Here is a 55,824-nt window from a genome sequence, read left to right as displayed (position 1 = left end):
GGGCCCCCGAGGCCTGAGACCGGGTCAGTGCCCGGCGGGCGTCATCGGACGCGGCCGTAGTAGACCTTCGACGTCCAGATCTTGTCGAGCTTCACCCAGGATCCCCTCTTGGGCGAGTGCCAGATCTTGCCGCTGCCGGCGTAGATGCCCACGTGGTAGACGCTCCCGCCGGAGTGGAAGAAGACCAGGTCCCCCTTCTGCCTGCTGGACGCGGAGACGTGCCGGGTCTTGTTGTACTGCTGCTGCGCGGTGCGGGGCAGCGACTTGCCCGCCTTCTTGTACGCGTAGAGCGTCAGACCGGAGCAGTCGAACCGGGTGGGTCCGGCGCTCCCGTACCGGTAGGGGGCTCCTTGCTTCGAGGCGGCGACGCTCAGTGCCTTGTTCGCGTAGGTGGTCGCTGCCTGGGCCTCGGACGTCGCACCGGGTGCGAGCATCGTGCCGCCGACGGCGGCGAGGGTGAGAGCCGAGACGGCTCCGGCCCGGGACAGCAGGGACGGGACGTGCATCTGCGCAGTCATGCGCAACCCTTCGTCAGCCGCCTGCGAAGGATGACCTGTCGGGTTCGGGCTGGCGAAGATGCCCGGCCGCGGCTGCGGCTTCACCCCAAGGAACGGCCCCGCTGCGGAAACAGCGCGTACGTCCCGTACTGCTCGGGTCCTCCACTCCTGCCGATCCACTCCTGTCGACCAGACGTCCGGGACGGCGGCAGGACTCGGCGTCCGCCCGGACCGCCCCGCCTCGGATGGCGGGGGCTTGTCGTCGACAGGGATCTTGACCCACACCTGGGGTGAAATCCGAGTTGAAACGGCTATATGTGAGGCTCCTCACGACTGATCCATTCGGGTGGACAGGCTGCTTTCGTGATCGCCGGAGGTTTGGCCTACGAGCCCCGCACCAGCGATGGAACGTCCCATTCCGCCAGATGCGTACACCTGTTGTGCAACTCACCCCGCACATATGTCGACTCATCGACTACGCCGAACGAGGGAGCGATTCTGCGTTGTGTGTCGGCCGTACGGACCTCGACACGACATGCCGGAATGTCAACTCGCCCGTGCGCGGGGGACGGTGACGCGGTCGGCGCGGCGCTCGCCGTCCAACACCCGCAGGGCGCGCGCCAGGGTTTCCGCGTGCACCTCGCTCTCGCCCCGCATATGCATGACCGTCAGGGCCTCGCGCAGCGCCTCCGCGCGTCCCACCAGCGCCTGTGCCGCTCGCAGTGCCCCATAGGTATGCGTACCCCTGGATGGGTTGATCTTTCCCAGGAGGTCGACGACTTCGAGGTACGCATCGATCAACTCGCCCTCGGCCCGCGTCAGTGCGGGCAGCGGCGGCAGCTCGGGCACCACGGCCGGCTCACCGCGCCGCGCCGGCGTCGCGCCGGCTCGTGATCACGTGGTCCACCAGTCCGTACGCGACGGCCGCGGGCGCGTCCAGGACGGTGAGGCGGTCGAGGTCGGCGTCGATCCGGTCCCGGCTCTGTCCGGTGTACTCGGTGAGCATCCCGGCCGTCAGGGCGCGCAGCCGTAGCAGCTCGCGCGCGTGGATGTCGAGGTCGCTCGGCTGCCCCTGGAGGGGTTCGTCCAAGGCCGGCTGCCGGAGGGTGATCCGGGCGCCGGGGAGGACGAGCCGCTTGCCGGGGGTGCCGGCGGCGAGCAGGACGGCGGCGGTGGACGCGGCCTGGCCCAGACAGGTGGTCTCCACGTCGCAGGAGAGCGTCCGCATCGTGTCGTGGATGGCGGTCATGGCGCCGATCGAGCCGCCGGGGGAGTTGATGTAGAGCGCGATGTCCTGACCGGGGGCCGCGTAGTCCAGGTGCAGGAACTGGGCGATGACGTCGTTGGCCGAGGTCTCGTCGATCGCCGTGCCGAGGAAGACGATCCGGGATTCGAGGAGCTTCGAGTACGGGTCCAGGGTCCGGGTTCCGAAGCTCGTCCGCTCCGTGAACTCGGGCAGGACATGGCGGGCGTCCATGGCTGAGCACCTCCAGCTGTCTGTAAAAAATGTACAGGACGTACAGACCGTAAGATGGGGAGCATGACCTACGAGATCCCGGTGACGCAAGCGCGGGCTGAGCTGGCCGACCTCATCAACCGCGTCGTCTACGGAGGGGAGCGCGTCGTCGTCACCCGCCACGGGAAGCCGCTCGTCGCCCTGGTCTCCGCCGCTGACCTGGAAGAACTCGAGGCGGCGGAGAAGCCCGCCGACGAGCAGGTGGTCAGCTCGCTCTCCGGGCTGCACCCGGTCGACTCCGCTCCCGGCGAACAGCGCCGCTTCGGCATCGCCGCCCACCACCGCGAGCCCGGCGCCTCCTGACGGATCCGCGCGGGAGCACGAGCGGGCGCGTCCCGGCGCCCGCGCGGCTTCTTCGCGCCCGCGCGGCTCCCGGCCCTGCGTGGCTCTTACGCGCCCCCCGCGCGGCCCCCGCTGAGCTCCCGCCCCCCCGCGCGTGGGCGGCGCGAAAAGGCCGCGCACCCCCGTCCGCTACAGCGGGGGCGCGCGGCCGTCTGCGGGTGTGGGGTTCAGCCCACCGGCACCGGAGCCTGCGCCGGCGCCGGGACCGCTTCCGTCCGGCGGCGTCGCGCGCCGAGCGCGGTCGCGGCCAGGCCGGCCACGGCCCAGAGGGAGAGGACGAGCAGCGGTCGGCCCGCCGCCGCGCCCTCGAAGGCGGACACCGACCGGAGGGCCGAGCCCCCGGCGCCCGGCGGCAGCCACTGGCCGAGCGCGCCCACCCCGGTGGGCAGCAGCTCCGGCGCGCTCGACATCCCCGAGAAGGCGTTGCCGAGAAGGATCGTCAGGACGGCTCCGAGCGCGAGGCCGGGCTTGCCGAGCAGGGTGGCGAGCCCCGCGAAGGTCGCGCCGATGGCCAGCACGGTCAGGCCGAGGACCCCGGCCTCGGCCCACCAGTCGCCGGCCAGCGCGCCGAGCCAGCTGTCGGCCAGCGCCGCGCCCACCGGTCCGGTGAGCGCCGCCGCGCCGACCAGGGTCGCGACCGCCCCGGCCCCGCGCAGCCCGAGCAGGACGGTGGCGGCGCCCGTGACCGCCCCGACCAGGGCGAGGGGGAGCAGGCTCGCGCCGAGCGCGGCGCCGCGCGGGTCGCCCGCCGGTGCGGCGACCACGTCCGTGACCCTGACCGGTGCCCCTGCCGGGACCTGCGCGGTCACGGCCTCGCGCAGCAGCCCGGCCACGGCGGGGCTCGCCGCCGAGGCGGTGAGGAGTTCCGTACCGCCCGGGGTGACGACCACCGCGCCGTACACGTCACGGTTCTCGATCGCGGCCCGCGCGGCCCCGGCGTCCGCGTAGCGGTGGATCTCGAAGGCTCCCTCGTGCCGGCCGAGTCCCCGTTCGACCGCGGTGGCCGCGGCGGCGGGTCCGGCCACCCCGATCGGCAGGTCGCGGGGTGCGATGCGCGCCGCCGGCCAGGCGAAGACCGAGAGGACGAGGGCGGCGAGGGCCGGTATCAGTACGAGCACCGCGAGGGTTCTGCGTCCTGCGGCCGGCGGGACGATGGCTGCTGGCATGGCGGCCTCGATTCAAAGCGAAGGATCGTTCGTTTTACGTTGGCCCCAGCGTGCGCCGCCACCCGGCAGTTGTCAAGAATGAATATTCGTTTTAGGTTCGCTCCATGGCACGTGTCTCCCAGGAACACCTCGACGCCCGGCGCCGCCAGATCCTCGACGGTGCCGCGCGCTGCTTCGCCCGCAACGGCTTCCACGCCACGTCCATGCAGGACGTGCTCGCCGAGGTGGGCCTGTCCGCGGGCGCGGTCTACCGCTACTTCCGCGGCAAGGAGGAGCTGATCGGGGCCATCGCCACCGAGGCCTTCGCCGGCATCCGGAGCGCCTTCGAGGAGGCGTCCCGCGCCACTCCGCCGCCCACCCCCGACGTCCTCCTCGGCTCGGTGCTCCGGCTCTTCCTGGAGGAGCGGATCGAGGGCGCGGACCGCCAGGCCTTCGCGCGGCTGATCATCCAGGTGTGGACCGAGACCCTGCGCAACGAGAGGCTGGCCGAGACCCTCGCCGAGGGCTACCACGGGATGCGGGCCGCCTGGACGACGCTGGTGACCGCCTACCGCGAGAGCGGCCTCCTGCACGCCGACGTCCCCGCCGACCACGTGGCCCGCACCCTCATCGCCACCGCCCAGGGCTTCATCGCCCAGCAGGCGCTCTTCGGCGACGTGGCCGTGGAGATCCTGCAGGACGGACTGCGCGGCCTGATGTCGATGTCCCCGCCCGGGGGCGCGGAGCCGGTCCGATGATCATGGTTACGCAAAGCCGGAGTTAACGAGCCGGAAAAACTTCCGCCCTAACGTGCAATGTCTGGCCGCGCACCGCATCTCCGCAGTTCAACAGAGTGTTGACGGTCGGTAGGGTCCGCAGCTGTCCGGGGTCCGATCCGGTCGACGACTGTGAGGTGGAAGAGTGCAACTGAGCCCGCACGAGCAGGAGCGCCTGCTCATTCATGTGGCGGCCGATGTGGCCGAGAAGCGTCGGGCCCGCGGTGTGCGGCTCAACCACCCCGAGGCCGTCGCGCTGATCACCTCGCACATCCTGGAAGGCGCCCGGGACGGCCGGACGGTCGCCGAGCTGATGGCCTCCGGGCGCAAGGTGCTCACCCGCGACGAGGTCATGGACGGCATCCCGGAGATGATCCACGACGTCCAGGTCGAGGCCACCTTCCCGGACGGCACCAAGCTCGTCACCGTCCACGACCCCATCGTCTGACCGGGCGGCCGCCGATGATCCCCGGAGAGATCCTGTACGCGGACGGATCCGTCACCCTCAACGAGGGACGCCCCGTCACCCGCCTCACCGTGCTCAACGCCGCCGACCGGCCCGTCCAGGTCGGCTCCCACTACCACTTCGCCGAGGTCAACCCCGGCCTCGACTTCGACCGCGCCGCCGCCCGGGGGCAGCGGCTGCACATCGCCGCCGGGACCGCCGTCCGCTTCGAGCCCGGCATCCCCGTCGAGGTCGAACTGGTCCCGATCGCCGGCCGCCGGATCGTGCCCGGCCTGCGCGGCGAGACCGCCGGCCCCCTCGACGCTCCCGCACACGACAAGGACGGCGACCGTGCCTGACCTCCACCGCGCCGTCTACGCCGACCTGTTCGGCCCCACCACCGGCGACCGCGTGCGCCTCGCCGACACCGACCTCCTCGTCGAGATCGAGGAGGACCGCTGCGGCGGCCCCGGCCGCGCCGGCGAGGAAGCCGTCTTCGGCGGCGGCAAGGTCGTCCGCGAGTCCATGGGCCAGGCCCGCACCACCCGCGCCGAGGGCGCCCCCGACACCGTCATCACCGGCGCCGTCGTCATCGACCACTGGGGCGTCGTCAAGGCGGACATCGGCATCCGGGACGGCCGGATCACCGCCCTCGGCAAGGCCGGCAACCCCGACACCATGGACGGCGTCCACCCCGACCTCGTCATCGGCCCCGAGACCGAGATCATCGTCGGCAACGGCCGCATCGTCACCGCGGGCGCCGTCGACGCCCACGTCCACTTCATCTCGCCGACCGTCGTCGAGCAGGCCCTCGCCACCGGTGTCACCACCCTCGTCGGCGGCGGCACCGGACCGGCCGAGGGCACCAAGGCGACCACGATCACGCCCGGCCCCTGGCACATGGCCCGGATGTTCGAGGCGCTGGACACCTTCCCCGTCAACATCGGCCTGCTCGGCAAGGGCAACACCACGTCCCGGGAGGCGATGCACTCCCAGCTGCGCGGCGGCGCCCTCGGATTCAAGATCCACGAGGACTGGGGCGCCACCCCCGCCGTCATCGACACCTGCCTGGGCGTGTGCGAGGAGACCGGCGCCCAGCTCGCCATCCACACCGACACCCTGAACGAGGCGGGCTTCGTCGGCGACACCCTCGCCGCCGTCGCCGGCCGCACGATCCACGCGTACCACACCGAGGGCGCCGGCGGCGGGCACGCCCCCGACATCATCACCGTCGTCTCCGAGCCGTACGTCCTGCCCAGCTCGACCAACCCGACCCGGCCGCACACCGTCAACACCATCGAGGAACACCTCGACATGCTGATGGTCTGCCACCACCTCAACCCGGCCGTCCCCGAGGACCTCGCCTTCGCCGAGTCCCGCATCCGGCCCTCCACCATCGCCGCCGAGGACGTCCTCCACGACCTGGGGGCCATCTCGATCATCTCCTCCGACTCCCAGGCCATGGGCAGGATCGGCGAGGTGATCATGCGGACCTGGCAGACCGCCCACGTCATGAAGAAGCGCCGCGGCGCCCTGCCGGGCGACGGCCGCGCCGACAACCACCGCGCCCGCCGCTACGTCGCCAAGTACACGATCAACCCGGCCGTCGCCCAGGGCATGGACCACCTCATCGGCTCGGTCGAGCCCGGCAAGCTCGCCGATCTGGTCCTCTGGGAGCCCGCCTTCTTCGGCGTGAAGCCGCTCGTCGTCGTCAAGGGCGGCCAGATCGCGTACGCGCAGATGGGCGACGCCAACGCCTCCATCCCCACGCCGCAGCCCGTGCTGCCCCGCCCGATGTTCGGCGCGCTCGGCCGGGCCGCCGCGGCCGGCTCGGTCAACTTCGTCGCCCAGGCGGCCATCGAGGACGACCTGCCCCAAAGGCTCGGACTGCACAAGGAGTTCACCGCCATCGGCTCCACCCGGCGGGTGACCAAGGCCGACATGCGCGAGAACGACGCACTGCCCCGGGTCGAGGTCGATGCCGACACCTTCTCGGTGACCATCGACGGCGAGACCGTCGAACCGGCACCCGCCGCCGAACTGCCCATGTCCCAGCGTTACTTCCTCTTCTGATGACGCTCTCCGCGCTCCTCGTGCTCGCCGACGGCCGCTTCCCCGCCGGCGGGCACGCCCACTCCGGCGGCGTCGAGGCCGCCGTCAGGGCGGGCCGCATCAAGGACGCCGCCGGCCTGGAGTCCTTCTGCCGGGGCCGCCTGCACACCACGGGCCTCACCTCCGCCGCGCTCGCCGCCGGAGCCGCGCACGGACTCGACCCGTACGAGCTCGACGCGGCGGCCGACGCCCGCACGCCCTCGGCGGCCCTGCGCGCCGCCGCCCGCAGACTCGGCCGCCAGCTGATGCGGGCCGCCCGCGCCACCTGGCCGAGCCCCGAACTCGACGCGCTGGCCGCCGCGTTCCCGCGCGGCGCCCACCAGCCCGTCGTCCTCGGCACCGTCGCGCGGGCCGCCGGACTCGGCCCCGAGGAGGCGGCGCACTGCGTCGCGTACGAGACGGTCGGCGGCCCGGCGACCGCGGCCGTCCGCCTCCTCGGCCTCGACCCCTACCAGGCCACCGCCGTCCTCGCCCGCCTCGCGCCCGAGATGGACCAGGTGGCCGAGCGGGCCGCCGCGGCCGCCCGGCAGGGCGTCGTCGACGCCCTGCCCGCCGCCTCCGCGCCGCTGCTCGACCTCACCGCCGAACAGCACGCGGCCTGGCCGGTCCGCCTCTTCGCCTCCTGAGCACCGCCTTGAGCACCGTCCTGAGCTCCACCCCGAGCGCCGCCCCCGCGCCACCTGAACACCCGGGAGTCCCCATGCACCTCGACCACGGCCACACCCACCACGGCGCCGTCTCCGCCGACGCCCACCGCCCCGACGGCACCCGCCGCGCCCTGCGGATCGGGCTCGGCGGACCGGTCGGCTCCGGCAAGACCGCCACCGTCGCAGCCCTCTGCCGGGAGCTGCGCGACACCCTCTCCCTCGCCGTCGTCACCAACGACATCTACACCCGCGAGGACGCCGAGTTCCTGCTCCGCGAGGCCGTCCTGCCGCCCGAGCGCATCCAGGCCGTGGAGACCGGCGCCTGCCCGCACACCGCGATCCGCGACGACATCTCCGCCAACCTCGAAGCCGTCGAGGACCTGGAGGACACGGTCGGCCCGCTCGACCTCGTCCTCGTCGAGTCCGGCGGCGACAACCTCACCGCCACCTTCTCCAAGGGGCTCGTCGACGCCCAGATCTTCGTCATCGACGTGGCCGGCGGCGACGACATCCCCCGCAAGGGCGGCCCCGGCGTCACCACCGCCGACCTCCTCGTGATCAACAAGACCGACCTCGCCCCGTACGTCGGTTCCGACCTGGAGCGGATGGCCCGCGACGCGAAGGAGCAGCGCGGCGACCTGCCCGTCGCCCTCACCTCCCTGCGCGGCGAGAGCGGCGTCGCGCCCGTCGCCGACTGGGTCCGGGCACGGCTCGCGGCGTGGACCGCGTGAGCCTGCGCGCCACCGCCCGGATCGCCGCCGACGCCGACGGAGGGCTGCCGCTCCTGGTGAGCGACGGCCCCCTCGCCCTGCGCCGCACCCGGGCCGCCGGACCGTACACCCGGGTCACCGTCGTCGGCGCGATGAGCGCCCCGCTCGGCGGTGACCGGCTCGCGATCGAGACCGAGGTGCGGGACGGGGCCCGGCTCCTGGTCGACTCGGCCGCCGCCACCCTCGCCCTGCCCGGCCGGAGCACCGACCCCGCCGCGTACGACGTGCGGATCGCCGTCGGCGACGGAGCGGTGCTCCGCTGGCTGCCCGAGCAGCTCGTCTCCGCGGCCGGCTCGCACCTGCGGATGCGCACCGCCGTCGACCTCGCGCCCACGGCGCGGCTCGTGCTCCGGGAGGAACAGGTCCTCGGCCGGCCCGGCGAACCGTCCGGCACCCTCGTCACCCGCCTCGCCGTCCGCCGTGCCGGCCGCCCCCTGCTCGACCAGGAGCTGGCCTTCGGCCCCGGCGCGCCCGGCGGCTGGGACGGCGGCGCGGTCCTCGGCGGCCACCGGGCCACCGGACAACTCCTCGTCGTCGACCCGGCGTTCGCCGAGAAGCCGGTGGAGGCACGGCCGTACGGGGAGAACGCCGTGGTCAGCCCGCTCGCCGGCCCCGCCGCCCTCGTCACCGCCGTCGCCCCCGACGCGCTCGCGCTGCGCCGGCTCCTCGACATGGCTTTGTCCGAACTCGCCCCGTTCTGAACCTCTCTCGGATCCGTACCGCTCAGCGGTACACCACTCACCGGTTATTGGTTCGGCAAAGAAACACGTGTACGCCCTTTCATCCTGAGCCCCGGTGACGAAAGGATCCCCCGGACACACAGACTCCTTCAGGGGGAGGACCATTGAGACGCACAGCAGTGCTCGGCTCCGCCGGCACTCTGATAGCGGGCACGCTCATGGCGACCGCGCTCGCTGCGCCGACGGCCGGTGCCGTCACCGGCCAGGACCGGGACGACGAAGCGCGCGGCGCGGCCATCGCCGCCGCCCGGGCCGCCGAGGCCGGCATCGACTGGCAGGACTGCCCGGCCGACTGGGGCCTCGCCAAGCCCATCCAGTGCGGCTGGGTGACCGTCCCGGTCGACTACGCCAAGCCCGACGGCAAGAAGATCAAGATCGCCGTGGACCGTGCCGTGTCCACCGGCACCGCCGCCGAGCGCCAGGGCGCGCTGCTCTACAACCCGGGCGGCCCCGGCGGTTCCGGCCTGCGCTTCCCGCGCCGGGTCACCACCAAGAGCCCGCTCTGGGTGAACACCGCGAAGGCGTACGACTTCGTGGGCTTCGACCCGCGCGGCGTCGGCCACTCGGCGCCCATCTCCTGCGTCGACCCGACCGAGTTCGTCAAGGGCCCGAAGCTCGACCCGGTCCCGGACAGCGAGGCGGACAAGCTCGCCCAGCGCAAGCTGGCCGCCGAGTACGCCAAGGGCTGCGCCGAGAAGAGCGGCGACATGCTGCCCTACATGACGACGCGCAACACCGCCCGTGACCTCGACGTCATCCGGGCCGCGCTCGGCGAGAAGAAGCTCAACTTCATCGGCGTCTCCTACGGCACCTACCTGGGCGCCGTCTACGGCACGCTGTACCCGGACCACGTGCGCCGCATGCTCGTCGACAGCGTGGTCAACCCGGCGAAGAGCAACATCTGGTACCAGGCCAACCTGGAACAGGACATCGCCTTCGAGGGCCGTCTGAAGGACTGGATGACCTGGGTCGCCCAGAACGACGCCACCTACCACCTCGGCGACACCCTGGCGGAGGTCCAGCAGCAGTGGGTGACCCTGCGCGCCGCCGCCAAGAAGGAGCCCCTGGGCGGCAAGGTCGGACCGGCCGAGCTCATCGGCTTCTTCCAGAGCGCGCCGTACTACGACTCCGGATGGGCCCCGGTCGCGGAGGCCTGGAGCGCGTACGCCGCGGGTGACCCGCAGCCGCTGATCGACGGCGCGGCCGCGGACCTCACCGACACCGCCGGCAACATCGCGTCGGAGAACGGCAACGCCGTCTACACCGCCGTCGAGTGCGCCGACGCGCCCTGGCCGACGAACTGGAACAAGTGGGACCTGGACAACTCCCGCCTCCACGAGCAGTACCCGTTCATGACCTGGGCGAACGCCTGGATGAACCTGCCGTGCGCCACCTGGTCCGCGCCGCGGCAGAAGCCGACCCAGGTCAAGACCGGCAAGGGCCTGCCGCCGGTGCTCATCGTCCAGTCCGAGCGTGACGCGGCGACGCCGTACGCCGGCGCGGTCGAGCTGCACAAGCGCTTCAAGGGCTCGCGCCTCATCACCGAGAAGAACGCGGGCTCGCACGGCGTCACCAGCCTGGTGAACCCCTGCATCAACTCGCGGGTCGAGACGTACCTGCTCACCGGCGAGGTGGACAGCCAGGACGTGACGTGCGAGCCGCACGCCACGCCCCAGCCGTAACACCCGCACCACGCCAGAAAAGAGGGGCGGTCGCCGCACGGCGGCCGCCCCTCCGCGCGTCGGCGTGCGTGCGTCAGCGCGAGGCGAGCCAGGCGTCCTCGGCCGCGTAGTCGAACCAGTCCTGCCCGTACTTGGCGAGGTTCGGGAACGCCTCCAGCCATCCCCGGCCCGCCAGCCGCTCCGCCAGCCACTCCACCGTCGCCGGCAGCGACTCCACGTACCCCACCACCGGCCGGTAGCCCAACTCCCGCTCCGCGGCCGTCATGTCGTACACGATCGGCGCGTCCAGGCCCCACGGCGTCTCACCCACGATGCCCACCGGAGGCGGTCCGTCCACGAGCACCGTCTCGCTCTCCACGCCCACGACCGCGTCCACCGCCGCCGAGATCTCCGCGACCGTCGGCGCCTGGGGATCGGCGGCGTTGAGGATCCGCGTGCCCGGCCGCTCCGCCGCGAGCCGGATCAGCTCGGCCAGGTTGTCCACGTGCGAGGGGTGGAACCGTGACAGTCCGCCGTACGCGAGCACCCGCACCGGGCGCCGGTCGAGCGCCCGCTTCACGAAGAACAGCTCGCGCGGCGACCGGCAGTGCGGGCCGTGGATCGAGCCCGCCCGCAGCAGCGTCGTCGGGAGCAGCTCCCCGGCCTCCGTCAGCGCCCGCTCCAGGGCGACCTTCCGCGTGCTGTACGAGCTGTCGCCCGGCGCCACCGTCGGAAGCGACTCCAGGATCGGCACCGGGTAGCGCGGGAAGCCGTCCGGCCGGTCCTGGGTGTCGAAGCTGCGCCCCTGCTCGTCCTCGTACACCGCCCCCGTGGAGATCACCACCGCCGAGCCGATCCGGTCCGCGAGACCGGTCAGCTGGGCGGCGTGCCCCGCGTCGTACGCCACGATGTCCACGAGGACGTCGGTGCCCCCGCCGAGCGCCGACGCCAGCGCGCCCTCCTCGTCCCGGTCGAGCCGCACCGACCGGACCTCGTCCGGCCACCTGCCGTCCCTGCCGCCGCCCCGGGAGGCGGCCGTCACCTCCCAGCCGTCCGCGACGAGCGCCCGCACGGCCGCCCGCCCCACCTGTCCTGTCGCACCCAGCACGAAAGCGTTTCCCTTGGTCATGCGAGGGACGCTACGGGTGTCCGGGGCCGCGACCCAGGGGATTGCGCCGTGCGCGGATCCGCCCTCGGCGTTCCCCGTGCGGGAACTGATCCGAGGATGCGTCACCACCGGACGCCGCGGCCTTCACCACCGCCGCGTACTCGTCCACGTACTCCTGACCCGACAGGCGCAGGATCGCGTACATGATCTCGTCCGTCACCGCCCGGACCACGGCCCTCTCGCCCGCCGACCCGGCGAACCGGGAGAAGTCCAGCGGCTCTCCGAACCGGATGGTGACCCGGCGGATCCTCGGCACGACCTTCCCCGGCGGCTGGATCTCGAAGGTCCCCACCATCGCGCACGGCACCACCGGGACCCCCGCGGTCAGCGCCATCACCGCCACTCCCACCTTGCCCTTGTAGAGCCGCCCGTCGTGCGAACGCGTCCCCTCCGGATAGATCCCGAGCAACTCGCCCCGGTCGAGGACGCCCAGCCCCTCCCGGATCGCCGCCCGGCCGGCCTCCTTCCCCGACCGGTCCACCGGGATCTGTCCGGCGGCCCGGAAGAAGGCCGCCGTCAGCCGGCCCTTGAGGCCGGGCCCCGTGAAGTACTCCTGCTTCGCGAGGAAGGTGATCCGCCGGTCCAGGACGGCCGGCATCAGGAAGTGGTCGGAGAAGGAGAGGTGATTGCCCGCGACGATCGCGGCACCCTCCTCCGGGACGTGCTCGAGCCCCTCGATCCGCGGCCGGAACAGCAGCCTGAGGAACGGCCCGAGCAGGACGTGCTTCATCAGCTGGTAGAACACCCGAAACCCCCGTTCGTCGTCCGTCACGCCCGTTGTATCCCCGCACGGGCCCGTGGTCCACTGGTGGGGGAGCGTCACATGACGGGCGAGCGCGGAGCCAGGCGCCCCGGCCGCGTCCTCACCGCGCTGTTGTGCGCGCTGACGGCGGCCGGGCTGTACGGCTGCTCCGACTCGGGCCCGCCGCCGCAGCCGCGTCCCACGCCGACGACCGCGCCCGCCACCCCGGCCGCCGGTCTGTCGCCCTTCACCGGCCTTCCCGCGAAGCCCGCGCCCGTCCTGGCCGTGAAGCTGGACAACGTGCCGGCGGCCCGCCCCCACACCGGACTCGGTGCCGCCGACCTCGTCTACGTCGAACAGGTCGAGGGCGGAGTCACCCGGCTCCTCGCCGTCTACTCCTCCCGCCTCCCCGACCTCGCCGGCCCCGTCCGCAGCGCCCGCGAGTCCGACATCGCCCTGCTCGCCGACTACGGCCGCCCGGTCCTCGCCTACTCCGGCGCCCAGTCCGCCCTCGGCCCGCTCCTCCGGGCCGCGCCCCTCGGCCTCGTCACGGAGAGCACCGCGCCCCAGGCCTTCCTGCGCTCACCGGACCGGCCCGCCCCGCACAACCTCTACCTGCGGCCCGGCCGCGCGCTCGCCGCCGCACCGAAGGCCGAGCACAGCCGGGACATCGGCTTCCGCTTCGGAGCCGCTCCGCCCGGCGGCACCCCGGTCACCACCTCGACCGTCCGCTACCCGGCGGCCCGCTACGCCTTCACCTGGTCCGCCGCCGACCACGCCTGGCGCGTCGCCATGGACGGCCGCGAGGCCCGCGCCACCGACACGGGCCCGCTCACGCCGGAGACGGTCGTCGTCCAGCGCGTCACGATCCGTCCCTCCCGCTTCCACGACCGCTTCGGCTCGGTCTCCCCGTACAGCGAGACCGTCGGCAGCGGCACCGCCCTCGTCCTGCGCGACGGGCGCGCCCACGAGGCCCGCTGGTCCCGCCCCTCCGCGGCCTCCGGCACCACCTTCACCACCCCGGCCGGCGCGCCCCTGCCCTTCGCCCCGGGCCAGACCTGGATCGTCCTGGCCCCGCGCGCGTAGGGCCGGGGTTCAGGACGTGGTGCCCGGCGGGCGGGAGCGGGGGGACGGTGGTACGGAGCTGTCCGCCGCCGCCATCCCGATCGTCGCCACGACCAGGACCACCAGACCGAACCAGAGCCAGCCGCTGCTGCCGAGCGCCACCGTGTAGGCCGTCGTCAGCACCAGCGCCGCGCAGGTGAGCACCGTCATCGTCTTCGTGGGACCGGACATCAGCCCGTCCTCCTCCCGACCGGGGCCGCGGAAGCCGTCCAGCCCATCGTGACCCCGGGAGAGGGGCGCGCGCTACTCCCCGGACGCGCCGGCGTGCGCCGGAACGCGAACCGGGTCCGGCACCACAAGCGGCACCGGACCCGGAAGGGGGCCGTGGATCCAAGATTTGGATTCAGGATCCTGGATCCAAGATCCGGATTCAGAATTCTGGATCCAAGATTCGGATTCCGGCTCCAGGATCCTGAATCCAGGCTCCTGGATCCCAAGCGTCAGCGACTCCGCGCCCGCAGCGAGGCCAGATACGCGTTGTACGCCTCCAGCTCCTTGTCGCCGTCCCGGTCGGCGGCCCGGTCCTTGCGGACGGCCTGCCGCTGCTCGGAGTGGTACCACTGGTAGACCAGCGCGATCAGCACCAGCACGGACGGGATCTCGCTGAAGGCCCAGGCGATGCCGCCCGCCGCGTTCTGGTCGGCGAGGGCGTCGATCCCGAGCGAGGCCGGCGGGTTCCTGTACGCCTCCACCAGGGGCTCGGTCGCCATCATCATCGCGATGCCGAAGAACGCGTGGAACGGCATCCCCGCGAACAGCTCCAGCATCCGCATCACGTACCCCGGCCGGTGCGGGCCCGGGTCCACGCCCATGATCGGCCAGAAGAAGACCAGGCCCACCAGCAGGAAGTGCACCATCATCCCGATGTGCCCGGCCTTCGACCCCATCAGGAAGTCGAAGAGCGGCGAGAAGTACAGCGCGTACAGGCTCGCGATGAACATGGAGATGGTGAACGCCGGGTGGGTGATCACCCGCATGTACCGGCTGTGCAGCAGCTTCAGGAGCAGCTCGCGCGGCCCCGTCGAGCCGCGGGCCGCCACCGGCAGCGCCCGCAGCGCTAGCGTCACCGGCGCGCCGAGCAGCAGCAGGATCGGCGACAGCATGGAGATCACCATGTGCTGCACCATGTGCACGCTGAACATGACCATGCCGTAGTCGTTGAGCTTGGTGCACATCACCAGCGCGATCGTCAGCACGCCGACGGCGAAGGACACCGTCCGGCTGACCGGCCACGCGTCACCGCGCCGCCGCAGCCGCGCCACGCCCCACCCGTACAGACCGAGCCCCGCGAGGCAGCCGATCAGGAAGAACAGGTCGGGAGAGAACTCCAGGCCCCGCCCCAGCGTGAACGGCGGCAGATCCGTGGTCATGCCGTGCCCGCTGTGATCCATCCGTACACTCCTGGAGCCCGATTCGCGCTTGTTGTCCGCACCAGACTAGAACCGCCCCCGGTCGCGGCCGCGACCGGGGGCGGATGTGACGCACGGGAGCCGTCAGAGCACGCACTCCGCCTCGGCGTACCGGTCGGCCGGGACCGTCTTGAGGGTCTCCACGGCCTGCGCCAGCGGAACCATCGTGATCTCCGTGCCGCGCAGCGCGGTCAGCATGCCGAACTCGCCGCGGTGCGCCGCCTCCACGGCGTGCCAGCCGAACCGGGTCGCGAGGACGCGGTCGTACGCGGTGGGGGTGCCGCCGCGCTGGACGTGGCCGAGGATGACCGGGCGGGCCTCCTTGCCGAGGCGCCGCTCCAGCTCGGCGGAGAGCTGGTTGGCGATGCCGGTGAAGCGCTCGTGGCCGTAGATGTCGGTGCCGGCGGTCTTGAAGTCCATCGAGCCCTCGCGCGGCTTGGCGCCCTCGGCGACGACCACGATCGCGAACCGCTTGCCGGCCTCGAAGCGCTCGCCGACCCGGGAGGTCAGCTCGTCGATGTCGAAGGGGCGCTCGGGGACGACCACGGCGTGCGCGCCGGCGGCCATGCCGGAGTGCAGCGCTATCCAGCCGGTGTGGCGGCCCATCACCTCGACGACGAGGACCCGCTGGTGCGACTCGGCGGTGGTCTTCAGCCGGTCGAGGGCCTCGGTGGCGACGGTGACGGCCGTGTCGAAGCCGAAGGTGACGTCGGTGGAGGCGATGTCGTTGTCGATCGTCTTCGGGACGCCGACGATCGGGAGTCCCGCCTCGGAGAGCAGGTTCGCCGCCTTCAGGGTGCCCTCGCCGCCGATCGGGATGATGGCGTCGAGACCGAGGTCGGCGACATGGCCCTTGGCACGCTCGACGCCGTCGACGAGGTGCGCGGGCTGGACCCGCGAGGAGCCGAGGATGGTGCCGCCCCTGGCCAGGATGCCGCCCACCGCGTCGAGATCGAGCTTGCGGTAGTCGCAGTCCAGGAGGCCCTTCCACCCGTCGTGGAAGCCGATGACCTCGTCGCCGTGGTCGACGACGGCGCGGTGCACGACGGAACGGATGACAGCGTTCAGACCGGGGCAGTCTCCGCCGGAGGTGAGCACGCCAATGCGCATAGCCCAAAAACCTTTGCAACGTGGGCCGACTCCCGGACCACGTCGTCCGGCTGGATCCCCGCCACCCTATCGCCGCAGGGGTGGCGGGACCGAACCGGATGTCCGCACAGTGGACAACGTACGTTCGTACGAGGGACCTGCGGCGGCCCCGGGGTGACTCAGGCGGGCTGCGTGGCCGCCGCGATGCGCTCGGCGCGCAGCGCCTCGTACCAGCGGTCGTCGGTCGGCGGCAGCGCGTTCACGTCGAGGGCCAGCTTCAGGAGCAGGTCCGCGATCTGCGGGTTCCTGGCCATGACGGGGCCGTGCATGTACGTACCGAAGACGGTGTCGTTGAACGCGCCCTCGGTGCCGTCGCCGGTGCCGTTGCCGTTGCCGAAGACGGTCCGGGCGAACGGCCGGGCCGTCGGGCCGAGGTGGGTGATGCCCTGGTGGTTCTCGAAGCCCGTCAGCTGGGGGAGGCCGAGGCGCGGGTCGATGTCCGCGAGGACGTCGCCGACGCAGCGGGCGCCCTCGCCGCGGGTCGTGATCACGTCGAGCAGCCCGAGACCGGGCTGCCGCTCGCCGACGTCGTTGATGAACTCGTGGCCCAGGATCTGGTAGCCGGCGCAGACCGAGAAGATGATCGCGCCGTTGGAGGCGGCCCGGGACAGGCCGCCGTCGCGGAGGAGGCGCTCGGCCGCGAGCCGCTGCGGACGGTCCTCGCCGCCGCCGATCAGGTAGATGTCGCCCGAGGTCGGGACGGCCTGGTCGCTGCGGACGTCGACGCGCTCGACGTGGAGACCGCGCTGTTCGGCGCGGCGCTGGACGACGAGGACGTTGCCCTGGTCGCCGTAGGTGCTGAGCAGGTCCGGGTAGACCCAGACCAGGCGCAGGCTGCTGTCACTCATGCTGCAAGTCCTCTACGGGTCAGTTGCCGACGCGGCGGCGGACGTCCTGGAAGGCGGTGTAGTTGGCGATCAGCTCGATCTGCCCGGGCGGGGCCATCGCGACGGCCTCGTCCAGCGTCTCGCAGACGCGGAAGTCCACGCCCGCGACCTCCAGGCGGACCGCGAGGTCCAGCTTCCGGTCGCCGATCACCATGATCGGGTGGCCGGCGAGCCGGCCGTAGTCCACGTCCCACAGCCAGGAGGTGTCGGTGCCGTCGGCGCCCCGCGCGTTGACCGAGAGGATCACCGGGGCGGGCGGCCCGTCGATGAGGGAAAACGTTTCGAGCCAGCCGGCCGGGTTCTTCGCGAGGAGCAGACGCAGGTCGCGGTTCTGGAAGGAGACCACGTCGTAGCGTCCGGCGACGGCCTGCACCTGGTACATGCGCTCCAGGGCCACCTGCGGCGGCACCCCGAAGACCGCGGCGACGGCGGCCGAGGTGGCGGCGTTCGCCTTGTTGGCGCGGCCGGGCAGCTGGAGGCGGATCGGCCAGGCCGAACCGTGCGGGTCGAGCACGTGGTCGCCGCTGAGCGCCCAGCTCGGCGCGGGCCGGCGGAAGCCGCACTCGCCGCAGAACCAGTCGTCGCCCGGGCGCTGCATCACACCGCCGCAGGCGGGGCACGACCAGGCGTCGTCCTTCCACTCCTGGCCGGCGGCGACCCACACCACGTTGGGGGAGGAGGAGGCGGCCCACACGATGAGCGGGTCGTCGGCGTTGGCGATGACCACGGCCTTGGTGCCGTTGAGGCCCTCGCGCCACTTCTCGGCGAGCATCCGGGTCTCGGCCGCGCGGTCGAGCTGGTCGCGGGAGAGGTTGAGCAGCGCGATCGCCTTGGGCGTGGTGTCCCGGGCGACGCCCGCGAGGTACTTCTCGTCGACCTCGATCACACCGAACTTGGAGTCCGAGCCGCCGGCCAGCGCCGAGGTGATGCCGGCGGGCATGTTGGCGCCGAGGGCGTTGGAGACCACGGGTCCGGCGGCGCGCAGGGCCTCCGCGATCAGCCGGGTCGTGGTGGTCTTGCCGTTGGTCGCCGACACCAGGACGACGTCCAGATGCTGCGCGAGCCGACCGAGCAGGTCGGGGTCGAGCTTCAGCGCCACCCGGCCGCCGATCACCGATCCGCTGCCGCGCCCCGCCGCACGCGACACCGCGGCCGCGGCCTTGCCCGCCGTCACGGCCAGCTTGGCGCGCGGCGACAGCGGCTCTGGATTACCGGGGTGTCCTGACATCGTTCTTGTTCCTCCTTGCGTCGGTCCGGGCTCAGCCTATCGAGATCCGGCCAGCAGCCCGAACAGCGGCACCGGCGAGCGGCCGCACGAAACGGGGAGGTCACGGCGGACCGTACCCTTACGGCCATGCGAAACCGGCCCATCCCCGGCAGTTCCGGCCTCGTCCGAGCGATGACGCTCCTCGGCGACCCCGTGCTGCACACCCCCTGCGCGCCCGTCACCGACTTCGGACCCGAACTGGCCCGGCTCGTCGAGGACATGTTCGCCACCATGTACGCGGCGCACGGCGTGGGCCTGGCGGCCAACCAGGTCGGCGTGGGCCTGCGGGTCTTCGTGTACGACTGCCCCGACGACGAGGAGAACCGTCACCTGGGCCATGTGGTGAACCCGCGCCTGGTGGAGGCGGACGGCGACGTGATCCGGGGCCCCGAGGGCTGCCTCTCCCTGCCGGGCCTCGAGGCGCCGACCCCCCGTTTCGACCGCGCGGTGGTGGAGGGCGTACGCCTGGACGGCACCCCGATACGGATCGAGGGCACGGGTTTCTTCGCCCGCTGCCTCCAGCACGAGACGGACCACCTGGAGGGCGGGGTCTACGCGGACCACGTCACGGGGTGGCGCAAGTCACGCCTGCTGCGCACGATCCGCAAGCGGCCGTGGGGGGCCGGGGCGGACCGGATCGCCTAGATCCTCTCGGATCGGGTGCTAGAAGCCGGGTCCGCCCGGCAGGTCGTCGGCCGCCGCGAGGCGGCCCCACAGGAGGTCGGCGAGGCTCTTGACCAGGTCCGCGCGGGAGCAGGGGCGCTCGCCGAGCCACCAGTCGCCGGCCGCGTGCATCATGCCGACGATGCCGTGGCCCCAGATCCGGGCCTGGGCCTCGGCGGCCGGCCCCAGGTCGACGCGCTCGGCGATGACCTGGCCGAGCTCCTCGCCCATGCGGCGCAGCAGCGGGGCCGAGTGGCGGCCGACGTCGAAGCCCTGCTCGGTCTGGTGGGACTCCTCCGCCGGGTGCATGAGGAAGCGGTAGACCTGGGGCATCGCCTCGATGGACGCCAGATAGGTGTCGAGGGTGGCCTCGACGCGGTTGCGCCGGTCGGCGGGCGCGTCGAGGGAGGCCCGGAGCGAGGCGAGGAGCGCGTCCGTGTGCCGGGTGGCGAGGGCGCGGTAGAGGCCGCCCTTGTCGCCGAAGTGGCGGTAGAGGATCGGCTTGGTGATGCCGGCCTCGGCCGCGATCGCGTTCATGGACGCCTTGGGGCCGTCCCGGAGCACCACCCGGTCCGCCGCCTCCAGCAGCTCGCGGCGCCGCTGCTCGGCGGTCGTCTGCTGGTCGGTGGCCCGGTGTGCGATGTCCATGTGCGTGTCTCCCCGCCCGTGCGATTCGTGAGGCTCTCGCAACGTAACACCCGCCCGGGATCCGGTGTCGGTCGGGCCGAACCGCTCCACCGCAGGTTGACAGCCCCTACCCACCGGTAACAGACTGCTGTTACCGCAAGTAACGTCATGCTGGGAGGGAACATGGGCGAGTTCACGCTCGAACTCAACGAGGACCAGAAGCAGGTCCGCGACTGGCTCCACGGCTTCGCCGCCGATGTGATGCGCCCCGCGGCCGCCGAGTGGGACGAGCGTGAGGAGACTCCCTGGCCGATCATCCAGGAAGCGGCCAAGCTCGGCATCTACTCCCTCGACTTCTACGCCCAGCAGTTCTTCGACCCGACCGGCCTCGGCATCCCGATGGCGATGGAGGAACTCTTCTGGGGCGACGCCGGCATAGCCCTCTCCATCGTCGGCACCGGTCTCGCCGCCGTCGGCGTCCTCGCCAACGGCACCGAGGAGCAGATCGGCACCTGGGTCCCGCAGATGTACGGCGACGCGAACGACGTCAAGGTCGCCGCCTTCTGCTCCTCCGAGCCCGACGCCGGCTCGGACGTCGCCTCCATGCGCACCCGCGCCGTGTACGACGAGGCCAAGGACGAATGGGTCCTCAACGGCACCAAGACCTGGGCGACCAACGGCGGCATCGCCAACGTCCACGTCGTCGTCGCCGTCGTCGACCCGGAACTCGGCTCCAAGGGGCACGCCTCCTTCATCGTGCCGCCGAACACCCCCGGGCTCTCCCAGGGCCAGAAGTTCCAGAAGCACGGCATCCGGGCCTCCCACACCGCCGAGGTCGTCCTGGAGGACGTCCGCGTCCCCGGCTCCTGCCTGCTCGGCGGCAAGGACAAGCTGGACGAGCGCCTCGCCCGCGCCCGCGAGAAGGCCAAGTCGGGCGGCGAGCGCGTCAAGAACGCCGCCATGGCCACCTTCGAGGCCTCCCGCCCGGCCGTCGGCGCCATGGCCGTCGGCACCGCCCGCGCCGCGTACGAGGTCGCCCTCGACTACGCCAGGACCCGGGTCCAGTTCGGCCGCCCGATCATCGAGAACCAGGGCGTCGCCTTCCAGCTCGCCGACATGGCCACCCAGATCGACGCCGCCCGCCTCCTCGTCTGGCGCGCCTCCTGGATGGCCACCGCCGGCAAGCCCTTCACCGCGGCCGAGGGCTCCATGTCCAAGCTGTACGCCAGCGAGGTCGCCAAGAAGGTCACCGCCCAGGCCATCCAGATCCTCGGCGGCAACGGCTACACCCGCGAGTACCCGGTGGAGCGGATGCACCGCGACGCGGCCATCTACACCATCTTCGAGGGCACGAGCGAGATCCAGCGCATGGTCATCAGCCGCGCGCTCGCGAAGTAGCCGCCCTCACACCACGCAGAACTCGTTGCCCTCCGGGTCCTGGAGGACCACCGCGTAGTAGTCCATGCCGTTCGGCTCGTCCATCGCGTACAGGACGGTCGCGCCGAGCGCCGTCAGCCGGGCCACCTCGCCGTCCACGCGCGTGCGGCGGAGGGCGAGGGGGACCTCGCGGCCGCCGCCGACCTTCAGGTCGAGGTGGACGCGGTTCTTGACGGTCTTGGGCTCCGGGACCTGCTGGAACCAGACCCGGGGGCCCACGCCCTTCGGGTCGACGATGGACTCCGGGAGCTCCCCGGCGCCCTCGCCGAGCTCCTCCTCCGGCACGCCGATCGCCTCCCAGTACGCCCGCCAGGTGGCATGGCCGGCGGGCGGCGGGTCGGGGACGTAGCGCAGGGCCTCCAGCCAGAAGGGCACCAGGCGCTGGGGATCGGCGCAGTCGATGGTCAGTTGCAGCGTCAGCTCGGGTCGTTCGTCCATGGTGGCGAGCCTCGCAGACACCACTGACACCGGGGCCCGGACCGTCGAGCGCTTCACGCCGACAGGCCGGATCCGATCCGTTGTCCGGCCCCGGCTCCCTGTGAGTTGCTTCCTGAGGGACAATCACCGGGCCAGTGACGACCAAGGGGGAACCGATCATGGCCACCACCACCGGAACCGAAGCGCCCCAGCTCGCCGGAAGTCCGCTCCTCGGCTCCATGCTCGACCTCAAGAGGGACTCGCTGGGCACCTTCCTGCGCGCCCGGCGCGAGCACGGGGACGTCGTGAAGCTGACCGCGGGCCCGCCCGGGGTCCGCGCCACCTTCTACGGCGTCTTCTCCGCCGAGGGCGCCCAGCAGGTCCTCGCCGGGGAATCCGCCAACTTCCGCAAGGACAACGCCTTCTACCAGGAGATCCGCGAGTCCTTCGGCAACGGTCTGCTGACCAGCCAGGACGAGGACTACCTCCGCCAGCGCCGACTCGTCCAGCCCCTCTTCACCAAGCGCCGCGTCGACGGCTACGCGGGAGCCGTCGCCGCCGAGGTCACCACCCTCATCGGCGAATGGCGGGACAACGGCGCCGAGACCGTCGACGTCCTCCACGAGATGACCCGCCTCGCCCTGCGCGCGGTCGCCCGCATCCTCTTCGGCACCGACGTGGACGCGGCCGTGGAGATCGTCGAGCGCTGCTTCCCCGAACTCGGCGAGTACGTGCGCCGCCGCGGCTACTCCCCGGTCAAGTTCCCGCGCGACTGGCCCACCCCCGGCAACCGCAAGGCCGCCGCCGTCCACCAGGCGCTGTACGAGGTCTGCGACCGGATCATCGCCGATCGGCGCGCCTCCGGCCGGGCCTCCGTCGAGGGCGACGACCTCCTCACCCTGCTCGTCGAGGCCGAGAGCGCCGAGGACGGCAGCTTCGACGCCACCGAGCTGCGCGAGCAGGTCCTTATCTTTCTCCTCGCCGGACACGAGACCACCGCCACCTCCCTCGGCTTCACCCTCCACCTCCTCGCCCGCCACCCGGAGGTGCTGAAGCGGACCCACGAGGAGGTCGACCGGGTCCTCGGGGGCCGCACCCCCGGCGCCGCCGACCTCGACGCGCTGCCCTACCTCACGCAGGTGCTGAAGGAGGCCATGCGCCTCTTCCCCGCCGCCCCGGCCGTGGGCCGCCGCGCGGTCGCCGAAACCGTGATCGGCGGCGTCACCATCCCGGCGGGCGCGGACGTCATCGTCGTCTCCTGGGTGACCCACCGGCACCCCGCCTACTGGGAGGACCCGGAGCGCTTCGACCCGGACCGCTTCACGCCCGAGGCCGAGGCGACCCGCCCCCGGTACGCCTGGTTCCCCTTCGGTGGCGGCCCGCGCGCCTGCATCGGCCAGCACTTCTCGATGCTGGAGTCGGTGATCGCTCTGGCGATGATCCTCCAGGAGTACGGCCTGGAGGCCGTCGACACCGAGGTGCCGGTCGGCTCCGCGATCACCCTCACGCAGCAGGGACCGGCACGCTGCCGCCTGGTACCGAGGACGGCGTAGTCGCCGCACGGACGGGAGCGGCCCGGACAGGGCCGCTCCCGTCCGCCCCGCTACGGCCGGGTCGCGACGACGATCGTCGCCCACCACTCCTCGGAGGTGACGACCCGCGGCACCAGACCGGCCGCGGACATCACCGCGAGCGCGGACTCCGCCTGCCGCTCGCTCGTCTCCACCAGCAGGTGACCGCCCGGCGCCAGCCACTCCGGCGCCTCGTCGGCCACCCGCCGCAGCACGTCGAGACCGTCCGCGCCGCCGTCGAGCGTGACGAGCGGCTCGTGGTCGCGGGCCTCGGGCGGCAGCAGCCCGATCTCCTCGGTCGGCACGTACGGCACGTTGGCGACCAGGACCTCGACCCGGCCCCGCAGCTCCCGCGGCAGCGGTGCGAAGAGGTCCCCCTCGTACACCCGGCCGCCGCGCGGCTCGACGTTCCGCCGGGCGCAGCGCACCGCCGCCGGCTCGATGTCCGAGGCGTACACCTCCACGCCCTCGACCTCGGCGAGCAGCACCGCGCCCGCCGCGCCGGAGCCGCAGCACAGGTCGACGCAGACGGCGCCGGGCCGGGCCAGCTCCACCGCGTGGCCGACGAGGAACTCCGTACGCCGCCGGGGCACGAAGACCCCGCCGTCGACCTCGATCCGCAGTCCGGCGAACCCGGCCCAGCCCACGACGTGCTCCAGGGGCAGGCCGGAGGCCCGCCGCTCGACCATCAGGTCCAGCTCGGCGGCCCCGGCGGCGGTCGCGAGGAGCATCTCCGCCTCCTCCTCCGCGAAGACGCACCCGGCGGCCCGCAGCCTTTCGACGACCCCCGGGTCAGGCAAGCTGCGCCTCGATCGCCGCCACGACCTCGGGGGCCTCCGGCTCGGTGCGCGGACGGAAGCGGGTGACCCGGCCGTCACGGCCGATGAGGAACTTCTCGAAGTTCCACTGCACGTCACCGGCCTCGCCCTCGGCGTCGGCGACCTTCACCAGCTCCGAGTAGAGCGGGTGCCGGCCGTCGCCGTTGACGTCGGTCTTCTCCAGGAGCGGGAAGGACACCCCGTACGTCGCCGAACAGAAGGTCGCGATCTCCTCGGCGCTGCCGGGCTCCTGGCCCGCGAACTGGTTGCAGGGCACCCCGAGCACGGTGAAGCCGCGCTCCCCGTACTCCTTCTGCAGCCGCTCCAGACCGGCGTACTGCGGGGTGAGCCCGCACTTGGAGGCGACGTTCACCACCAGCACGGCCCGGTCGCGGTAGTCGGCCAGGGAGACCGGCTCACCGGCCAGGGTCTTCAGCGGGATGTCGTACAGGCTCATGGACTGCTCCTCGTCGGAATGAGGTTTGATCTCAACATGGCAGACGAACCACTGGCAATCGCGATCGATTCCACGGCACAGGCAGGACCGCGCCGGGTGTACTGCCGGCTCTGCGGCCGCCCCCTGACCGGCGCCGGCTCCCGCCGCACCGGCCTGGGCCCCACCTGCGACGCCAAACTCCACCCGGCGCCCCCGGACATCCGCACCCGCCGCCACGAGGTGGCCCAGGACGCCCTCCCGGGCCTGGACGACGAGCCGTAGGCCCGAATCCGGCGACGCTACCAGGCGGCAAATCGATCGCCCACGGGAATTCGGTTCGGCCACAGTGAGCCGCGATGAGACCGGAACCGGAGCACCTGGAGTCCTGAACCATGTCCACCCTGCGCGTCACCGCCGAAGTCCTGACCGTCCATCCGCATCCGAACGCCGACGCCCTGGAGCTCGCTCAGGTCGGGCTCTACCGAGCCGTCGTCGCCAAGGGGGCCTATCGGACGGGCGACGCCGCCGTGTACATCCCCGAACAGGCCGTGCTGCCCCTCCCGCTCGTCGACGAGCTGGGGCTGACCGGGCGGCTCGCCGGAGGGAACTCGGACCGGGTGAAGGCCGTGCGGCTGCGCGGGGAGCTGTCGCAGGGGATCGTCTGCCGTCCCGCAGCGCTCGCCGGCACCGACCTGGCGCGGGCCGCGGCCGAGGGGACCGACTTCGCGCAGGCGCTCGGGATCACCAAATGGGTGCCGCCGATACCGCCGACGATGAGCGGCGACGTGGAGACCGCGCCCGACCTGCTGCCGTGGGTCGACATCGAGAACCTCCAGCGCTATCCGGACCTGTTCGAGCCCGGCGAGCCCGTCGTCCTGACGGAGAAGCTGCACGGCACGGCCTGCCTGCTCACGTACCACGCGGAGGAGGGGCGCACCCAGGTCTCCTCGAAGGGGTTCGGGGCGAAGGGCCTCGCCCTCCGGGAGGACCCGCGCAACCTGTACTGGCGGGCCGTCCACGGCCACGGGCTCGCCGCCGTCGCCGAGCGGCTCGCGAAACGCCTCGGAGCACGGCGGGTCGGGCTCTTCGGCGAGGTGTACGGCTCGGGGGTGCAGGACCTCTCCTACGGCGCCGACGCCCGCTCCGAGACCGTCGGCTACGCACTCTTCGACGTGTCCGCCGAGATCGGGGGAGAAGTCCGCTGGCTGGACCCGGCCGACGTCCTGGAGCCCGGCGAGGTCCCGCTCGTACCGCGGCTGCACTCCGGGCCGTACGACCTGGACACCGTCCTCGCGCACGCGAGCGGCCGGGAGACCGTATCCGGCCGGGAGACCCACCTGCGGGAGGGCGTCGTCATCCGGCCCGCGACCGAGCGGTACAGCCCGGTCGTCGGCGGCCGGGCCATCGCCAAGGCGGTCAGCCCGGCCTACCTCACCCGCAAGGGCGGCACCGAGTACGAGTGACCCGTGGAGGGCCGGAGCTCCCTGCGCCCCGCGAGGCTCAGAGCTTCCTGAACAGGCCCTCCTGGACCACCGACACCAGGAGCCTGCCCTCGCGGTCGTAGATCCGGCCCCGCGCGAGTCCCCGGCCGCCCGTGGCGACCGGGGACTCCTGGTCGTACAGGAACCACTCGTCCGCCCGGAAGGGCCGGTGGAACCACATCGCGTGGTCCAGCGAGGCCATGTCGAAGCCGCGCGGGCCCCAGAGGGGTTCGACCGGGATGCGGACCGCGTCCAGGAGCGTCATGTCCGAGGCGTAGGTGAGGGCGCACGTGTGGACCAGCGGGTCGTCGCCCAGCGGACCGACGGCCCGCATCCACACCGCGCTGCGCGGGTCCGCGTCCTTGACCTCCTCCGCGGTCCAGCGCAGCCGGTCCACGTACCGGATGTCGAAGGGCTGCCGGCGGGCCATCCGCTCCAGGGCCTCCGGCAGCTCGCCCAGATGCTCCCGGATCTCGTCCGCGAGGTTCGGCAGGGTCTCCGGGTCGGTCAGGTGCCTCGGCGGCAGCTGGTGCTCGAAGGCGCCCTCCTCCGGCCGGTGGAAGGAGGCCGTCAGGTTGAAGATCGTCCGCCCCTTCTGGACCGCGGTGACGCGGCGGGTCGTGAACGACCGGCCGTCCCGCACCCGCTCCACCTGGTACACGATCGGCACCCCGGGCCGGCCCGGCCGCAGGAAGTAGGCGTGCAGCGAGTGCACCGGCCGGTCGCCCTCCGTGGTGCGGCCGGCCGCCACCAGGGCCTGCCCGGCGACCTGCCCGCCGAAGACCCGTTGCAGCGACTCCTGCGGGCTGCGCCCGCGGAAGATGTTCACCTCGATCTGCTCCAGGTCGAGCAGGTCCACGAGCCTCTCGGCGGGGTTGGTCACGGCAGGTCTCCTCTACAGCTGTCCGACGGACGTCACGCGGACCACCGCCCGGCCCTCCTCGTCGGAGGCGGCGAGATCCACCTCCGCGCTGATGCCCCAGTCATGGTCGCCGTTCGGGTCGGCGAACGTCTGCCGGACGCGCCACAGGCCGTGCGCCGCGTCCTCCTCGATCGCGAGCAGCTTCGGGCCGCGCGCGTCCGGACCCGTACCCAGGTCGTCGTACTCGTCCCAGTACGCGTCCATCGCCTCGCCCCACGCGTCCGCGTCCCAGCCGGACTCGGCGTCCAGCTCGCCCAGCGCGTCGACGTTGTCGAGGGCGGCCAGTTCCACCCGGCGGAACATGGCGTTGCGCACCAGCACCCGGAAGGCGCGGGCGTTCGACGTGACCGGCTTGACCTGGTCGGCCTTCTCCTGGGCCTCCTCGGCCGTCTGGACCTCCGGGTTGGCCAGCTGCTCCCACTCGTCGAGCAGCGAGGAGTCCACCTGCCGCACCATCTCGCCCAGCCAGGCGATCAGGTCCTCCAGGTCCTCGGTCTTCAGGTCGTCCGGGATGGTGTGGTCGAGCGCCTTGTACGCGCTCGCCAGGTACCGCAGGACGATGCCCTCGGTCCGCGCCAGCTCGTACCAGGAGGTGAACTCCGTGAAGGTCAGCGCCCGTTCGTACATGTCACGGATGACCGACTTCGGCGACACCGGGTGGTCGCCGACCCACGGGTGCGACTTCCGGTAGACGTTGTACGCGTGCCAGAGGAGCTCCTCCAGCGGCTTCGGGTACGAGATGTCCTGGAGCCGCTCCATCCGCTCCTCGTACTCGACGCCGTCCGCCTTCATCTGCCCGACGGCCTCCCCGCGCGCCTTGTTCTGCATGGCGGCGAGGATCTGGCGCGGGTCGTCGAGCGTCGACTCGACGACGGACACCATGTCCAGGGCGTACGAGGGGGACTCCGGGTCCAGCAGGTCGAACGCGGCCAGCGCGAAGGTCGACAGCGGCTGGTTGAGCGCGAAGTCCTGCTGGAGGTCGACCGTCAGCCGGATCGTGCGGCCCTCGGCGTCCGGCTCGTCCAGCTGCTCCACCACACCGCCGTCCAGCAGCGAGCGGTAGATCGCGATGGCCCGGCGGATGTGCCGCAGCTGCGCCTTGCGCGGCTCGTGGTTGTCCTCCAGGAGCTTGCGCATCGCCTCGAAGGCGTTGCCCGGCCGGGCGATCACCGAGAGCAGCATGATGTTGGTGACCTTGAAGCGCGAGGTCAGCGGCTCCGGCTCGGCCGCGATCAGCTTCTCGAAGGTGGTGTCGCTCCAGGCGACGAAGCCCTCGGGCGCCTTCTTGCGGACCACCTTGCGGCGCTTCTTCGGGTCGTCGCCGGCCTTCGCGAGCGCCTTCTCGTTCTCGATGACGTGCTCGGGGGCCTGCGCCACCACGAAACCGGCCGTGTCGAAGCCCGCCCGGCCCGCACGGCCCGCGATCTGGTGGAACTCACGGGCGCGCAGCGTGCGCACGCGGTTGCCGTCGTACTTCGTCAGGGCCGTGAAGAGCACCGTGCGGATCGGCACGTTCACGCCGACGCCGAGGGTGTCCGTCCCGCAGATCACCTTCAGGAGGCCCGCCTGGGCCAGCTTCTCCACGAGCCGCCGGTACTTGGGCAGCATGCCCGCGTGGTGCACGCCGATGCCGTGGCGCACGTACCGCGAGAGGTTCTGGCCGAACTTGGTGGTGAAGCGGAAGTTGCCGATCAGCTCGGCGATCTGGTCCTTCTCCTCGCGCGAGCACATGTTGATGCTCATCAGCGACTGTGCGCGCTCGACGGCCTGCGCCTGTGTGAAGTGCACGATGTAGACGGGCGCCTGCTTGGTCTCCAGGAGCTCGGTCAGGGTGTCCGTGATGGGCGTGAGCCGGTACTCGTACGACAGCGGCACCGGCCGGGTCGCCGAGCGGACCACCGAGGTCGGCCGCCCGGTCCGCCGGGTCAGGTCCTTCTCGAACATCGACACGTCGCCGAGCGTGGCCGACATGAGGACGAACTGCGCCTGCGGGAGTTCGAGCAGGGGGATCTGCCAGGCCCAGCCGCGGTCCTGCTCGGCGTAGAAGTGGAACTCGTCCATGACGACCTGGCCGATGTCGGCGTACTTGCCGTCCCGCAGCGCGATCGAGGCGAGCACCTCCGCCGTGCAGCAGATCACCGGCGCGTCCGCGTTCACGGACGCGTCGCCGGTCAGCATGCCGACGTTCTCGGTGCCGAAGAGCTTGCACAGGTCGAAGAACTTCTCCGACACCAGCGCCTTGATCGGCGCGGTGTAGAAGGTCACCTGGTCGTTCGCGAGCGCGGTGAAGTGCGCGCCCGCCGCGACCAGCGACTTTCCCGATCCGGTGGGTGTGGACAAGATCACGTTTGCCCCGGAGACGACCTCGATCAGCGCCTCTTCCTGGGCCGGGTAGAGCGTGATGCCCCGGTCCTCGGCCCAGGAGGAGAAGGCCTCGAAGAGGGCGTCGGGGTCGGCGGTCGGCGGCAGCTGATCGATAAGGGTCACGCCCCCATCTTGCCCGCATTCCGCTCGGATGAGGGAACCGGCCATCAGCCGCCTTGATCACGGACGGTAGGCTCGTCCGTCGACCGGTCGTCAACTGAGCGCCGGCAGGGGAGAAACGGGGCGGGCCAACCATGATGGGACCGGCGCACTCGCTGTCCGGAGCGGCGGCCTGGCTGGGCGTCGGAGCGGCCGCGGCCGCCTTCGACCACCCGATGCCCTGGCCCGTCCTCGTCGCCGGCGCGCTCATCTGCGCGGGCGCGGCCCTCGCCCCCGACCTCGACCACAAGTCGGCGACCATCTCCCGCGCCTTCGGGCCGGTCTCCCGGGGCCTCTGCGAGATCGTCGACAAGCTGTCGTACGCCGTCTACAAGGCGACCCGCTCCTCCTCCGACCCCCGCAGGTCCGGCGGGCACCGGACCCTGACCCACACCTGGCTCTGGGCGGTCCTGATCGGCGCCGGGGCCTCCGTCGCGGCGGTCACCGGGGGCCGCTGGGCCGTCCTCGCGATCCTCTTCGTGCACCTGGTCCTCGCCGTGGAAGGCCTGCTGTGGCGGGCCGCCCGGATGTCCAGCGACGTCCTGGTCTGGCTGCTCGGCGCCGCCGGCGCCTGGATCCTCGCGGGCGTCCTCGACCAGCCCGGCAACGGCTCGGACTGGTTCTTCACCGGCCCCGGCCAGGAGTACCTGTGGCTGGGCCTGCCCATCGTCCTCGGCGCCCTCGTGCACGACATCGGCGACGCCCTGACCGTGTCCGGCTGCCCGATCCTGTGGCCCATCCCCGTCGGCCGCAAGCGCTGGTACCCGATCGGCCCGCCCAAGGGCATGCGCTTCCGCGCCGGCAGCTGGGTCGAGCTCAAGGTCCTGATGCCCGCCTTCATGGTCCTGGGCGGCGTCGGCGGAGCCTCGGCGCTCGGTTTCCTCTAGGTCCTGTCGGACGGCGGACCATGGCCGGACAGGCCCCGGTCTTCCGGCGCGCGTGGGGGAGTGACATCGGTGGAGACGGTGACGGGCGGGCCGACGGCCGCCGGCGACGGCCCCATGGTCACGGTGGGAGTCGATCTCGCCGGCCACACGGGCACGACCGGCGTGTGCCGCGTGACCTGGTCCGGCGAACCCCGGGTCGAGTTCCTTCCCGCGAGGAGCGACGAGGACCTGCTCGCCGCGGTGCGCTCCGCCGACCGGACCGGACTCGACGCCCCGCTGGGCTGGCCCATCGCCTTCGCGACCCTGCTCGGCGCGCACCAGTCGGGTGCCGCGCTGCCCGCCAGGGACCGCTACCCGAGGTCCGAGCACGGCTCCGGCCTGGGGAACAGGTTCACCCATCGCCTCACCGACGACGTGGCCTGGAAGCGCACCGGGGCGGGCAGGCAGCGGCCCCTGTCGGTGTCGACGGACAAGCTGGGCGCCGTGGCGCTGCGGGCCGCCGACCTCATGGAACGGCTCGCGGACGGGGGCCCGGCCCTGCCCCGGGACGGCTCGGGCCCGGTCCTGGAGGTCTATCCCGCCTACGCCCTGCTCCAGTGGGGGCTCGCGCAGGCCGGGACGTACAAGGGGAAGGACGGCGGGCCCGCCCGGGCCGTGATCGTTCCGGCTCTCGAGGACGGCCTGGGCCTCGGCCTGCCCACGCCCGTCCGGGAGCGTTGCCTCCGCAGCGACCACGACCTGGACGCCTTCGTCTCCGCCGTCGTCGCCCGGGCCGCCGCCCTGGGACTCACCGATCCGCCGCGGACCGACGAGGAGCGGGCCGCGGCCGCGGTCGAGGGCTGGATGCACCTGCCGCGCCGCGGCGCGGACCTGGCGGGACTCCGCGCCCCGTCGCCGCCCGCCGACCGGCCCTGACCGTCGGTCCGGCACCGCGGGACGGTCGCCTTCTCTCCCATCCGGGAACAGATCGCGCCATGTCCGCTCATCGTCCTCTGGACCGCGACGCGGGACCACGCTTCACTTCCGCCCCATGAGATCACTCAAGATCACGAGCGTGGTCGGCGGTCTGGTGCTCGCCGCCGGCGCGCTGTTCACCGCCCACCCGGCCGCGGCCGAGGGTCCGAACGGCCCTACGCCCCCGGCCGAGTTCACCACCGACTGGCACGACCCGGTCACCGCCGCCCCGCCCGTCGCCACCCCCGGCACCCGCACCTGCGAGGTCACCCTCGCCGCCGCCCGGTTCCGCGACTTCACCCCGTACCGCGGGAACTACACCCCGCCGAAGGAGTGCGGCACGGACGCCCGCTGGAACAAGGTCGTCCTGCGCCTCGACGGGCAGGTCAAGGGCCGCCAGTACGACCGCCTCGGCCACCTCACCCTCGGCGGCGTCGAGCTCTTCCGCACCTCCACCCCCGAGCCCTCTCCCGACGGCATCGCCTGGTCCGTCGAGAAGGACGTCACCCGCTACCGCGACACGCTCAGCCGCCCGCAGCCCGTCGAGATGCTCATCGGCAACGTCGTCAACGAGACGTACACCGGTGTCATCGACGTCCGCGTGACCCTCACCTTCCACACCGCCGAGGGCCGCGTGAAGCCCGCCGCGGGCACCCCCGACCGGGTCGTCCCGCTCACCGGCGCCACCCTCACCACCCCGCGCAACACCGAGCGCGTCCTCGCCGAGGTGTACGCCACCGGCTCCGGCGGCGGCTGCGAGGAGTTCTGGTACCTCACCGTCCCCGACGCCGCCCCCTACTCCTGCAAGGCCACCGACGGCCCTTACCGGGAGGTGCGGATCTCCGTCGACGGGAAGCTCGCCGGCATAGCGGCCCCCTTCCCGCACGTGTGGACCGGCGGCTGGTCCAACCCCTTCCTCTGGTACGTGACGCCCGCGCCGCGCGCCTTCGACGTGCAGCCGGTCGTCTACGACCTCACGCCCTTCGCGGCCCTGCTCAACGACGGCGCGGCCCATCGCGTCGAGGTCTCCGTCGCCGGCGTCCCCACCGGACAGTCCGGCTGGAGCGTCCCCGCCAACGTGCTCCTCTGGCAGGACGAGGGCAGCGAGGTCGTCACCGGCGCCCTGGACCGGCACGAGTTCGGCACCCCGCGCAACTCCGCCGTGTACACGGCCGGTTCGCCGGACGTCCTGGAGACCACGGGCGGCGACACGCTCACCGTCGCCGGGCACCTGAACACCTCGCACGGCCGCGTCACGACGACCGTCACCCGCACCGTCGACCACCGCTCCACGCACCGCTGGGGCGCCGACGAGAACCCGGACGCGCTGACCGCCCGCTGGACGGACGACGAGACCGTGACCGTCGGCCGGACCGCGACCCACACCCGGCGCGCGTACACCATGGACGGCGAGATCTCCGTCGACGGCGCGAACCGGCTGCGGACCGTCCTCACCGTCGGCGACCGCGCCGCTGTCGACGTCGTCCGCGACGGCAGGCGGCTGTCCTGGTCGCGCCTGGACGACACGTACACCGGCGACGCCTCCTTCGTCCTCGGCGTCCCCCGCGACCAGCGGCACGCGGTCGGCACCAGCACCGAGCGCTACCGCCTGTACGGCTCCGAGGGCTGCTACGACCGGAGCCTGACGTCCGTCCAGGGCACGGTCACCGAGGACCTGCGGCGCTGCTGAACACGACGGTGCCCGGCCCCGGAGGCTCCGGGGCCGGGCACCGCCCGTCCGGGGTCAGACCGGCTTCGCCGAGTCCACGCCCGAACGGGCCCTGCGCCACTCGCCGCGGGTGAAGTCGGGGATCTCCTGCGGCGCGCCGTCCGCCTTGATCGAGGCGTGGCTCAGCGGCACCGGAGCCGTCCAGGTGGCGGCGTCGTACACGTCGAAGTCCGGCGGAAGCCCCAGCCGGAGGCACTGCATCAGGCGGTGGACCATGATGTAGTCCATGCCCCCGTGGGCGCCCGGCGGGTTCGCGTGCTCCTTCCACAGCCAGTGGTCGAACTCGGCCGCGTACGCCGAGAAGTCGCCCCACTGGTCGTCCTTGTGGTCCGGCTCCAGGTAGATCCGGGCCGGGTAGTCCTCGAAGACCCCCCGCGTGCCGCCGAGGCTGTTGATCCTGCTGTACGGGTGCGGGGTGGAGACGTCGTGCTCCAGGCGGATCAGCCGGCCCCTGGCCGTCCGGACCACGCTGACCGTCCGGTCGCTCCCGACGTACGTCTCCTTCCGGCTCGGGTCCCCGGCCGGCACGTGCGCCGCGCGGTACTCGGCGAGGCCGAGCGCCGGGGTGCCGAAGCTGCTGATGCTCAGCGCCCGGTCGCCCCGGTTGACGTCCATGTAGTTGGCCACCGGCCCGAAGCCGTGGTTCGGGTAGAGGTCCCCGCGCAGCCGCGTGTGCCACAGCCGGCGCCAGGGCCCCTCGTAGTACGTCGGCGAGAACAGCAGCTCGCGCAGGTCGTGGTTGTACGCCCCCGCGCCGTGCAGCAGCTCCCCGAACTTCCCCGCGTGCGCCATCCGCAGCACCCGCATCTCGTTCCGCCCGTAGCAGCAGTTCTCCATCTGCATGCAGTGGCGGCGGGTCTGCTCCGACAGGTCGACCAGCTCCCACAGCTCGGCGAGCTCCATCGCGACCGGACACTCCACGCCGACGTGCTTGCCGCCCAGCATCGCCGACCGGGCGATCGCGAAGTGGGTCTCCCAGGGGGTCGCCACGTACACGAAGTCGACGTCCGTGCGGGTGCAGAGGTTCTCGTAGTCCTCCCCGTCGCGGGTGTACAGGGCGGGGGCGGGCCGGCCGGCGGCGACGACGGCCGCGGCGGCCCGCTCGGCCTTCTCGCGCACCGGGTCGCAGACGGCGACCACCTGGACCCAGGGCAGGGCGAGGAAGTTGCCGATCATGGCGGCGCCGCGGTTGCCGAGCCCGACGAGGCCGATCCGGACCGTCGAGCGGCCCTCGAACGGGACCCCGGCCATGGTCGCGCCCCGGCGCCGCGGCACGGCCGCGGCCTCCGGCCGGGCGGCGGGGACGGCTCCGGTGGCGGCCCGGGCGGTCTGCCCGCCCGCCGCGGCGATGCCGAGCCCGGCCCCGGCCACCCCCGCGGTGGTTCTGAGGACCGTGCGGCGGCTCGGGGGGCGCGGTGTCTGGTCGTCCATGGAACCTCCCTGCTGACGGGTGGTTGGACTGTACTGTTCCGGTTCCCCCGACGGGCCGCACCGGTCACGGATGATCACCCGAACATACGAAGGATCCCTCACCGCACGGGGTGAGGGATCCTTCAGCCGCCGGGACCAGGCGGAGTGACGGGTGGTCAGGCCGGGGCGGTCAGGTACGGGTGGTCAGTGACGGGCGGTCAGGGAGGGGCGGTCGGGACGAGTGGTCAGTGACGGGCGGTCAGGGGCGGGTGGCCCGCTCCAGGGCGAGCAGCACCGAGCCGTAGCCGCGGCCCGTCGCCCGGTCCATCCCGATCTCGCACATCCGGTTGGCCGAAAGGTGCGCGTCGAACGGCCTGGCCGTGACCTCGGCCGCCTCGCGGGCCGTCGCCGAGGCCGTCAGCTCCGGATGCAGCATGCCCCGGTCGCCGGCGAAGGCGCAGCAGCCCGCGTCGGCCGGGACGACCACCTCCTCCGCGCACGCCCCGGCGAGCACGGTGAGCTTCTCCTCGTCGCCCAGGTGCCGCATCGAGCACGTCGGATGGACCACGGCCGAGCCGACGCGGCGGCGCACCTCGAGCCGGGGGAGCAGCTCGTCCGCCGCCCACACGAGCGAGTCCAGCACGGTCAGCTCGGCGTGCAGCGCCCGGTTGTCCTCCGTCAGGTACGGCACCACCTCGTGCGCGATCCCGAGGGTGCACGAGGAGGCGTCCACCACGAGCGGCAGCCGCCCGCCGGCCGTCCACCCCCAGGCGGCCTCGACGATCCGGTTCGCCATCACCTCGTTGCCCCGCCCGTACCCCTTGGAGTGCCAGACCGTCGCGCAGCACGTGCCGGCCACGTCGTCCGGGATCCACACCGGCCGCCCGGCCCGCGCGGACACCGCGACGACGGCCTCCGGGAGCGAGGGCCCGCGCCCGCCCTCCGGACCGCCGAAAATGCGGTTCACACAGGCCGGGTAGTAGACGGCGACCGCCGCCGGACGATGGGTGCGGGGCAGCCGCCGCGCCGCCGCGCCCGGGATCTCCGGAAGCCACTCCGGGACGAGGTCGGGGCGGACGGCCCTGCGGGCGAGGCCCGTCAGCGACCCCAGGACCCGGTCGCCGATCCGGTCCGCGGCGGCGACCGCGAGCCGCGCGGAGGCCTCCACCGCGCGGAAGTTCCGCGCGGCCAGGGCGGCGATCCGCTCCTCGCGCGGCGAGTGCCGCTCGTGCCGGAACCCCTTCATGAGCGCCCCCGTGTCGATCCCGACCGGGCAGGCCAGCTTGCAGGTGGAGTCGCCGGCGCAGGTGTCGACGGCGTCGTAGCCGTACGACTCCAGGAGCCGGGCCTCGACGGGGGAGCCGTCGGGCTGGCGCATCATCTCCCGGCGCAGCACGATCCGCTGGCGCGGCGTGGTCGTCAGGTCGTGGCTGGGGCAGGTCGGTTCGCAGAAGCCGCACTCGATGCAGGGATCGGCGGTCCGCTCCACGGCGGGGATCGTCTTCAGGCCGCGCAGATGGGCCTGCGGGTCGCGGTCCAGGACGATCCGCGGGGCGAGCACCCCGGCGGGGTCGACGGCCTCCTTGATCCGCCACATCAGATCGGTCGCCCGCGTCCCCCACTCCAGCTCCAGGAAGGGCGCGATGTTGCGGCCGGTGGCGTGCTCCGCCTTCAGCGAGCCGTCGAAGCGCTCCACGGTCAGCTTGCAGAACTCGTCCATGAAGGCCGCGTACCGCTGGAGGTCGGACGGGTCGGCGGCGTCGAAGGCGAGCAGGAAGTGGAGGTTGCCGTGGGCCGCGTGGCCGGCCACGGCCGCGTCGAAGCCGTGCCGGGCCTGGAGGTCCAGCAGCGACTCGCAGGCCTCCGCGAGCCGCTCCGGCGGCACCGCGAAGTCCTCGGTGATCAGGGTCGTGCCGGAGGGGCGGGAACCGCCGACCGCCGTCACGAAGGCCCTGCGGGCCCTCCAGTGGCCGGAGATCCGCTTCGGGTCCCGGGTGAAGGCGTTCTCCACGGAGGCCACCGGGGCGACCGGCCCGAGGCCGGCGAGCACGGTTCCCGCCGCCCGCTCGTACGCCGCCAGGGCCGTCGTGTCCGGGGCCCGGAACTCGACCAGGAGCGCCGCCGTCTCCTTCGGCAGCTCCGCCCAGTCGGCGGGCACGCCCGCCACGTTCACCGAGGCCCGCAGCGTGTTGCCGTCCATCAGCTCGACGGCCGTCGCCCCGGCCTCGTTGAAGAGCGGCACGGCCGCGGCGGCGGCCGGCAGCGAGGGGAAGAAGAGCAGGGCCGTGGACACCTCCCGGTTCAGCGGCAGGGTGTCGAAGACGACCTCGGAGATGAAGCCGAAGGTGCCCTGGGAGCCGACCATCAGGCCGCGCAGGATCCGGACCGGGGTGTCGCCGTCGAGGAAGGCGTCGAGCCGGTAGCCGTTGGTGTTCTTGATGGCGTACTTGGCGCGGATCCGCGCGGTCAGCGCGGCGTCCGCCTCGATCTCCGCCTTCAGCGCCATCAGCTCCGCGCACAGCCTCGGCTCGGCGCGCGCGAGCTCCTCGTCGGCGTCCGGGTCCGCCGTGTCGACCACGGTCCCGCTCGGCAGCACCACGGTCAGGGAGGCGACGGTCCGGTACGAGTTCCGGGTGGTGCCGGCCGTCATCCCCGAGGCGTTGTTGGCGACGACGCCGCCGATCGTGCAGGCGACCGCGCTGGCCGGATCGGGCCCCAGGACCCGCCCGTACGGGGCGAGCGCGGCATTCGCCCGCACCACCGTGGTGCCGGGCCGGATCCGCGCCCGGGCCCCGCCGTCCAGGACCTCGACGCCCGCCCAGTGGCGGCGCACGTCGACGAGGATGTCCTCGCCCTGTGCCTGTCCGTTGAGGCTGGTCCCGGCGGCCCGGAAGACCACCTCGCGGCCCTTGCCGTGGGCGTACGACAGGACGGCGGAGACGTCGTCGATGTCCTCGGCGACCACGACGACCTGCGGGACGAAGCGGTACGGGCTCGCGTCCGAGGCGTAGCGCACCAGGTCGGAGATCTTCGACAGGACCTTCCCCGGCCCGAGGAGCTCGGTGAGCTCCTCGCGCAGCCGCCGCGGCGTGCCCCGCGCCCGGAGCTCCGGCACGCGGTCCGGGGCGGGGGTCCGCTTCGTACCGGGACGCAGGGCCTGCGGGTCGGGCTCAAGCAGCGGCATGTCACGGCTCCCCTTCGGCGCGGCCCCGCGCCCGACGGGTCAGCAGCCGCGCTCCGGGCCGGGGTCGACCAGGGCGGACAGCAGACCCTCGAGCACCTCGCGCTGTTCGACGGTCAATGGAGCAAGGATGTCCTCTGCGGCGGCCCGGCGCGCGCTGCGCAGCTCGCGCAGCGTGGCGCGTCCCGCGTCGGTGAGCTCGATCCGCACCACCCGGCGGTTGCTCGGGTCGGGCACCCGGCGCACCCGGTCGCCCGCCTCCAGGCCGTCGACGAGACTGGTCACGGCCCTCGGGACGACCTCCAGGCGGGCCGCGAGGTCGGCCATCCGGGGCGGCTCCCCGAAGTGCGCGACCGTGCGCAGGAGCCGGGACTGCGCGGGAGTGATGCCGACCGGCTCCAGATGGCGCTTCTGGATGCGGTGCAGGCGCCGGGTCAGCCGCAGCAGCTGCTCGGCGAGGAGGCCGTCGGTGTCGGCGGCGCCACTCGGTCGGTCGGCCCCGCTCGGTCGCTCGGTGCCGCTCGGACGGTCGGAGGTGCTCATGCGGGAACGATATCAGGACTATGTTCATTGTGAGTATAGGTAACAGTGAGCTATGCTCCGATGGACCGTCTCTCTCCTCGAAGGAGCCCATGCGCCCCCACGACCAGTCCGACTGGACGCCACCGCCCCGCGACTCCGGCCAGCCCAAGGAGCCCGCCCAGGTGCGGCGGATCCTGCGGCTCTTCCGCCCCTACCGCGCGCGCCTCGCGCTCGTCGGCCTCCTGGTCGGCGCCGCCTCGCTCGTGTCGGTCGCTTCGCCGTTCCTCCTCCGGGAGATCCTGGACACCGCGATCCCCCAGGGCCGCACCGGGCTGCTCAGCCTGCTCGCCCTCGGCATGATCGCCACCGCCGTCCTGACCAGCGTCTTCGGCGTGCTCCAGACCCTCGTCTCGACCACCGTCGGCCAGCGCGTCATGCACGACCTGCGCACCGGGGTCTACGAGCAGCTCCAGCGGATGCCGCTCGCCTTCTTCACACGGACGCGCACCGGTGAGGTCCAGTCCCGCATCGCCAACGACATCGGCGGCATGCAGGCGACCGTGACCTCCACGGCCACCTCCCTCGTCTCCAACCTCACCGCCGTCGTCGCGACCGTCGTCGCCATGCTCGCCCTCGACTGGCGCCTCACCCTCGTCTCGCTGCTCCTGCTGCCGGCCTTCGTCTGGATCAGCCGGCGCGTCGGCCGCGAGCGCAAGAAGATCACCACCCAGCGCCAGAAGCAGATGGCCGCCATGGCCGCGACCGTCACCGAGTCCCTCTCGGTCAGCGGCATCCTGCTCGGCCGCACCATGGGCCGCGCCGACTCGCTCACCCGGTCCTTCGCCGAGGAGTCCGAGCGCCTCGTCGACCTCGAGGTGCGCTCCTCCATGGCGGGGCGGTGGCGGATGTCCACCATCGGCATCGTCATGGCCGCCATGCCCGCCCTGATCTACTGGGCCGCCGGCATCGCCCTCGGCTCGGGCGGCTCGGAGATCTCGCTCGGCACGCTCGTCGCCTTCGTCTCGCTCCAGCAGGGCCTCTTCCGGCCCGCCGTCAGCCTGCTCTCCACCGGCGTGCAGGTGCAGACCTCCCTCGCGCTCTTCCAGCGCATCTTCGAATACCTCGACCTGCCCGTCGACATCACCGAGCCCGACGAGCCGGTCCGGCTTCCGGAGATCCGCGGCGAGGTCTCCTTCGAGAAGGTCGAGTTCCGCTACGACCCCGAGGGGCAGGACCGCCCGACCCTGGAGGGCATCGACCTGACCGTCCCCGCCGGCGGCAGCCTGGCCGTCGTCGGCCCCACCGGCTCCGGCAAGTCCACCCTCAGCTACCTGGTGCCCCGGCTCTACGACGTCACCGGCGGCCGCGTCACCCTCGACGGGGTCGACGTGCGCGACCTGGACTTCGACACCCTCGCCCGCGCCGTCGGCGTCGTCTCCCAGGAGACGTACCTCTTCCACGCCTCCGTCGCCGACAACCTCCGCTTCGCCAAGCCGGACGCCACCGACGAGGAGATGGAGGCCGCCGCGCGCGCCGCCCAGATCCACGAGCACATCGCCTCGCTCCCCGAGGGGTACGACACCCTCGTCGGCGAGCGCGGCTACCGCTTCTCGGGCGGCGAGAAGCAGCGCCTCGCCATCGCGCGCACCATCCTGCGCGATCCGCCCGTGCTGATCCTCGACGAGGCCACCAGCGCCCTCGACACCCGGACCGAGCACGCCGTGCAGCGCGCCATCGACGCCCTCTCGGCCGGCCGCACCACCATCACCATCGCGCACCGGCTCTCCACCGTCCGAGAGGCCGACCAGATCGTCGTGCTGGAGGCGGGCGGGATCGCCGAGCGCGGGACGCACGAGGAGCTGCTCGCCCGGGACGGACGGTACGCGGCGCTGGTCCGCCGGGACGCCCGCACCGAACAGGCGAACGCGGGAGCGGTTGTTCCCCAGAACGTGTGATCGTTCCGGGATTCGTTGCCCGGCTCCCTCACGGCATCGGATGATTACGGAGTGCGAGCGACGGGCTGCAGACCGCGACCGCACACGTCCCACTGATGCACCTGTACGAGGAGAAGCACCACCATGAACGTCATCACCAACCTGCTCGCCGGCGTCCTCCACTTCCTGGGCTGGCTCGTCTGACGATCGCAGTGCCCGGCGCCGTCGGCCCCCCGTCCCAGGGGACCGGCGGCGCCGCCGCGTGCGCGGCCTCCCGGATCCGCGCGGGGCCGCGCGGCACCGGACGGGCGGCTCAGGCGGTCGGCGCGGCGACCCGGTCGCGGCCGAGGAGACGGCGGATCTCGGAGACGGCCGCGCGACCGGCCCGGTTGGCGCCGATCGTCGAGGCCGAGGGGCCGTAGCCGACGAGGTGGACGCGCTCGTCGCGGGCCGCGCGCGTGCCCTCCACCTGGATGCCACCGCCCGGCTCGCGCAGCCGCAGTGGCGCCAGATGGTCGATCGCTGCCCGGAAACCGGTCGCCCACAGGATGACGTCCACGTCGACGGTCCGGCCGTCGTCCCAGGCCGCCCCGGTGGGGGTGATCCGGTCGAACATCGGCAGCCGGTCCAGGATCCCGCGCGCGCGTGCGTCGCGGATCGCGTCGGTCAGGGGAAGCCCGGTGACCGAGACGACGCTCTGCGGCGGCAGTCCGCGCCGCACCCGGTCCTCGACCAGGGCGACGGCCGCGCGGCCCTCCACCTCGCCGAACGGGCCCTCGCGGTAGACGGGCTCGCGCCGGGTCACCCAGAAGGTCTCCGCGGCGACCTCGGCGATCTCCATGAGGTGCTGGGTGCCGGAGGCCCCGCCGCCCACGACGAGCACCCGCTTCCCGGCGAACTCCCCGGGGCCCGGGTAGCCGGAGGTGTGCAGCTGACGGCCCCGGAAGGTCTCCTGTCCGGGGTAGCGCGGCCAGAACGGACGGTCCCAGGTGCCCGTCGCATTGATCAGGGCCCGGGTCGCGTACACGCCCTCCGAGGTCTCGACCCGGAGCCGGCCGCCCTCGCCCTCCCGGACGGCCGTGACGTCGACGGGCCGGTGGACCCGCAGGTCGAACGTCCGCTCGTACGAGTCGAAGTACGCGCCGATCACCTCCGAGGAGGGACGCGAGGGATCGGCACCGGTCAGCTCCATGCCCGGCAGCGCGTGCATCCCGTGCACCTTGCCGTAGGTGAGGGAGGGCCACCGGAACTGCCAGGCGCCGCCCGGGTCGGGAGCGTGGTCCAGGACGACGAAGTCCCGGTCCGGCTCCAGACCGGTGCGCCGCAGGTGGAAGGCGGCGGAGAGCCCCGCCTGGCCGGCGCCGATGACGACGACGTCCACCGTCCTGACCTCTTCGAACCCGAAATCGTTCACGCTTCCACCAACCGGGGCGGGGGTGCGGTTCTTCCCCGCCCCCGCCCCGGTCGCCGCCTCTTACCGCCCGCCGGGCACGAGCAGCGGCGCACCGCCCGGCGCCGAGGCCGGACGCCCGTTCACCGCCGGGACGCCGAGCAGCGGGGAGGCGGGAGCCGACGGCAGCAGCCCGCGCGCCGCCAGCTCGGGCGTCACGCCCTCGCCGAACCAGTACGCCTCCTCCAGGTGCGGGTAGCCGGACAGCACGAAGTGCTCCACCCCCAGGGCGTGGTACTCCTCGATCCGGTCCGCTACATCGGCGTGGCTGCCGACCAGCGCGGTCCCCGCCCCGCCCCGTACCAGACCGACGCCCGCCCACAGGTTCGGCGAGATCTCCAGCCGGTCGCGGTCGAGCGAGCCGCCGCCGTGCAGCGCCAGCATCCGCTGCTGACCGACCGACTCGCTCCGGCCGAGCAGCTCCTGCGCCGCGGCCACCGTCTCCGCGTCGAGATCGGACAGCAGCCGGTCGGCCGTCGCCCAGGCCTCGCGCGCCGAGTCCCGCGAGATCGTGTGCAGCCGGATCCCGAACCGGACCTGCCGGCCGCGCTCCTCCGCGAGCCGCCGGATCCAGTCGATCTTCTCCTTCACCTGCCACGGAGGCTCGCCCCACGTCAGGTACACGTCCGCGTGCTCCGCGGCGACCGGACCGGCCGCCGCGGACGAGCCGCCGAAGAAGATCTCGGGCAGCGGGTCCGGCGGCAGCGCCGTGAGCCCGCCCTCGATCCGGAAGTGCTCGCCGGTGAAGTCGAACGGCCGCCCGCCCCACACGCCCCGCACCACCGAGAGGAACTCGGCCGTGCGCGCGTACCGCCGGTCGTGGTCCAGACGGTCGCCGAAGCGGCGCTGCTCGGCCGAGTCGCCGCCGGTCACGACGTTGAGCAGCAGCCGGCCCCGGGTGATCCGCTGGTACGTGGACGCCATCTGCGCCGCGAGCACCGGTGAGATCACCCCCGGCCGGAACGCCACCAGGAACTTCAGCCGCTCGGTGTGCTGGGCCAGCGCGACCGTCGTCAGCCAGGCGTCCTCGCACCACGTGCCGGTCGGGGTCAGCACGGCCTCGAAGCCCAGCCGCTCGGCCGCCTTCGCGATCTGGACGAGGTAGTCGATGTCGGGCGCGCGCACCCCGGACACGGTCCGGTCCCGGGTGATCCCGCCGTCCGTGTAGGCGTGCCGGTCGACGAGGGTCCGGCCGTCGCCGCCGGTCGGCAGGAACCAGTGCAGGTGGACGGTCATCAGGAGGCCTTTCCGAAGCTGCGCGCCGGGGTGGTGGACGGCGGCAGGTCCTTGTTGAAGCGGGTGTCGACGTAGTCGGCGAAACGGAACGTGCGGGGGATCAGCTTCAGCGCGGCGAAGGTGTCGGCGATCTGCTGCTCGGAGGCGATCGCCGCGTCGTCGAGGGCGACGGGGATCCGTGTCCCGTTGCTGCGCTTCACGGCGGCGAGCGCCACCTCGTACGGCAGCCCGGTCTCCTTCGCCCAGGCCCTCGCCCACTCCTCGGGGTGGTCGAACACCCAGCCCTGGGCGCGGCGCAGCCGCTCGACGAAGTCGCCGACCGCCTTCGCCTTCTCCCGGTCGGCCAGTGCCGAGGGGGCGGCGACCTGGAAGCCGAGGCCGTTGACGACGCCGCGTCCGTCGGTCAGTACCCGGCCCTTGCCGCTCAGCAGGACCTGGGAGGTGTACGGGTCCCAGACCGCCCAGGCGTCGACCTTGCCACCGCTGAACGCGGCCAGGGCGTCGGCCGGCTGCAACAGGCTGACCCGCACGTCGTCCAGGCCGAGCCCGGCCCCGCGGAGCGAGGCGATCAGCTGGAAGTGGGCGGAGCTGCCCTGGGCGACGGCGATCCGCTTCCCCTTCAGGTCCCGCGCGGTGCGCAGCGGCGAGTCCTTCGGGACGAGGATCGCCTCGCCCGCGGAGTCGCCGTGCGTCGCGGCGACCACGGTGATCTTCGAGCCGGCGCCGGCCGCGAAGACGGGCGGGGTGTTGCCGACGGAGCCGAAGTCGACGGCTCCGGCGTTCACCGCTTCGAGCAGCGGTGGGCCGGAGGTGAACGTCGACCACTTCACCCGGTACGGGAGGTCGTCGAGTTCACCGGCGGCGCGCAGCAGGGCCTCGGAGCCGCCCTTCTGGTCGCCGACGTTCAGGACCAGGGAGCCCTTGCCGTCGGAGTTCGAGGCGTCACCGGCCGCGGAGGCGCCGGAGCAGGCGGAGGCGAGCAGGGCGAGCGGCACGAGCAGTGCCGCGGCGGACAGGCGGAAGGACTTCACGTTCGTCTCCTCGGGGAGGGGGCAGCGGGATGCATCGGTGTGCCGGTGTGCCGGTGTGCCGGTGTGCCGGTGTGCCGGCGGGGCGGTGGGGTGGTGGGCGGTGCGCCGGTCAGGTCGTCGTGCTTTCGGCGAACTCGCCCTCGGTGACGCCGAGTTCGGCGAGCAGTCGGGTGCGGAGCGCGGCGAGCGCGGGATCGCCGGGGGAGCGGGGACGGTCGAGGCCGACGGCGGTGTCGTACGCGATCACGCCGTCCCGCATCACCAGCGCGCGGTCCGCGAGCAGCAGGGCCTCGTCGACGTCGTGCGTGACGAGCAGGACCGTGCAGCCGCGCCGCTGCCACAGCTCGGCCACGAGCCGCTGGGCCTTGATCCGGGTCAGCGCGTCGAGCGCGCCGAACGGCTCGTCGAGCAGCAGCAGATCCGGATCCCGTACCAGTGCCCGGGCGAGCGAGGCGCGTTGGGCCTCGCCGCCCGACAGGGTCTTCGGCCACGCCCCCGAGCGGTGGGCGAGCCCCACCTCCGCGAGCGCCTTCTCCGCCACCGCCCGGTCCGGCGCGCCCGGCAGCCCCAGCAGCACGTTCCGCCAGACCTTCTTCCAGGGCATCAGGCGCGGCGCCTGGAAGGCGACCGCGCGGCGGCGCGGCACGAGGACCGTGCCGGAGATCTCCCGGTCGAGGCCCGCGAGGACCCGCAGGAGGGTCGACTTGCCGCAGCCGCTGTGCCCGAGCAGCGCGGTGAACTGCCCCGCGCGCAGGGTCAGATCGAGCCCGTCGACGACGGGGCGCCCGTCGAAGGAGCGGGTGAGGCCCTGGACGGTCACTGCCCCGTGAAGGTCGGTCGCCATTGCAGCAGCAGCCTTTCGAGAGTACGGACGAGGGCGTCGGCGAGCAGGCCGAGGAAGGCGTAGACGACCAGGCAGACGACGATCACGTCCGTGCGGAAGAACTCCCGCGCCTGGTTCATGAGGAAGCCGATCCCGGCGTCGGCGTTGATGGACTCGCCGAAGACCAGCGCGAGCCAGGCCGTCGCCAGGGAGTAGCGCAGCCCGGTCATCGCGCCGGGCAGCGCGCCCGGCAGGACGACGTGCCGGACCAGTCCCCACCGTCCGAGCCCCAGGGACTCGCCCGCCTCGACGAGCCCCGCGTCGACGCCCCGGATCCCGGCGTACACGTTCAGATAGAGGTGGAAGGCGACGCCGAGGGCGATCAGCGCCACCTTGGGCGCCTCCCCGATCCCCAGCCAGATGATGAACAGCGGGATGAGCCCGACCCACGGCACCGTCCGCAGCATCTGCACGGGGGCGTCGACCAGGTCCTCTCCGAGCCGCGAGAGCCCGGACACCAGGGCGAGCGCGATCCCCGCCACCCCGCCGAGCAGCAGCCCCACGGCGACCCGGCGCAGCGAGACGCCCATCGCGGTCGGCAGCGTCCCGTCGCCGACCAGCTCACCGGCGGCCCGGGCGATGGTCCCCGGCGAGGCCAGTACGTCCGCCGGCAGCACCCCCGCCGCACTGCACGACTGCCAGAGGAGGAGCAGCAGCACCGGGCCCACGGCGCGGCGAAGCCAGCGCGGAACGGACGGGCCGCGGCCCGGTCTGCGGGCGGGAGTCAGGGCCTCGACGTCCGGCAAAGGCGATATGTCGGGCGGAGAGGTGGGAGGGGCATGGTCGACCGTCATGACGGACTCCGGGGGAGAGGGAGGTGGAGGTACGCCTCAGCGGCCGTGGGCGCGGAGCGGACACGCGCGCACGGCGATCAGGGCGCCAGGGGTGTGAAGGGGTGAAAGGGCGTCAGCAGCCGCGGCAACAAGCGGCGGAGGCCACCCGCAGCAGGTCGATGTGACCGCGCGTGGTGAGCAGGGCTGTACGCGACATGGCGCGAACGTAGCGGCCGACACGCCCCGGGTCAACGGTGTCTCGGACCCTGGACGCGCGATTCCCGGTCCGGGGCGCCGGCCGGGCGCTCCTCGCCCGCCGAACCGACGTGCCACCGTGCCCCGCACGTGATGACCACGTCCTGGTCTCCAACTGGCCGGGGAGATCCGGACAGCAGACGCACGACGGGGGCAGGGCATGTCATACCGGCGCGCGGCGACACCCGCACCGGTCGGCGGGCTGCTGCCCACCGCGCTCCTGTGGTGGGCGGGGGGCCGGTGCCGACGTGCTGCACCCGCCGGACTCCAGCGCCGGCCGATCCCCTGGGCGTACGACCCGCCGGCCTCGGCGACGGCATCCCGGCCGCCCCGACCTGCGGCCTGTCGGCCGGTGTCCTCGCGGCCGCGATGCTCCGGCTCTCCCCGCGGGGCGCACCGAACCCCGCCTCCTGAGCCGCCGTGCGGCACCAGGTCCCGGCCCGGAGCGCACCCTCCCGAACGCACCCGGCCGGCGGCGCCCGCACCCCGGCGCGGCCGGGCCTGCACAATACGGGGGTGAGCGACGACGACCCGTACCTGTGGCTGGAAGACATCTCCGGCGAGGCCGCCCTCGCGTGGGTGGCCGAGCGGAACGCCGAGACGGCGGACGCGCTGGCCGCCGACGCCGGGTTCGCCCCGCTGAAGGCGCGCCTGAGGGAGGTGCTCGACGCCTCGGACCGCATCCCGTACACCGTGCGGCGCGGCGCGTACCTCTACAACTTCTGGCGCGACGCCGAGCACGTGCGCGGGGTGTGGCGGCGCACGACCCTGGAGCGGTACCGCAAGGACGAACCCGAGTGGGAGGTCCTCCTCGACGTCGACGCGCTCGCCGCCGCGGAGGGCGAGAAGTGGGTGTGGGACGGGGCGCGGGTGCGCCGTCCCGCGTACGACCGGGCTCTGGTGCGGCTCTCCCGGGACGGCGGCGACGCCGTCGTCGTCCGCGAATTCGACCTCGGGACACGGGAGTTCGTCGCGGACGGCTTCACGGTGCCGGAGGCGAAGACGCGGATCGGGTGGATCGACGCCGACACCGTCTTCCTCGGCACGGACACCGGACCGGGCTCGCTCACCGACTCCGGCTACCCGCGCACCGTCCGGCGCTGGCGGCGCGGCACGCCGATCGAGGAGTCCGAGCTCGTCTACGAGGCCGAGGACACCGACGTGTCGGCCTGGGGGTACCACGACCCCACCCCCGGCTTCGAGCGGGACTTCGTCGGCCGCTCGCCGGACTTCTTCCGCAGCGAGACGTACCTCCTGCGGCCCGACGGCACGCCCGTCCGCGTCGACGTCCCCGACGACGCGCTCGTCGAGGCCCACCGAGAGCATCTGCTCGTCACCCTGAAGTCCGACTGGCTGGGACAGCCCACCGGCTCCCTCCTCGCCTTCGGCTTCGACGCCTTCCTCGCGGGCGACCGCACTTTCGAGGTGCTGTTCACCCCGGACGCGCGGACGGCCCTCGCCGGGCACTCCTGGACCCGGCACCACCTGATCCTGGAGACGATGCGGGACGTCAGCGCCCACGTCGAGGTCCTCACCCCGGGCCGCGACGGCGCCGGCTGGACGCGCACCCCGCTCGTCGGCGTCCCGCCGCTGTCCGCCGTCGGCGTCGTGGACACGGACCCGGACGTCTCCGACGAGTACTTCCTCGACGTGTCCGGCTTCCTCCAGCCCTCCAGCCTCCACCGCGGCCGCATCGGCGGCGACACGGAGGTCCTCAAGCAGGCCCCGGACCGCTTCGACACCGCCGGCCTCACGGTGGAGCAGCACTTCGCGACCTCTCCCGACGGCACCCGCGTGCCCTACTTCGTCATCGGCCCCGACCACGCCGTCACCGGCCCCGGCCCCACCCTGCTCTACGGCTACGGCGGCTTCGAGGTCTCCCTCACCCCCTACTACGGAGCCGTCACCGGCCGGGCGTGGCTGGAGGGCGGCGGCACGTACGTCATCGCGAACATCCGGGGCGGCGGCGAGTACGGCCCGGACTGGCACCAGGCAGCGCTCGGCGCGCGGCGGCCGCGCGCCTTCGAGGACTTCGCGGCCGTCGCCGAGGACCTCGTCGCGCGGGGCGTCACCACCCCGGACCGGCTCGGCGCGTCGGGCGGCAGCAACGGCGGCCTGCTCATGGGCGCGATGCTCACCCGGTACCCGGAGCTCTTCGGGGCGATCGTCGCGCAGGTCCCGCTGCTCGACATGACCCGCTTCCACAAGCTCCTCGCGGGCGCGTCCTGGATCGCCGAGTACGGCGACCCGGACGATCCGGCCGACCTCGCCCACCTGCGCGAACTCTCCCCGTACCACCGGCTCGCGGCCGACCGGGCCTACCCGCCGGTGCTCCTGATGACCTCCACCCGCGACGACCGCGTCCACCCCGGCCATGCGCGCAAGACGGCGGCGAGGCTACGGGAACTCGGCCATCCCGTGCTGTTCCACGAGAACACCGGCGGCGGCCACGCGGGCGCCGGGGACAACGAACAGGCCGCCCACAACAGCGCCCTCGTGCACACCTTCCTCCGGCGGCACCTGACCTGACCGGACGCGTCAGAGCCAGCCCTGGCGCTGCGCCTGCAGCGCCATCTGGAAGCGGCTCGTGGCGCCGAGCCGGGCCATGAGGACCTGGACGCGGCGGAAGAGCGTGCGGCGGCTGACCCCGATCTCCCGGGCGATGACCTCGTCGCTCGCGCCGCCCGCGAGCAGCCGCAGCAGCCGGCGGTCGGCCGGCAGCAGCCCGGCCGGCCGCACGGAACGGCCGTGCAGCGGCAGCGCGCTCTGCCAGGTCTGCTCGAACAGCGCCACGAGCGCCGACAGCAGGCCGCACGGCTGCACCACCAGCATGCTGTTGTGCACGTCGGCCTCCTTGATGGAGAGCGAGACCATGGCGTACGCCTCGTCGATGATCACCAGCTTCACCGGCACCGACGGCAGCACCCGCGCCTGCTCACCCGCCTCCACGCAGGGCTCGATCGCCTCCTCCAGCTGTCCCGGATACTCCAGCGACGCCTGCGAGTAGACGACCCGCTGGGTCACCCCGCGCGCCAGGGTCGCGAGGGCGTCGTCGGTGGCGCTCGGCAGCGGGAAGTACGGGGGAGAGTCCAGCTGCCGGATCTCCTCGCGCGCGCTGGCCCAGGCGTGCCGCATGCGGGGGCCCACCGCGTCCCCCGTCACCACCTCCACGAGGTCGTCGTGGTAGGCGGCGAGCCGCTGCCGCCGGAACGACTCGAAGGCGCCGCCGACGGTGATCCGCGACTCGTCGAGCTCGGCCGCCCGGTGCCGCCCCAGGATCTCCAGGCCCGCGGCGGGCGGCACCGGAGCCACCAGGTCGGGAGCCTGCACCGCGGGACTCGCCAGGCCCGCGTCGACCAGTTCCCCGTACGCCGCGGACAGCTCCGCACCGTCGAGACCGGCCGCGGAGCCGATCGCGCTCAGCGGTGCGGGACCGAGGTCCAGGAGCCGGATGTAGACCCGGCGGGCCTCGTCGCCGATCCCGAGCAGCCGGAGCGCCTCACCGAGCTTCGCGTTCGCCATGGACCGCATTATCGGTCCGCCCCCGCCGCCCGCACCGCCCGGGGTGTGGCCGATCCGTGCCACTGACCGATCCGGGCACCCGGCGGGCCCGGCGCGGAGTACCGTCCGGGTGCCGTCGACGAGCGGCGGCCGAGAACGTACTTGGAAGAAGGTGCAGGACGTGGCGATGGGTCGCAAGAACGGCCTCTACAACGGCGTCTCCGAAGAGCTTTCCGCCCTGATGAGGACGGGGTGGGCGGACACCGAGCGGCACGACCTCGAACCGGCCGAGCAGGCCCCGTACGCGGCCGAGCGCCGTGCCGCGCTCTCCGCCCTCTTCCCCGGTGAGCGTCTGATCGTCCCCTCGGGGAACCTCAAGTACCGCTCCAACGACGACAACTACCCGTTCCGCCCGTACTCCGGCTACGTGCACATGACCGGCGACCAGGCCCGTGACGGCGCGCTCGTCCTGGAACCCCGCGCCGACGGCGGCCACGACGCCTACTGTTACCAGCTGCCCCGCGACAGCCGCGACAACGACGAGTTCTGGATCGGCTACACCGCCGAGCTGTGGATGGGCCGCCGCCGCTCCCTCGCCGAGTCCGCGACCGTCCTCGGCCTGCCCTGCCGCGACGTCCGCACCATCGCCGAGGACCTGGCCGCCGGCTCCGGCGTGCCGACCCGGATCGTCCGCGGCGTCGACCCGGCCCTCGAAGCCGCCGTCACCACCGACGAGGAGCGCGACATCGAGCTGGAGGGCGCCCTCAGCGAGCTCCGGCTCGTCAAGGACGAGTGGGAGCTCGGCGAGATGCGCAAGGCGGTGGACTCCACCGTGCGGGGCTTCGTCGACTGCGTCGCCGAGCTCTCCCGGGCGATCGCCTCGTCCGAGCGGTGGATCGAGGGCACCTTCTTCCGGCGCGCCCGCCTGGAGGGCAACCACGTCGGCTACGGCTCGATCTGTGCCGCCGGCGACCACGCCACGATCATGCACTGGACGGACAACGACGGCCCGGTCCGCCCCGGCGAGCTGCTCCTCCTCGACGCCGGCGTGGAGACGCACTCCCTCTACACCGCCGACGTCACCCGCACGATCCCCATCAGCGGCACCTTCACCCCGGTCCAGCGCCAGGTGTACGACGCGGTGTACGAGGCCCAGGAGGCGGGCATGGCCGCGGTGAAGCCGGGCGCCCCGTACCGCGACTTCCACGAGGCCTCCCAGCGTCACCTGGCGGCCCGGCTCGTCGAGTGGGGCTTCATCGAGGGCCCCGTCGACCGCGCGTACGAGCTCGGCCTCCAGCGCCGCTTCACCATGGCGGGCACCGGACACATGCTCGGTCTGGACGTCCACGACTGCGCGCAGGCCCGCACGGAGGAGTACGTCGACGGCGTCCTGGAGCCGGGCATGGTGCTCACGGTCGAGCCCGGCCTGTACTTCCAGCCGGACGACCTGACCGTGCCCGAGGAGTGGCGCGGCATCGGCGTCCGGATCGAGGACGACCTGGTCGTCACCGAGGAGGGCCACGAGAACCTGTCGGCCGGTCTGCCGCGCTCCTCGGCCGAGGTCGAGGCGTGGATGGCCCGGTTCGCGGGCTGAGCCTCCCGCCGGCTCGGAGGAGGGGCCGTCCGCGTGAACGCGCGGACGGCCCCTCCGCCGTCTTCGTCCACATGTCCGGGTCACGTACGCCCGAACGAGAGAAAGAGGGGCGGATCTTCACCGATTCAGGTGACAGCGGTCGAGGCGAAACGTCCCTCCCGGCGACGGGACGGCCACGCTCGACGTGACACATGGAGCCACCCTGTGGAGCGTCCGATGCAGTTGATCCCCCGTCACGACCCGTACCTCGTCGTCCGCTCGACCGGCGGTCTCACGGTCGCCGCCCTCCGGGGCGAGCTCGACCTCGTCCTGGTGCGGCACCTGCGGCCCGAGCTCGACGCCCTCGTCAGGGAGTCCGACGCCCTGACCGTCGACATCCGGCGCCTCTCCTTCTGCGACGCCACGGGACTGGGGCTCCTCGCGCACTGCGCCGGGCGCATGCACCGGCGCGGTGCGCGCTGGCGGCTCGTCTGCGACCAGCCGTGGATCCTGCGGCTCATCCGGCTGACCGCGCTGACCGATGTCCTCCGCCCCGAGCCGGGGCCACCGGACCTCCTCGACCAGCCGGACGCGGCCGTCGGCCGGCCGGATCCGTTCGGAGAGCCGGACCTGCTCGGTCGGCCGGATCCGTTCGGACCGCCGGGTCCGGAAGGCGGGTCGCGCCCGGCGGGCCTGCCGGACCCCGTCGGCCTGCCGCGTCCGGTCGCTCAGCCCGCCCCGCCCAGGCCGGCGGTTCCGCTGCCGTCCGAACCCGGCGTGACGAGACCCGTCTCGTAGGCGGCGATCACCGCCTGGGCCCGGTCGCGCAGCCGGAGCTTCTGGAGGATGCGGGCGACGTGCGTCTTCACCGTCGCCTCGCTCAGCCGGAAGCGCGCCGCCAGTTCGGCGTTGGTGTGGCCGCGCGCCAGGGCCTCCAGGACCTCCAGCTCGCGCGGGGTGAGCGTGGCCAGTTCGCGGTGCGGGGCGGGCCGGGACCCCGCACCCGTACCGGGCGCGGCGAAGCGCTCCACCAGGCGCCGCGTGATCGCCGGGGCGAGCAGGGCGTCCCCGGAGCGGACGAGCCGCACCGCCGCCGTCAGGTGTTCGGGGGTGACGTCCTTGAGCAGGAAGCCGCTCGCGCCCGCCGCGAGCGCCGCGTACACGTACTGGTCGAGGTCGTACGTGGTGAGGACGACGATCCTCGGCGGCGCCGTCTCGTCCGCGAGGATGCGGCGCGTGGCCTCCAGGCCGTCCGTGCCCGGCATCCGGATGTCCATCAGGACCACGTCCGGCCGGGTCCTGCGGACCGCCGCCACCGCCGCGTCGCCGTCGGCGGCCTCCGCGACCACGTCGATGCCGTCGGCGGCGAGGATCATCCGGAAACCGGTCCGCACCAGCGCCTGGTCGTCGACGATCACCACGCGCGGGGCGTCGGCCACGGTCACGGAACCTCCCACGGAATCACCGCACGGACCCGGTATCCGCCGTGCGGGCGGCTGCCGGCGTCGAGCGTACCGCCGTACACCGCGAGCCGTTCCCGCAGGCCGAGCAGCCCGTGGCCCCCGCCCGGCTCCGCCGTCCGCAGCCGGCGCCCGCCCGTGTCGGACACCTCCACCCGCAGCCGGTCCGTCCCGTACTCCACCGTCACCGACACCCGCGCGCCGTCCGCGTGCTTCACCGCGTTCGTCAGCGCCTCCTGCACCACCCGGTACGCGGCCAGGTCCACCCCCGCCGGCAGCTCCACCGGCACGCCCCGCACGGCCACCTCCACCGGCATCCCGGAGGAGCGCACCCGGTCCGTCAGCTCCGTCAGACGGCCGAGGCCGGGCTGCGGGGCGAGCGCCGCGTCGGCGGCCGGACCGGGACCGTCCGCGGCCATCGTGAGCAGTCCCATCACGTGCCGCAGTTCCGACATCGCCGTCCGCCCGGCCGCCTCCACCGCGAGCATCGCCTCCCGGGCCTGCTCCGGCGAGGTGGCCAGGACCGTGCGCGCGGCACCGGCCTGGATCGTCATCATGCTCACGTTGTGGGTGACCACGTCGTGCAGCTCCCGGGCGATCCGGGACCGCTCCGCCTCCACCGCCCGGCGCAGCGCCGCCTCCTGCTCCGCGCGCAGCGTCCGCTCCCGCTCCCGCCAGAGGTGGACGCCGTGCGAGGCGAGGGCGAGCGGCAGCAGGACGAGGACGGGCACCAGGTCGCCGTCGACGTCCGGGACCAGCGGGAAGACCGCGTAGAGCAGCGCACCGGCCAGGAGCGAGACCGCCACCGACTTGCGGTGCGGGCTGTACATCGCCGCGCTGTACGCCGCGACGAGCCCCGAGGCGAAGGTGATCCGCGTGGCGTCGTCCGCCGCGTCCCCCAGGTGCAGGACCACCGCGGCGACCGTCACCACCCAGTAGACGGCCAGCGGGAAGCGGCGCCGCAGCACCAGCGGCAGCGCGGTCAGCACCGCCGCCACCATCTCCCAGGCCTCCACCGGCGGCAGCACGTGCTCCACGGCGGGCACGGGGCGCGGCCCGTCCGGAACCCCCGGCAGGTCCGGGAGGGCGGGCGGGGACGGGAGCTGCCCGGGCACGGGCGTCTTGCTCCCGATCAGATCGGGCCGGAGCTCCACGTACGAACGGTTCAGGTTCCCGACGATCGTGGCGACCGCGAGCGACAGCGCGAGCAGCCCGTCGGCCGTCCACGCCCAGCGGGACAGCGGGGGCGGCGCGCCGATGGTCCGCGACCCGCGTATCCGGCCCATGAATTCCTCGTACCTGCTCACCGGGGCAGTGTGCCAAGTGGGGACGCCGGGCCGAATCGGCCCTGAGGACCAGGGCACCGTCCCCGCGGCGTACATCGCGGGGACGACCCGCCCGTGCCTCCTCCGCACACGGTACGGATCTTCGCCACCACGGCCGACGCGCCCCCGGCCGGACCCCTCCTAGCGTCGGGGCGACCCCGTCCCCCGCGAGCCCTGGAGGGCCCATGACCCCATCCGAAGCCGAGCCCCTCATCGAACTGAGCGAGGTCGGCAGGACGTACGAGGACGGGCCTGCGGCGCTCGCCGGTCTCGACCTGCGGGTGGCGCGAGGGGAGTCGCTCGCCGTCCTCGGCCCCTCCGGCAGCGGCAAGTCGACCCTGCTCAACCTCCTCGCCGGCCTGGACCGGCCCAGCACCGGCCGGGTGACCGTGGACGGACTGCGCGTCGACCGGCTGAGCGAGACGGCCTCCGCCCGCTACCGGCGCAGCCGCATCGGCATGGTCTTCCAGTTCTTCAACCTCCTCGACGACCTCACCGTCCTCGACAACGTGCTGCTCCCCGCCCAGCTGGCCGGGACGCCCCGCGCCCGGGCCTCGGCGCGCGCCGCCGAACTCCTCGACCGGCTCGGCGTCGCCCGGCACGCGCGCGTGCACCCCGGCCGTCTCTCCGGGGGCGAGCGGCAGCGCGTCGCCGTCGCCCGCGCCCTGATGAACCACCCCCCGCTGCTCCTCGCCGACGAGCCCACGGGAGCCCTGGACACCGCGTCGGGCGCGGAGGTCCGCGACCTCCTGCGTGCCCTCAACGCCGACGGCCAGACGATCGTCCTCGTCACCCACGACCTCGCGCTCGCCGAGGCCTGCGCGACGCGCACGATCGAACTCGTCGACGGCCGCGTCACCCGCGACGTCCCGGCGGTGGCCCGGTGAGCGCGCGCCCCGCCGGCACGGGCCGAGCGCGCGGCGGGCCCGTGGGCGCGCATTCCCCCGCCCCGGGTGGCGGGAGCGGCGGCGGGCCCGCGCGTGCGCGGTTCCTCGCCCCGAGCGGCGGGGCCCTGGGCCGCGTCGTGCGCGCCGGGATCGGGCGGCGCCGTACGCAGACCGCCGTGATGGTCCTGACCACGCTGCTCTCCGTCGCCTCCGCCGTCCTCGCGCTCGGCCTCCTCGTCGCCTCCGGCGCCCCCTTCGACCGGGCCTTCGCCCGGCAGCACGGTGCCCATCTGACCGTGCTGTTCGACGGATCGGCCGTCACACCGGAGCGGCTCGCCGCCACCGCCCGCGCGTCCGGGGTGGCCGCGGCCTCGGGCCCCTTCGCCGTCACCTCCCTGCGCCTCGACGCGGACAGGGCGGCCCCGCCCGGGTTCGCACCGCCCCCGCTGACGGTCGTCGGCCGGGCCTCCGCCGCGGGACCCGTGGACGCGGTGGGCCTGACGGAGGGCCGGTGGGCCTCGGCCCCCGGCGAGATCGTCCTGGAACGCGGCTCCGTGCCGCCGGCCTCCGGCCTCGGGACGCGACTGTCCGCGGAGGGCGCCGCCCTCACGGTGGTGGGCATCGCCGAGTCGGCCGGCGAGAGCGCCGACGCCTGGGTCGTGCCCGGGCAGCTCACGGCGCTCACGGGCGGCCGGCCCCACGCGCTCCAGATGCTCTACCGGCTCACCACCGCCGACACCGCGGCCGACGTGACGGCCGGCCGGAAGGCCGTCACCGCCGCCGCACCGGCCGGAGCGGTCACCGGCAGCCGTTCGTACCTCGACGTGCGGGAGACCGCGCGCCAGAACACGGCCGCCTTCGTGCCCTTCGTCACCGCCTTCGCCCTCCTCGGCCTGGCGATGTCGGTCCTCGTCATCGGCATCGTGGTGAGCGGCGCGGTCGGCGCCGCGACCCGCCGGATCGGGATCCTCAAGTCCCTCGGCTTCACCCCGCTCCAGGTGGGCCGCGCCTACGTTGCCCAGGCCCTCGTCCCGGGAACCGTCGGGGCCGTGCTCGGCGTCGCCCTCGGGAACGCGCTCGGCGTCCCCCTCATGGCGGAGGTGGCCGAGGTGTACGGCACGGCGGAGGTCCTCATTCCCGCCTGGGTGGACCTCGTCGTACCGGCCGGAGCCCTCGTCCTCGTGGCCGGCACGGCCTTCGGGCCCGCCCTGCGCGCCGCCCGTCTGCCGACCGCGACGGTCCTGCGCATGGGTCCCGCCACCGGCGGTGGCCGGGGGCGCGCGATCCGCGGCCTGCTCGGGCGTCTGCCGCTGCCCCTGCCCGTCGTCCTGGGCCTCGCCGCGCCGTTCGCCCGCCCCGCGCGCGCGGCGAGCACGGCCGCCGCGGTGACCTTCGGAGCCCTCGCGGTGACCTTCGCCGTCGGACTCGGCAGCACCCTCGTCGCCGTCAGGACCGACGGCGATCCGGACCGGGGCGGCGACGTCACCGTCCACACGGTCGCCCCGCCCCGGGGGAACCCCGGCGATCCGGTGCCCCTGCC

General features: G+C 73.3%; 52 protein-coding genes and 1 riboswitch (1 of these 53 only partly in view). Of the genes, 24 read left to right on the top strand and 28 right to left on the bottom strand.

The genetic code is table 11. The features are described 5' to 3' along the window. Positions 1–41: 41 nt before the first annotated feature. The 3 genes from K7G60_RS11075 to K7G60_RS11065 form a co-directional block, all read right to left on the bottom strand. A complete protein-coding gene (locus tag K7G60_RS11075) occupies positions 42–518 on the bottom strand; it encodes a C40 family peptidase (protein ID WP_225800652.1) in 477 nt (158 codons plus the stop codon). Positions 519–520: 2 nt separating this feature from the next. Continuing rightward, a riboswitch (cyclic di-AMP (ydaO/yuaA leader) is annotated at positions 521–643 on the bottom strand. A gap of 400 nt (positions 644–1,043) precedes the next feature. Then, positions 1,044–1,349: a hypothetical protein gene (locus tag K7G60_RS11070; protein ID WP_225800651.1), complete on the bottom strand. Its 306-nt coding sequence runs from the start codon at positions 1,347–1,349 to the stop codon at positions 1,044–1,046. A 7-nt stretch (positions 1,350–1,356) separates the two neighbouring features. Beyond that, positions 1,357–1,974, bottom strand: coding sequence for an ATP-dependent Clp protease proteolytic subunit (locus tag K7G60_RS11065; RefSeq protein WP_225800650.1), 618 nt, complete (start codon positions 1,972–1,974; stop codon positions 1,357–1,359). A gap of 63 nt (positions 1,975–2,037) precedes the next feature. On the opposite strand from K7G60_RS11065, the gene K7G60_RS11060 reads away from it, so the two are divergent. Further along, entirely contained in the window at positions 2,038–2,316 is a 279-nt protein-coding gene (locus K7G60_RS11060; protein WP_225800649.1) for a type II toxin-antitoxin system Phd/YefM family antitoxin, read from the top strand. Between the two features lie 206 nt (positions 2,317–2,522). Here K7G60_RS11060 and K7G60_RS11055 read toward each other — a convergent pair whose 3' ends face one another. Further along, complete coding sequence (locus tag K7G60_RS11055) at positions 2,523–3,521, bottom strand: ABC transporter permease (protein ID WP_225800648.1); 999 nt, start codon at positions 3,519–3,521, stop codon at positions 2,523–2,525. A 104-nt stretch (positions 3,522–3,625) separates the two neighbouring features. Between K7G60_RS11055 and K7G60_RS11050 the strand changes: the two genes are divergently transcribed. The 8 genes from K7G60_RS11050 (at position 3,626) to K7G60_RS11015 (ending at position 10,672) form a co-directional block, all read left to right on the top strand. Next, a complete protein-coding gene (locus K7G60_RS11050; RefSeq protein ID WP_225800647.1) occupies positions 3,626–4,258 on the top strand; it encodes a TetR/AcrR family transcriptional regulator in 633 nt (210 codons plus the stop codon). Positions 4,259–4,421: 163 nt separating this feature from the next. Next, positions 4,422–4,724 carry an urease subunit gamma gene (locus K7G60_RS11045; RefSeq protein WP_030686168.1) on the top strand — a complete coding sequence of 101 codons (303 nt, stop codon included), beginning with the start codon at positions 4,422–4,424 and terminating at the stop codon, positions 4,722–4,724. A gap of 14 nt (positions 4,725–4,738) precedes the next feature. Further along, positions 4,739–5,080 carry an urease subunit beta gene (locus K7G60_RS11040; RefSeq protein WP_225800646.1) on the top strand — a complete coding sequence of 114 codons (342 nt, stop codon included), beginning with the start codon at positions 4,739–4,741 and terminating at the stop codon, positions 5,078–5,080. Further along, positions 5,073–6,794 carry an urease subunit alpha gene (locus tag K7G60_RS11035; RefSeq protein ID WP_225800645.1) on the top strand — a complete coding sequence of 574 codons (1,722 nt, stop codon included), beginning with the start codon at positions 5,073–5,075 and terminating at the stop codon, positions 6,792–6,794. The genes K7G60_RS11040 and K7G60_RS11035 overlap by 8 nt, the downstream gene beginning before the upstream one ends. Further along, positions 6,794–7,459 carry an urease accessory protein UreF gene (locus tag K7G60_RS11030; protein WP_225800644.1) on the top strand — a complete coding sequence of 222 codons (666 nt, stop codon included), beginning with the start codon at positions 6,794–6,796 and terminating at the stop codon, positions 7,457–7,459. Before K7G60_RS11035 ends, K7G60_RS11030 begins: the two co-directional genes overlap by 1 nt. Before the next feature lie 74 nt (positions 7,460–7,533). Continuing rightward, a complete protein-coding gene (ureG, locus tag K7G60_RS11025) occupies positions 7,534–8,211 on the top strand; it encodes an urease accessory protein UreG (protein ID WP_225800643.1) in 678 nt (225 codons plus the stop codon). After that, the gene (locus K7G60_RS11020) at positions 8,208–8,951 is read left to right on the top strand and encodes an urease accessory protein UreD (protein WP_225800674.1); all 744 of its coding nucleotides are present in this window, start codon (positions 8,208–8,210) and stop codon (positions 8,949–8,951) included. Before ureG ends, K7G60_RS11020 begins: the two co-directional genes overlap by 4 nt. Positions 8,952–9,094: 143 nt before the next feature. Beyond that, complete coding sequence (locus K7G60_RS11015; RefSeq protein ID WP_225800642.1) at positions 9,095–10,672, top strand: alpha/beta hydrolase; 1,578 nt, start codon at positions 9,095–9,097, stop codon at positions 10,670–10,672. Positions 10,673–10,745: 73 nt separating this feature from the next. On the opposite strand, the gene K7G60_RS11010 is transcribed toward K7G60_RS11015, so the two are convergent. Then, entirely contained in the window at positions 10,746–11,780 is a 1,035-nt protein-coding gene (locus tag K7G60_RS11010; protein ID WP_225800641.1) for an NAD(P)-dependent oxidoreductase, read from the bottom strand. Between the two features lie 10 nt (positions 11,781–11,790). Next, complete coding sequence (locus tag K7G60_RS11005; RefSeq protein ID WP_225800673.1) at positions 11,791–12,564, bottom strand: 1-acyl-sn-glycerol-3-phosphate acyltransferase; 774 nt, start codon at positions 12,562–12,564, stop codon at positions 11,791–11,793. A gap of 78 nt (positions 12,565–12,642) precedes the next feature. Here K7G60_RS11005 and K7G60_RS11000 point away from each other — a divergent pair, with 78 nt between their 5' ends. After that, positions 12,643–13,647 carry a DUF3048 domain-containing protein gene (locus K7G60_RS11000; protein WP_225800640.1) on the top strand — a complete coding sequence of 335 codons (1,005 nt, stop codon included), beginning with the start codon at positions 12,643–12,645 and terminating at the stop codon, positions 13,645–13,647. Positions 13,648–13,656: 9 nt separating this feature from the next. On the opposite strand, the gene K7G60_RS10995 is transcribed toward K7G60_RS11000, so the two are convergent. From K7G60_RS10995 to K7G60_RS10975, 5 genes are all read right to left on the bottom strand, one after another. Continuing rightward, positions 13,657–13,857: a hypothetical protein gene (locus tag K7G60_RS10995; RefSeq protein WP_225800639.1), complete on the bottom strand. Its 201-nt coding sequence runs from the start codon at positions 13,855–13,857 to the stop codon at positions 13,657–13,659. 269 nt (positions 13,858–14,126) lie between these two features. Beyond that, complete coding sequence (locus K7G60_RS10990) at positions 14,127–15,077, bottom strand: cytochrome c oxidase assembly protein (protein WP_225800638.1); 951 nt, start codon at positions 15,075–15,077, stop codon at positions 14,127–14,129. A gap of 102 nt (positions 15,078–15,179) precedes the next feature. Further along, positions 15,180–16,205 carry a 6-phosphofructokinase gene (locus K7G60_RS10985; RefSeq protein ID WP_030686139.1) on the bottom strand — a complete coding sequence of 342 codons (1,026 nt, stop codon included), beginning with the start codon at positions 16,203–16,205 and terminating at the stop codon, positions 15,180–15,182. A 158-nt stretch (positions 16,206–16,363) separates the two neighbouring features. Further along, positions 16,364–17,092, bottom strand: coding sequence for a type 1 glutamine amidotransferase (locus K7G60_RS10980; RefSeq protein WP_225800637.1), 729 nt, complete (start codon positions 17,090–17,092; stop codon positions 16,364–16,366). Between the two features lie 19 nt (positions 17,093–17,111). Beyond that, positions 17,112–18,359, bottom strand: a complete 1,248-nt coding sequence (locus tag K7G60_RS10975) for a MurT ligase domain-containing protein (RefSeq protein ID WP_189803860.1) — start codon at positions 18,357–18,359, stop codon at positions 17,112–17,114. 126 nt (positions 18,360–18,485) lie between these two features. On the opposite strand from K7G60_RS10975, the gene def reads away from it, so the two are divergent. Continuing rightward, positions 18,486–19,043, top strand: coding sequence for a peptide deformylase (def, locus tag K7G60_RS10970; protein ID WP_225800636.1), 558 nt, complete (start codon positions 18,486–18,488; stop codon positions 19,041–19,043). Positions 19,044–19,061: 18 nt separating this feature from the next. Here the strand turns inward: def and K7G60_RS10965 are convergent, their stop codons facing one another. Next, positions 19,062–19,709: a TetR family transcriptional regulator gene (locus K7G60_RS10965; protein WP_225800635.1), complete on the bottom strand. Its 648-nt coding sequence runs from the start codon at positions 19,707–19,709 to the stop codon at positions 19,062–19,064. 162 nt (positions 19,710–19,871) lie between these two features. Here K7G60_RS10965 and K7G60_RS10960 point away from each other — a divergent pair, with 162 nt between their 5' ends. Next, positions 19,872–21,086, top strand: coding sequence for an acyl-CoA dehydrogenase family protein (locus tag K7G60_RS10960; RefSeq protein ID WP_225800634.1), 1,215 nt, complete (start codon positions 19,872–19,874; stop codon positions 21,084–21,086). 6 nt (positions 21,087–21,092) lie between these two features. On the opposite strand, the gene K7G60_RS10955 is transcribed toward K7G60_RS10960, so the two are convergent. Next, positions 21,093–21,563 carry a VOC family protein gene (locus K7G60_RS10955; RefSeq protein ID WP_225800633.1) on the bottom strand — a complete coding sequence of 157 codons (471 nt, stop codon included), beginning with the start codon at positions 21,561–21,563 and terminating at the stop codon, positions 21,093–21,095. A gap of 158 nt (positions 21,564–21,721) precedes the next feature. On the opposite strand from K7G60_RS10955, the gene K7G60_RS10950 reads away from it, so the two are divergent. Then, positions 21,722–23,095 carry a cytochrome P450 gene (locus tag K7G60_RS10950; protein ID WP_225800632.1) on the top strand — a complete coding sequence of 458 codons (1,374 nt, stop codon included), beginning with the start codon at positions 21,722–21,724 and terminating at the stop codon, positions 23,093–23,095. Between the two features lie 50 nt (positions 23,096–23,145). Here K7G60_RS10950 and K7G60_RS10945 read toward each other — a convergent pair whose 3' ends face one another. Together K7G60_RS10945 and K7G60_RS10940 are read right to left on the bottom strand one after the other, a co-directional pair. Then, on the bottom strand, positions 23,146–23,913 hold the full coding sequence (locus tag K7G60_RS10945) for a putative protein N(5)-glutamine methyltransferase (protein ID WP_225800631.1): 768 nt from the start codon (positions 23,911–23,913) through the stop codon (positions 23,146–23,148). Beyond that, the gene (locus tag K7G60_RS10940; RefSeq protein WP_225800630.1) at positions 23,906–24,388 is read right to left on the bottom strand and encodes a glutathione peroxidase; all 483 of its coding nucleotides are present in this window, start codon (positions 24,386–24,388) and stop codon (positions 23,906–23,908) included. Before K7G60_RS10940 ends, K7G60_RS10945 begins: the two co-directional genes overlap by 8 nt. 36 nt (positions 24,389–24,424) lie before the next feature. Between K7G60_RS10940 and K7G60_RS10935 the strand changes: the two genes are divergently transcribed. Further along, entirely contained in the window at positions 24,425–24,649 is a 225-nt protein-coding gene (locus tag K7G60_RS10935) for a DUF6011 domain-containing protein (protein WP_225800629.1), read from the top strand. Between the two features lie 110 nt (positions 24,650–24,759). After that, positions 24,760–25,830: an RNA ligase (ATP) gene (locus K7G60_RS10930; protein WP_225800628.1), complete on the top strand. Its 1,071-nt coding sequence runs from the start codon at positions 24,760–24,762 to the stop codon at positions 25,828–25,830. Between the two features lie 37 nt (positions 25,831–25,867). On the opposite strand, the gene K7G60_RS10925 is transcribed toward K7G60_RS10930, so the two are convergent. Then, a complete protein-coding gene (locus K7G60_RS10925; RefSeq protein ID WP_225800627.1) occupies positions 25,868–26,731 on the bottom strand; it encodes an acyl-CoA thioesterase II in 864 nt (287 codons plus the stop codon). Positions 26,732–26,743: 12 nt separating this feature from the next. Next, a complete protein-coding gene (locus K7G60_RS10920; RefSeq protein WP_225800626.1) occupies positions 26,744–29,302 on the bottom strand; it encodes an RNA helicase in 2,559 nt (852 codons plus the stop codon). A gap of 86 nt (positions 29,303–29,388) precedes the next feature. Here K7G60_RS10920 and K7G60_RS10915 point away from each other — a divergent pair, with 86 nt between their 5' ends. The 3 genes from K7G60_RS10915 (at position 29,389) to K7G60_RS10905 (ending at position 32,824) form a co-directional block, all read left to right on the top strand. Further along, the gene (locus K7G60_RS10915; protein WP_225800625.1) at positions 29,389–30,180 is read left to right on the top strand and encodes a metal-dependent hydrolase; all 792 of its coding nucleotides are present in this window, start codon (positions 29,389–29,391) and stop codon (positions 30,178–30,180) included. Between the two features lie 69 nt (positions 30,181–30,249). After that, complete coding sequence (locus tag K7G60_RS10910) at positions 30,250–31,095, top strand: DUF429 domain-containing protein (RefSeq protein WP_308080689.1); 846 nt, start codon at positions 30,250–30,252, stop codon at positions 31,093–31,095. A gap of 115 nt (positions 31,096–31,210) precedes the next feature. Next, positions 31,211–32,824, top strand: coding sequence for a peptide-N4-asparagine amidase (locus tag K7G60_RS10905; protein ID WP_225800624.1), 1,614 nt, complete (start codon positions 31,211–31,213; stop codon positions 32,822–32,824). Between the two features lie 54 nt (positions 32,825–32,878). Here K7G60_RS10905 and K7G60_RS10900 read toward each other — a convergent pair whose 3' ends face one another. The 3 genes from K7G60_RS10900 to K7G60_RS10890 all read right to left on the bottom strand — a co-directional run bounded on the left by K7G60_RS10900 (position 32,879) and on the right by K7G60_RS10890 (position 37,997). Beyond that, a complete protein-coding gene (locus K7G60_RS10900) occupies positions 32,879–34,294 on the bottom strand; it encodes a Gfo/Idh/MocA family protein (RefSeq protein WP_225800623.1) in 1,416 nt (471 codons plus the stop codon). A gap of 238 nt (positions 34,295–34,532) precedes the next feature. Then, complete coding sequence (locus K7G60_RS10895; protein ID WP_225800622.1) at positions 34,533–37,457, bottom strand: FAD-binding and (Fe-S)-binding domain-containing protein; 2,925 nt, start codon at positions 37,455–37,457, stop codon at positions 34,533–34,535. Positions 37,458–37,496: 39 nt separating this feature from the next. Beyond that, entirely contained in the window at positions 37,497–37,997 is a 501-nt protein-coding gene (locus K7G60_RS10890; RefSeq protein ID WP_225800621.1) for a MarR family winged helix-turn-helix transcriptional regulator, read from the bottom strand. Between the two features lie 89 nt (positions 37,998–38,086). Here K7G60_RS10890 and K7G60_RS10885 point away from each other — a divergent pair, with 89 nt between their 5' ends. Then, entirely contained in the window at positions 38,087–39,931 is a 1,845-nt protein-coding gene (locus tag K7G60_RS10885; RefSeq protein ID WP_225800620.1) for an ABC transporter ATP-binding protein, read from the top strand. A 292-nt stretch (positions 39,932–40,223) separates the two neighbouring features. On the opposite strand, the gene K7G60_RS10880 is transcribed toward K7G60_RS10885, so the two are convergent. The 5 genes from K7G60_RS10880 to K7G60_RS10860 all read right to left on the bottom strand — a co-directional run bounded on the left by K7G60_RS10880 (position 40,224) and on the right by K7G60_RS10860 (position 45,304). Next, on the bottom strand, positions 40,224–41,324 hold the full coding sequence (locus tag K7G60_RS10880) for an NAD(P)-binding domain-containing protein (RefSeq protein ID WP_225800619.1): 1,101 nt from the start codon (positions 41,322–41,324) through the stop codon (positions 40,224–40,226). Between the two features lie 60 nt (positions 41,325–41,384). Further along, the gene (locus K7G60_RS10875; RefSeq protein ID WP_225800618.1) at positions 41,385–42,596 is read right to left on the bottom strand and encodes an LLM class flavin-dependent oxidoreductase; all 1,212 of its coding nucleotides are present in this window, start codon (positions 42,594–42,596) and stop codon (positions 41,385–41,387) included. Further along, positions 42,596–43,627 (bottom strand): ABC transporter substrate-binding protein, encoded by a 1,032-nt coding sequence (locus K7G60_RS10870; RefSeq protein WP_225800617.1) that lies wholly within the window; start codon positions 43,625–43,627, stop codon positions 42,596–42,598. The genes K7G60_RS10875 and K7G60_RS10870 overlap by 1 nt, the downstream gene beginning before the upstream one ends. A gap of 109 nt (positions 43,628–43,736) precedes the next feature. After that, positions 43,737–44,471, bottom strand: coding sequence for an ABC transporter ATP-binding protein (locus K7G60_RS10865; protein ID WP_225800616.1), 735 nt, complete (start codon positions 44,469–44,471; stop codon positions 43,737–43,739). After that, on the bottom strand, positions 44,444–45,304 hold the full coding sequence (locus tag K7G60_RS10860) for an ABC transporter permease (RefSeq protein ID WP_225800615.1): 861 nt from the start codon (positions 45,302–45,304) through the stop codon (positions 44,444–44,446). The genes K7G60_RS10865 and K7G60_RS10860 overlap by 28 nt, the downstream gene beginning before the upstream one ends. A 750-nt stretch (positions 45,305–46,054) precedes the next feature. Here K7G60_RS10860 and K7G60_RS10855 point away from each other — a divergent pair. Then, complete coding sequence (locus K7G60_RS10855) at positions 46,055–48,067, top strand: prolyl oligopeptidase family protein (RefSeq protein WP_225800614.1); 2,013 nt, start codon at positions 46,055–46,057, stop codon at positions 48,065–48,067. A 9-nt stretch (positions 48,068–48,076) separates the two neighbouring features. Here K7G60_RS10855 and K7G60_RS10850 read toward each other — a convergent pair whose 3' ends face one another. Then, positions 48,077–49,060 carry a LuxR family transcriptional regulator gene (locus K7G60_RS10850; protein ID WP_225800613.1) on the bottom strand — a complete coding sequence of 328 codons (984 nt, stop codon included), beginning with the start codon at positions 49,058–49,060 and terminating at the stop codon, positions 48,077–48,079. 160 nt (positions 49,061–49,220) lie between these two features. Here K7G60_RS10850 and K7G60_RS10845 point away from each other — a divergent pair, with 160 nt between their 5' ends. Then, positions 49,221–50,633 (top strand): aminopeptidase P family protein, encoded by a 1,413-nt coding sequence (locus tag K7G60_RS10845; RefSeq protein ID WP_225800612.1) that lies wholly within the window; start codon positions 49,221–49,223, stop codon positions 50,631–50,633. Between the two features lie 216 nt (positions 50,634–50,849). Then, entirely contained in the window at positions 50,850–51,410 is a 561-nt protein-coding gene (locus K7G60_RS10840) for an STAS domain-containing protein (protein WP_225800611.1), read from the top strand. Here the strand turns inward: K7G60_RS10840 and K7G60_RS10835 are convergent. Continuing rightward, positions 51,341–52,051 (bottom strand): response regulator transcription factor, encoded by a 711-nt coding sequence (locus tag K7G60_RS10835; RefSeq protein ID WP_225800671.1) that lies wholly within the window; start codon positions 52,049–52,051, stop codon positions 51,341–51,343. The genes K7G60_RS10840 and K7G60_RS10835 overlap by 70 nt on opposite strands. A 2-nt stretch (positions 52,052–52,053) precedes the next feature. Further along, positions 52,054–53,379 carry a histidine kinase gene (locus tag K7G60_RS10830; RefSeq protein ID WP_225800610.1) on the bottom strand — a complete coding sequence of 442 codons (1,326 nt, stop codon included), beginning with the start codon at positions 53,377–53,379 and terminating at the stop codon, positions 52,054–52,056. A 203-nt stretch (positions 53,380–53,582) separates the two neighbouring features. Between K7G60_RS10830 and K7G60_RS10825 the strand changes: the two genes are divergently transcribed. Continuing rightward, a complete protein-coding gene (locus tag K7G60_RS10825) occupies positions 53,583–54,284 on the top strand; it encodes an ABC transporter ATP-binding protein (RefSeq protein WP_225800609.1) in 702 nt (233 codons plus the stop codon). A gap of 41 nt (positions 54,285–54,325) precedes the next feature. Next, positions 54,326–55,824, top strand: the 5' portion of a protein-coding gene (locus K7G60_RS10820; RefSeq protein ID WP_308080681.1) for an FtsX-like permease family protein. Its footprint extends 931 nt past the window's final position; only the first 1,499 of its 2,430 coding nucleotides appear in the window; it begins with the start codon at positions 54,326–54,328; the stop codon falls past the right edge of the window.

This window comes from Streptomyces sp. NK15101, from assembly GCF_020400725.1.
Lineage (GTDB): Bacteria > Actinomycetota > Actinomycetes > Streptomycetales > Streptomycetaceae > Streptomyces.
Note: the sequence above shows the minus strand (reverse complement) of the source record. Positions and strands in the feature narration are given on the sequence as shown.

What these genes read in the sequence shown, in the direction of transcription:
- K7G60_RS11075 (WP_225800652.1), bottom strand. Translation starts at nt 518, where the DNA reads ATGACTGCGCAGATGCACGTCCCGTCCCTGCTGTCCCGGGCCGGAGCC.
- K7G60_RS11065 (WP_225800650.1), bottom strand. Translation starts at nt 1,974, where the DNA reads ATGGACGCCCGCCATGTCCTGCCCGAGTTCACGGAGCGGACGAGCTTC.
- K7G60_RS11060 (WP_225800649.1), top strand. Translation starts at nt 2,038, where the DNA reads ATGACCTACGAGATCCCGGTGACGCAAGCGCGGGCTGAGCTGGCCGAC.
- K7G60_RS11055 (WP_225800648.1), bottom strand. Translation starts at nt 3,521, where the DNA reads ATGCCAGCAGCCATCGTCCCGCCGGCCGCAGGACGCAGAACCCTCGCG.
- K7G60_RS11050 (WP_225800647.1), top strand. Translation starts at nt 3,626, where the DNA reads ATGGCACGTGTCTCCCAGGAACACCTCGACGCCCGGCGCCGCCAGATC.
- K7G60_RS11040 (WP_225800646.1), top strand. Translation starts at nt 4,739, where the DNA reads ATGATCCCCGGAGAGATCCTGTACGCGGACGGATCCGTCACCCTCAAC.
- K7G60_RS11030 (WP_225800644.1), top strand. Translation starts at nt 6,794, where the DNA reads ATGACGCTCTCCGCGCTCCTCGTGCTCGCCGACGGCCGCTTCCCCGCC.
- ureG (WP_225800643.1), top strand. Translation starts at nt 7,534, where the DNA reads ATGCACCTCGACCACGGCCACACCCACCACGGCGCCGTCTCCGCCGAC.
- K7G60_RS11010 (WP_225800641.1), bottom strand. Translation starts at nt 11,780, where the DNA reads ATGACCAAGGGAAACGCTTTCGTGCTGGGTGCGACAGGACAGGTGGGG.
- K7G60_RS11000 (WP_225800640.1), top strand. Translation starts at nt 12,643, where the DNA reads ATGACGGGCGAGCGCGGAGCCAGGCGCCCCGGCCGCGTCCTCACCGCG.
- K7G60_RS10995 (WP_225800639.1), bottom strand. Translation starts at nt 13,857, where the DNA reads ATGTCCGGTCCCACGAAGACGATGACGGTGCTCACCTGCGCGGCGCTG.
- K7G60_RS10990 (WP_225800638.1), bottom strand. Translation starts at nt 15,077, where the DNA reads ATGGATCACAGCGGGCACGGCATGACCACGGATCTGCCGCCGTTCACG.
- K7G60_RS10985 (WP_030686139.1), bottom strand. Translation starts at nt 16,205, where the DNA reads ATGCGCATTGGCGTGCTCACCTCCGGCGGAGACTGCCCCGGTCTGAAC.
- K7G60_RS10980 (WP_225800637.1), bottom strand. Translation starts at nt 17,092, where the DNA reads ATGAGTGACAGCAGCCTGCGCCTGGTCTGGGTCTACCCGGACCTGCTC.
- K7G60_RS10975 (WP_189803860.1), bottom strand. Translation starts at nt 18,359, where the DNA reads ATGTCAGGACACCCCGGTAATCCAGAGCCGCTGTCGCCGCGCGCCAAG.
- def (WP_225800636.1), top strand. Translation starts at nt 18,486, where the DNA reads ATGCGAAACCGGCCCATCCCCGGCAGTTCCGGCCTCGTCCGAGCGATG.
- K7G60_RS10965 (WP_225800635.1), bottom strand. Translation starts at nt 19,709, where the DNA reads ATGGACATCGCACACCGGGCCACCGACCAGCAGACGACCGCCGAGCAG.
- K7G60_RS10960 (WP_225800634.1), top strand. Translation starts at nt 19,872, where the DNA reads ATGGGCGAGTTCACGCTCGAACTCAACGAGGACCAGAAGCAGGTCCGC.
- K7G60_RS10955 (WP_225800633.1), bottom strand. Translation starts at nt 21,563, where the DNA reads ATGGACGAACGACCCGAGCTGACGCTGCAACTGACCATCGACTGCGCC.
- K7G60_RS10950 (WP_225800632.1), top strand. Translation starts at nt 21,722, where the DNA reads ATGGCCACCACCACCGGAACCGAAGCGCCCCAGCTCGCCGGAAGTCCG.
- K7G60_RS10940 (WP_225800630.1), bottom strand. Translation starts at nt 24,388, where the DNA reads ATGAGCCTGTACGACATCCCGCTGAAGACCCTGGCCGGTGAGCCGGTC.
- K7G60_RS10935 (WP_225800629.1), top strand. Translation starts at nt 24,425, where the DNA reads ATGGCAGACGAACCACTGGCAATCGCGATCGATTCCACGGCACAGGCA.
- K7G60_RS10930 (WP_225800628.1), top strand. Translation starts at nt 24,760, where the DNA reads ATGTCCACCCTGCGCGTCACCGCCGAAGTCCTGACCGTCCATCCGCAT.
- K7G60_RS10920 (WP_225800626.1), bottom strand. Translation starts at nt 29,302, where the DNA reads ATGGCCGGTTCCCTCATCCGAGCGGAATGCGGGCAAGATGGGGGCGTG.
- K7G60_RS10915 (WP_225800625.1), top strand. Translation starts at nt 29,389, where the DNA reads ATGATGGGACCGGCGCACTCGCTGTCCGGAGCGGCGGCCTGGCTGGGC.
- K7G60_RS10905 (WP_225800624.1), top strand. Translation starts at nt 31,211, where the DNA reads ATGAGATCACTCAAGATCACGAGCGTGGTCGGCGGTCTGGTGCTCGCC.
- K7G60_RS10900 (WP_225800623.1), bottom strand. Translation starts at nt 34,294, where the DNA reads ATGGACGACCAGACACCGCGCCCCCCGAGCCGCCGCACGGTCCTCAGA.
- K7G60_RS10895 (WP_225800622.1), bottom strand. Translation starts at nt 37,457, where the DNA reads ATGCCGCTGCTTGAGCCCGACCCGCAGGCCCTGCGTCCCGGTACGAAG.
- K7G60_RS10890 (WP_225800621.1), bottom strand. Translation starts at nt 37,997, where the DNA reads ATGAGCACCTCCGACCGTCCGAGCGGCACCGAGCGACCGAGCGGGGCC.
- K7G60_RS10885 (WP_225800620.1), top strand. Translation starts at nt 38,087, where the DNA reads ATGCGCCCCCACGACCAGTCCGACTGGACGCCACCGCCCCGCGACTCC.
- K7G60_RS10875 (WP_225800618.1), bottom strand. Translation starts at nt 42,596, where the DNA reads ATGACCGTCCACCTGCACTGGTTCCTGCCGACCGGCGGCGACGGCCGG.
- K7G60_RS10865 (WP_225800616.1), bottom strand. Translation starts at nt 44,471, where the DNA reads ATGGCGACCGACCTTCACGGGGCAGTGACCGTCCAGGGCCTCACCCGC.
- K7G60_RS10860 (WP_225800615.1), bottom strand. Translation starts at nt 45,304, where the DNA reads ATGACGGTCGACCATGCCCCTCCCACCTCTCCGCCCGACATATCGCCT.
- K7G60_RS10850 (WP_225800613.1), bottom strand. Translation starts at nt 49,060, where the DNA reads ATGGCGAACGCGAAGCTCGGTGAGGCGCTCCGGCTGCTCGGGATCGGC.
- K7G60_RS10840 (WP_225800611.1), top strand. Translation starts at nt 50,850, where the DNA reads ATGCAGTTGATCCCCCGTCACGACCCGTACCTCGTCGTCCGCTCGACC.
- K7G60_RS10825 (WP_225800609.1), top strand. Translation starts at nt 53,583, where the DNA reads ATGACCCCATCCGAAGCCGAGCCCCTCATCGAACTGAGCGAGGTCGGC.